This window comes from Clostridium sp. (assembly GCF_036569345.1).
Taxonomy (GTDB): domain Bacteria; phylum Bacillota; class Clostridia; order Clostridiales; family Clostridiaceae; genus Clostridium_AD.
The window spans coordinates 1-57,671 of the sequence record NZ_DATCQT010000154.1 but is presented as its reverse complement, the minus strand read 5'-3'; the positions used below and the strand labels follow the sequence as shown (position 1 = coordinate 57,671).

Below are 57,671 nucleotides of genomic sequence, written 5' to 3'. Positions count from 1 at the left end.
ATGAACAAACATATTCATAGCTTTTAGTCCTCCTTTTCGTAGTAATGCATAAAGATTTCTTCAAGGTCTGGCTCTTCAATCCAAAGATTTGCTATTTCTATTTCCGAAATCTTTTTCATAATAAAATTAATGTCTCCACTAAATAAAAAGTTTATTATGTTACCTTTTATATCTAAGTTGGTTACCCCATTGAAGTTAAAGTAATTATCTTTTAATTCTGATTTAACATCTACTTTTGATTTCATTTCAATTTTAAATTTTTTATGATTATTTTCTTGTAATGTACTAATCTTATCAAGCTTTATGATTTTACCCTCTTTAATGATCGCAACGCGGTTACATAACCTTTGGACCTCTGATAAAATATGAGAAGAAAGTAAAATCGTAACACCCTTTTTGTTCTCCTCCTCTAGCAGTTCAAAGAATTTTTGTTGCATAAGTGGATCCAGTCCACTAGTAGGTTCATCAAGTATAATAAGTTTAGGTGAGTGTAATAGTCCCTGAACAATACCAACTTTCTTTTTATTACCAAAAGATAAATCATCAATTTTCTTATTAAGATCAAGATCCATTATTTCAGCTAGTTCTGTAATTCTTTTGCTACAATCTTTTTTGTAAAAACTAGCTGAATATTTTAATAGGTCTATAACCTTCATATTATCATAATAAAAAATTTCTGATGGTAGATATCCTATTTCCTTCCTAATCTCAGGACCAAATTCTATGCAGTCCTTACCGAAAATTGTAGCACTACCACTAGTTGGATAAATCAGAGCTAATAATGTTCTTATCGTTGTTGATTTTCCTGCACCATTAGGTCCAATAAATCCAAAAATTTCTCCTTGTTCAACGTTAAAACTCACATCTATAATTCCTCTTGCAGTGCCATAACTTTTAGTCAAATTTTTGATTTCAATAACATTCATTATTAAGCCCCCAATCTATTTTTGTGTTCTTAATAGAAACAATTTTTAAACATATCAATGTAAATATCCATTTCATGTAGCGTTTTTTCATAATTCAGTTGTTTAGAAGTTGATAATTTTGCCTTTTGTAGTTCACTAGTACCAAACCCATCTAGTGTCCACATTACAATATTAATAGCCCTACCTGCATCAACTCCATGGCGAAATTTCGACATATCAATATTATTAAGTACTTTACTATAGCTACTCTCACTAATTTTTTTCTTTCTTTCTTCTATTTCACCTTTTAATGCAGTAGATTCTTCACCCATTGCAACTTCAAAAAATTTAAATATTTCAGGATATTTATGCGAAAGTTCTAGCTTAAGTGATGCTATCTGACGTAACTTAGCAAAAAAATCTGTTTCTTTAAAATTAACTTTTTTTAGAAATTCATCTAAACAAAGTTCAGCGCAATAATCAAAAACAAATAGAAAAAGATTTTTTTTGTTTTTAAAGTAATGAAATAAAATCCCTTTTGATATTCCTGCTTCTTTAACAATTTCATTTGTAGATGCTTTGTCAAAACCTTTATCTGCAAATTCTCTAATAGTAGCTTCCAATATTTTCTTCTGTTTTTCTTTCTTTAAGTTTAAGAACTTTGAAAACATGTTTTCACCTTATTTCTTAGTTTATTATTTTTTTAAAAGTTATTATAATATATATTATTAATATTCTATCATCATTGACCATCTTGGTCAATATATATTTTGAATAAGATGCTAAGGTTTACAAAAAGAAATAAACCCTGCTATAAAAGCAAAGTTTTATTCTTTATCCATTTATTATTTTACATAATTATACTAAGATTATTTTTCTTTTCCACAACATTTCTTGTATTTTTTTCCGCTTCCACATGGGCAAGAGTCATTTCTTCCAATTTTATCAGGATTAACTACCATTTTTGAATCTCTATACGCTATTTGAATTTCTTTTCTTTTTTCTTTTGAGAAAATACCTTCCCATTGTGGAAGTTCATAAAGATAATCTGCTTTTGCATCTAACATATTAAAATAAAGTCTTTCGAAATCTATTTTAAATTCTACTTGTGTGTCACCTTGTGTTTCCTCTAAAACTACAGATTTTAAAAGACTATCATTTATTCCATCAGTAAATCCCATGAAATATATATTAGATACGTCAAAGTGTTTTGCAAGTTCATCTACTGTACCCTTAATTTCCTCTTTATGGTTTGATAATAATTTAGTATAAATACGTCTTTCAATTTCTCCATAATCATGCCAAAACGCAGGTTCTCCTCTACGTTTAACATAGTCAACAACCATATCTGTCCATTCCTGATATAAACTCATACTCCATTCTCCTCCGAATCATTATATATTTTGTTTTATTATATTATTATAATAAAAATTCCACTAGTATTCAACATATATGTTTGAAATTCTTAAATTTAATACATTTTTTTCATATTTTATAAGTTGACTTACATTACTTAACTTTAACTACTTCGCCCTTACCAAAGGGTTTAGATATATTATAGTTTCCACCTATAGTATCAATATCCTTATTCTCCATTGTAATTTTTACTTTCTTTACAGATGGCAATTGGGTTAATGATGCTGCTATACTTTCTAGGCAGGTTTTTTCTCTTAACTCTGTCATATTTGTTTTAGCTTCTTTGCTTAAATTAACATAAGCAATATTATCTGTAATTGAAAAGCTTAGTAGCCTAGTTTCTTTAGGAAGTATTGGTTTTAACTCACTTTTGAGGGTAGGTCCCTTTATAAGTTCTTGCATAATTGTTTCTCCAATGAGTTCCTCTTTATTAATAAGCCTCTCATCTTTCACAACTTGCATAGTAGTACTACCTTTAGAACCATCAAAATAAATACCCAATTGTATAAATCCATCTTTTTCTAGTGGAAGTTTTAGATTTTCGAGTTTTTCCTTATTTGTAACACTTTGACTATCTTTTTTTTCACACCCGAAAAATGCTACTGTCGAAACAATTAGCAATGAACTTAATAATATTTTAATTGTTTTTTTCATATTTGACCCCCCCCCTAAAATGTCGTTAAAAGTCAATTACATCACTTGGCATATCTCTTTTAGCTAAATTCAAAGAAATGTCCCTTCCTATTTCAATATTATTCTCTCTAAGTATATTAATTACTGTTTGATAAGCTAAATCAGGAAAATTGTTAGTTTTACTCAAATGTCCTAAAATAATATGTTTTCGTTTATCATTCATTATTTCTACTATAGCTTGGCCACACGCTTCATTTGATAAATGACCCATATCACTTAATATCCTTCTTTTTAGCGGATATGGATATGGCCCGAATTTTACCATTTCTACGTCGTGGTTGCTCTCGAGTAAAATTACATCTGCATCCTTTATTATAGTCTTTACTTCCTCAGAAAAATATCCTAAATCTGTAGCTATACATGCCTTTTTGTTTCCACTATATATAGAATATCCTATGGGATCTGCCGCATCATGTGATATTTTATAATTTATTATATGCATGTCCATTATATCCACAAAATTATTACTAATAACTCTTATATTCTTTTCTTTTATGTTACCTATTTTTATTTTCATGGCATTCCAAGTATTTTCATTTGCATAAATTGGTATATCATATCGCCTAGAAATAATCCCTGCACCCTTTATGTGATCAGAATGTTCATGTGTAATAAAAATGCCATCAAGATCATTAGGATTTTGATTTATATGTTTAAGTGCAATTTCAATACTTTTCCCTGGCATACCAGCATCAACTAAGATCTTTGTGTCTTGTGACGCCACAAATATGCTATTTCCACTGCTTCCACTATATAATGGACAAAAAATCATAATTTTCTCCTTTGATTATAAATTGTTATACAGTAACTCTTCTTATATCTGCGCCTATATTCCTGAATTTCTCTTCAATATTTGGATATCCACGATCAATATGTTCTATGCCTAAGATTTCCGTAGTACCTTCAGCTATAAGGCCTGCAATTACTAAAGCTGCCCCTGCCCTTAAATCTGATGCAACAACCACTGTACCTATAAGATTACTTACGCCATCAACCGTAGCAACACTTCCTTCAACTTTTATGTTAGCACCCATTTTATTTAGTTCACCAACATGTTTAAATCTAGATTCCCAAATGCTTTCATTTATTATGCTTCTACCCTCTGAAACAGATAACAATGTATTCATTGGTTGCTGAACATCCGTTGGAAATCCTGGATAAGGCAGTGTTTTAATATTTACAGCCTTTAATCTTCCTTTTGCTTTAACAGTAACACTATCTCCACCTTCAATTACCTCTGCACCCATTTCAATAAGCTTTGCGGAAATTGATTCAAGATGTTTTGGAATAACATTGTTTATAGTTACTTCCCCACCACAAGCAGCGGCTGCAATCATAAAGGTCCCCGCTTCAATTTGATCTGGAATTACACTATAGGTACATCCAGTTAACTCTTTTACACCTATAATTCTTATAACATCCGTACCTGCACCTTTTACATTAGCGCCCATAGAGTTTAAGAAATTAGCTACATCAACAACATGTGGCTCTTTTGCTGAATTTTCTAAAATAGTTGTACCTTCGGCAAGTGTTGCCGCAGCCATTACATTTATTGTTGCTCCTACACTAACAACATCAAAATAAATACTAGTCCCAATTAACCTATCAGCTTGAACATTTACTGCTCCATTCTCGATAGTCACTGTTGCCCCAAGTGCCTCAAACCCTTTTATATGTTGGTCGATTGGTCTAGCCCCTATTGGGCATCCACCTGGCAATGCTACTCTAGCCTTTTTAAACCTAGCTAAAAGTGCACCAATTAAATAATATGAAGCTCTCATTTTTCTTACATCTTCTGTATTCGCGTCTATGCTAGTTATATTTGTACTATCTATGGAGACAGAATTTTTTTCTCTATTAATTTCACAGCCTAAATTTTCTAATATTCTTTCAATACAATTTACATCTTCTATATTGGGAATATTCTCAATGATACATTTTCCCTTGCTTGCTATTATAGCTACTGGTAAAATTGCTACTGCTGCATTTTTTGCACCACTTATTTCTACCTGACCAAGGATACTGCGTCCACCGTTAATTATCAATTTATCCATATTTGTATCATCCTCACTATACATTATGTATTTAGTATTATTATTTTTATACATACAATTGAATTATACCATACATGCATTGTATTCTAACATTTATTTTAAAAATGTAATTATATTATTTTATTAAATAGATTTTTTTGCAAGTTTGTCATCTTTTTTAGGGATAATACAAAAAACACCCATGTTCCCACGGGTGTTTTCTATATTATTAATGTTATTATACTGTTTTAAAACTTCCACAATCTGTACACTGTACTGTTTTAGCAACACTTTCATGTTTTACTACATCAATCTTGTTCAAAGTACAAAAGTTATCATCTTTACAATGGTATTCACATTCATTTACTGCACAACCTATACTATCATTATGCTTCATAAAAAAAGCACCTCCTTTTATCAATTATAAAATTATTATTACCGTAATTAAAAATAATTATACTAATAAAATAAAATATTTATATTATTATAGCTATATTTCTTTTCTTTCATAAATTTGAATACATAAATTTACATAGAAAATACAAAACTCTAAAATTATGTTATAATACATTTATAATTTAATCATAATAATGTTAACCAATATGTTGGTTATTAATTTTGCTTGGAGGAAAAATATGAAATATTTTTTAGTTGCTCTATTTGATGATTTATCGAATTCTACAGTTCAAAATATTCAAAGAGATATTTGTAGAAAATACAAACTATATAAGAGCTCCCCTAATCTTTGTATACCTATAAGCGCTATAACAAACCCTGATTTAGAAAAATTAGATGCAGTTATTTCTAAAATTTTAGTTCCTTATAAAAATTTTAAAGTAGGCATAAATAATAGTATTACTTTAAGTGAAAATTTAAGTCAAGTTAATCTCAAGGTTTATGACAAAGGATATATTTTTCGTTTAGCGAGAAATATAACAGACACTTTAGATTTGCATGGCTTTAACGTTAAAACAGATGATGATAAAATTGATTTGCATATTCAACTTGCTAATGCTAATCATATTATTAAAAAATCATGTAACGGAAGCGCAATTTTTATTGATGATACTTTAGATGCGGAAGATTTTTTTAAGTTTATAAAAGTTTGTAGACTTGAATTATGGAAACAAGTTAGTAATAAAAAAGAAATGTTAGTTAAAACCTATGAGCTAAGAGAATATTAAAAAACACAAATTTATATTTTAGTTTTAAGGGGGATGACCATGATTTACTATTTGGTTGGCTTGTTTGATGAAGATTCTTATGAATACATAGAATCTTTACAGAGATCGATCTGCACTAAATACAACTTATTTAGCTCTGATACTAATTTGCCTAAACTTCATATAACTCTGGAAGTAATAACCAATCCCAATCTTGACGATCTGTATATTTCTTTAAAAGATATTATAAAGGATTATACTAAATTTGAAGTTGAATTAAATGGTGTAATATGTTTTGATCCACCCTATAAATCTGTTAACTTAAATATTAAAAATGAAGGTGCAGTATATAAATTATCTAAAAGCATAAATTATATTTTAGATTCACAGAACTTTAAAGTTAGAGAAAATATTGAAAATTGGAATATGCATATATCACTGGCTAATACAAATTTTGCTGATAGAGAATGGTCTAATAGTGAATATTTAGCGGCTTGCCATTTAGCTAAAGATGAAAAAATTTCTAGAACTATCACAATCAATTCTGTAGAACTTTGGAAACCTATAAATAATAATGATGAAATGGTTGTTAAAAAATACATTCTATAAATTATAGAATGTACTTTTTATTAACTTAAGTATTAAATGAATATACATAATTAAGGAAAAGGCGGTTTCAAATATGAATTTACATAAATTATTTCAAATGCAAGATGCTTTAGACCATAGAATTCAATCCGAACATCAACTTGAAGGAGTACCATTGTTAAATAAAAAAATACTAGCCCTTCAAGTTGAGCTAGGTGAACTAGCAAATGAAACTCGTTGTTTTAAATTTTGGAGTACAAAAAAACCATCAGCAAACGATGTAATTCTTGAAGAGTATGTAGATTGTCTTCATTTCATTTTAAGTTTAGGACTTGAAAAAAGCTTTGATAACATCACACTTAACATTCAAAATAACAATAAAGAATTATCACAGCAGTTTTTAAATTTATATGTAAATGTTGCAGATTTCATAACTTCTTCTTCTATTGATACCTATTTGAATATTTTCAATAATTTTTTAGTCTTAGGAAATAGTTTAGGTTTTTCTGACGAAGAAATAGAAAACGCATATTTATATAAAAACAAAATTAATCATGAACGTCAAGATAATGGATACTAGAATACTTTAACACTTCTAACCGCTTTTCTTAAGAAAAGCGGTTTATATTTTTTAAATATAACGTCGCATTCTGGGTAAACTACATTTGAGGAGTGTGATTGTAATTGGGTATAATATATTCTATAGTTGCGGGTGTTTGTATGAGCCTTCAAGGTGTTTTTAATACAAGAGTAAGCGAAAAAATTGGGCTTTGGGAAACTAATGTATTTGTTCAAGGCACTGGATTAATCTTGACCATCTTAATACTCTTTATAGCTGGTAATGGTAATTTCAAAGCAATAAAGGATGTAAATAAATTATATCTTTTAGGAGGAGCTTTAGGAGCTATTATTATATTTACTGTTATGCTAGGCATAGGAAGCATGGGACCAACCTGTTCCATTGCAATTATTTTAGTTGCTCAATTACTAGCAGCAGGTATCATTGACCGCTTTGGGATGTTTGGCGCTGAGCAAGTTAAATTTGCACTTTCTAAATTTGTAGGAATTGGTGTAATGGTTGTAGGCATAATAATATTTAAATGGAAATGTTAATAATTATTAATGTATTAACATATTTTGAGAATTTGCATATACTATTATAATGCAACAATACATTAGGAGGCATACATGTTTTCCTTCAAAAATAAGTTAGACTCTTGTTTAAGAAATGCTTTGTTAAGTCACCAATATGAAAACTATAGGGTAATAATACACTACAAATCCCTTGAAGATAAAACTATTAATAAAATCAAATCTTTAAAATGTGATATTCTACGACATATTCCATCAATAAACTGTATCTGTGCTATTTTAACCTCTAATGCTATAGATAGATTACTAGAATATCCTCAAATAACATATATGACTTATGATTCTTATGCACATTTATGTGGCAGTAGTGTACTCGCGTCTAATGGCATTTCCTTTCAAACTAACTATGATTTAACTGGTAAAGGAATTGGCGTTGGAATAGTTGATAGTGGCGTGTATCCACATTGCGATTTATTAAATCCTAACAATAAAATTAAAAAATTTGTGGATTTAATTAACAATTTAAAATATCCTTATGATGATAATGGTCATGGAACTTTTATGAGTGGATTGATTTGTGGTAGTGGTTATGGCTCAAAAGGTATGTATAAAGGTGTTGCAAAAAATAGCCACCTTTATATGATTAAAGCCTTTAATAAATTAGGTAAGGGTTATATATCTGATATTTTATGTTCATTAGAAACCCTAATTAACGAAAGTAATGATTTTAATATTAAAATCATTTGTCTTCCTTTTGAAACCCTAGAAACTAATGAATTTGTACTTTCTTTATTCTCAAAGCTTTTTGACATTGCAATATCAAAGCGTATCGTTGTAATTGTTCCTAGCGGAAGCAATAAAAGTGTCAAGAGTTCAATACGAGGATTAGCTACACTTAGTAATTGTATAACTGTAGGTGGGTATAATAGCTTAGGAAATCCAGAAATATATGAATACTCTTCATGTGGACCTTTTCAAAAACGGGATAAACCAAATTTAATTTCTGCCTGTGTTGATATTTGTTCGTTAATAACTGACACACAATTTATCTCTGAAAAAAATGGTATCAAGCTTTACCCTACGAAAATAATTAATCTATATACCAACTACACAGGGACTTCCTGCTCTGCTGCTTTTATAAGCGGTATTTGTGCTCTCCTCTATGAGAACAATGGAGATTTATGTTTCAAAGATATACTGGCATTACTTAAGGTATCTTCAAACTTAATAAATTCCCCAAAATACAAACAAGGTTCAGGTATACTCAATTTAGAAAATTTATTACCTTAAATCACTGTCCAAAAATTCTATATTAGGTAACTATTAAGGCACATATCAATATTGATATGCGCCTTAATAGTTTTGAATTTTTCTTTTTCATCTAGAAGTTATATAGTTTCTATAAATTTTTTATAAGTGTACGTAAATCACTATATATACCATAAGCTGTTTGCTGAATTTCAGGATCTTTTTCTATTATTTGCACTTCTCCCATTAAATCTGTGGTTAAACATAATATAGAAGATGTTGCATCTATATTACTTAATATATCGTTGCACTTTATATAAGCTGGATATACCCTACCTTTTATTTTATTGTCTTCAATATACCCTTCACATAAAAGTTTAATTTTACAATTTTTTTCTTTAGCTTTTTCTATGTCTTCTAAAGTAATATGTGTTACTCCTTGCCTGTCTATTTCTGTAGGATTTATATTTGTATCCATTAATACATTTAGTAAGGCTGAAGTTTTTGCTGCTGCATCCCATCCATCCATATCCATTGAAGGGTCTTCTTCAGCAAACCCTCTCCTTTTAGCCTCTTTAATAGCATTTCCATAACTATTTCCCTTTTCCATTTCTCCTAGCACAAAATTAGTTGTCGAATTTAGTATTCCTCTAAATGATATCACAGTGCATCCTGGCAACGTATTTTTAACTAAATTGAAAATAGGAGTTCCATCCATTACTATAGTTTCATATAAAAATTGCAGACCTCTCTCTTTTGAATTATCACGAAGCTTCTGATATTTATATGCTACAGGACCTTTGTTACCGGTTATAACATGCATACCTCTATCAAATGCATTCTCTATATGTGTTATAGCCGGTTCTCCATCATAAATAGATAAAGTGCTCAGCTCAACTAATACATTAGCCCTACATTGCTTAATAACCTCCACTGTTTCCCTATTCACAATACCTTGTGTCCTAACATCAAATTTACCACGGCTCTCTACATCTATCAATGCTTTACGAAGATCTATCCCCTTATAATTAATAATTGCACCTTTAGACCTGCCTGCAATCGCTGTCACTTTTATATCATATCCAGTATTAGCTTTAATCTCTACATTTTTATCTATTAACATTCTACAAAATTCCTGCGCTACATTCCCAAATCCAACTAAACATATATTTATTTCTTTTTTTTGCAAAAATACCCCACCCTTTTTCAATTAGATCTTAGGACTTACAATTACAAACTATAGTAACTCTCTTCTTAGTAAGTCCAATAGTTGCATAGTTGCTCTTTCACGTATTTTCTGCCTGCCACCAGATAATTTAAGCATCTTAGTTTTAACTTCTCCATTTATATATAAACCTACATATACAAGTCCCACTGGTTTTTCCGTGCTTCCTCCATCTGGTCCTGCAACACCCGTGGTTGAAATTCCGATATCAGTACCTGAAGTTTTTGCTATACCTCTCGCCATTTCCGCTGCTACTTCACTACTTACAGCGCCATAATTATCTAAGGTCTCTCTCATAACTCCTAATCTATTGATTTTGGCTTCATTGCTATAGGTTACAGCGCCCTCTTTAAACGCTGAAGATATCCCAGGGTAGTTTATAAGTGACGATGCTACCATTCCCCCTGTGCAGGATTCAGCTGTAGCTATAGTTAACTTTCTATCTACTAGCATTTTCCCAAGCACATCTTCAAGAGTTGTGTTTCCTTGCCCATAAATGTTATTTCCTAGTCTACTACGTATTTCTGCTTCCATAGGCTTTATAAGATTTATACCTTCTTCCTGAGTATTAGCCTTTGCTGTAATTCTAAAGGTCATTTCCCCAGCTTTAGCATAAGGCGCAACAGTTGGGTTAGTTTGATTCTCCATTATATCTTCTATCATTTTTTCTGCGCTACTTTCTCCCACTCCAATAACCCTAAGAACCTTTGAAACCAATACACCCTGTTGAAATTTTTGAAGGTAAGGAACAACAGCCTCCTCAAACATAGGTTTCATTTCCCAAGGTGGTCCAGGTAAAAGTATAATTATCTTTTCATTTTCCTCTATTAGACATCCTGGTGCTGTGCCATTATTATTAGGAAGCACCACTGCATCTACTGGAAAATATGCCTGTTTCTTATTACTTTCAACCATAGGTCTATTCATTTCTTTAAAATGATCCTCAATGATTTTTAAAGAAGCTTTATGAACCACACTCTGTTTTCCAAAATACTCAAAAGCTACTTCCTTAGTTAAATCATCCTTAGTAGGTCCAAGTCCACCACTAGTTATAACTAAATCAACTCTACTAAATGCTAATCTATATGCCTCCAAAAGTCTTTCTGGGTTATCTCCAACAACTGACTGGTGATAAACTTCTATTCCTAAATCTGCAAGTCTCTTGGCCATATATTGTGCATTTGTATTAACTATATCCCCAAGTAATATTTCCGTTCCTACTGCTAATATTTCTGCTTTCATATTAAATTCCTCCTTTTGAATCTGTACCATTTAGTACCCTTTTTTAAAATCTACTATATTTATTAATTCTTCACCATCTATATATCTTCTCATATTTTCACATATAGTCTTAAACCTTCGCTCATTTCTCATCTCTGATATCCAGGAGTTATGAGAAGTTAATATAACATTATTTAAATCCCATAATGGGTTAGCTACATTTAAGGGTTCTTCCTCAAACACGTCTATTGCAGCTCCTGCGAGTTTACCATCTTTTAAATTTTTAATTAGTTTATTCTCATCAACAATATTTCCCCTAGCTACATTTATAAAGAAAGCTCCGTCTTTCATAACATTAAATTTATCTTCATTAATTAAATGATAAGTAGACTTAGTGTACGGTATCGTAACAACCACCACATCACAAAGCTTAAGCATGAAGTTAAGCTCACTCATAGCATAACATCTATCAAAATATTGAATATCCCTACCATCTGTATTAACCCCTAATATTTCTACCCCAAAGCCTTGAAATCTTTTAGCTGCCTCTAGTGCTATAGTACCTGTCCCTATAAATCCTATTGTTTTACCATATAACTCCATAATACTTGTATCTGTTTTCCATTTCTTGTTGGTTTGATTTTCATATAAGCTCTTACTATTCTTAAACAACTCTAGGGTTTTTAACACAATCCACTCCCCCATAGGTATGCTATATCCGCCTTTATTATTTGTAATTATAATAGATGAGTTTTTAATATACTCTGCTGGCAACTGATCAACGCCTACGCTAGATAATTGAATCCATTTTAACTTTTTCATTTTTTCTATATGTAAAGTTTTAAAAGGATCATAACAAACTAAAACTTCAACGCCCGCAAGATCTTCACTGTAAGTTAAATTAAGCTCAGGAATTACCTTTATATCATATCCAAAATGTTCTATATCTTTCATTTTCTCTCCACCATAATTGTATGTAAAAAGTGCTTTAATAGCCATTCATTTCCCCCTTTTTAAAGATGCAACTTGCCACGTGGGTGGCACTAATTTCTTTAAAGAAAAAGGTGCCGCAAGGCACCTTAACATTAATTAAATACATTTACTAAGTTAGTAAATATGTCTTTATTATCTTTAATTTTAGTTTCATTCCCTAGTACACAAAAGTAATCTTCTTTTATAACATCATTTAATAAAGCTTTAAAAGACTTAATGTCTTCTGACTTTGTATTTAATACTTCTTCTCTTTCCTTTTGTCTTTGCTCCTCGGTAATACCTCTTATATAATATGCTGTTGCCCTCTCACCCTTCATAGAAGGTGTTAGTGGTGAATCCAGCTCACTGATTGTTCCTATAATATATTTAGTCATTTCTCTATCAGAGGCTTCAAAATTTCCTATATAATCACATATTCCATCATAAGCTGTTAAAGTCTCTTGCAGATTAGGATCACGATAAGATACGAAAACTATATTACCACTTCTAACTAAGTTTGCAAAACCACCATAGGCCCCACCTTGCACACGAACCCTATTCCATAAATAATCAAGGCTTGCTATAGTTTTGAGTACTAACATCTTACCTGAATAAGAATAACCTTGCTTAATAAAATTATAGCCTTTAGCTACATATTGAACATCTGATGAAGTTAATAATCCTTCATTATTCTTATCTAACTTAAAATCATACTGAATATCCGGCAATTTTTCAACGCTTAATATATTTATAATCTTAGGTAACTCAGCAGAAAAAGCAGTATATATATCTTCTTCACCTGTAACACTTATTATAAGATTGTTTTTGTTAAATATAAGCTTTGATACCTTATTTAAGTTTTCAATAATGCTCTCAGCTTTATTATCAAAATCTCTTTCAATTTCGTCAATAAATTTATAAAAAGCTATTCCTGAAGTTTTTTCTATATAAGCTGAAGCTGGTGAGAAGTAAGAGGTTAGTCGTCCAGCTGCTACCATATGTCCTTTATCAACAATTTTCATTTCATACCTTGATTTTAATTGCTGAATTAGCTCCTTGAGACGTTTCTTTTCATCAAATTTAGTATTACTAATTATTTCTGCCATAATATCAAATAGTTTAGGAATTTTAGTAGCTAAAGCTTTAGTCTTTAATACGAGCTTTGGGCTATATTTTTCAAAATTTTCATTTTCGCCATATACATCTGTAGTAAAATGAATTCCCCCTGTATTAATATTAATTACATTAGATAAATCAGAATAATTAGTATCTTTTGTGCTTACCCGTCCTAAAATAGTTGATAATAATGTTACATAAGGTAGTAACTCCATATCTATTTTTTTAACATCAAATAATATATTTATATAAGCGATCTTATTAGTAAATATATCATGAGATAATACCTTTACTCCTTGCTCATCCTTTTCTTTTATTGGTAAATGTTCTACAGTAGTTTCAATATCAGAGAGTTCAAGTAAAGGAATAGTTTCAAGCACTTCTACAGGATCAGGCGTCATTTGTCTTTCTTTAAGAGCCTTTGTACCTTGCACTATTTTATTTATCTGTTCCTCTGATAGGCTTGCTTTGTACTTAGCTAATTTTTCTTCTGTTGCCTTAGACTTCTGCTCTGCAAGGCCCTTTTTACCATTCAAGATAACCATAGAACTATGGGTATTATTTATTAGATACTTTTCAATAAGTTTCTCAAAATAATTTGTGGTTAATGCTGCTTTTATTTTACTTAAATAACTTTCATACTCTAAATGCATAGTTGGATCTTTATCATAAAGCCAACTGTCCATGCCAGTTATATAATAGTATAATCCTTTTGGAAAACCACCTAAATCAGCCTCTCTCAATTTAAATTCAGTAATATTTATACAAGCCTCTATTAGCTTTTTATCTAATCCATCTTTAACTAAATTCTTTAAAGTTGTAAATACTACTTGTTCAAATTTTTCTTTTTCACTTTCATTAGAGTTTTTTACAACTATAGTAAACACTGGTTGCAATATGCTATTATCAAAACTTCCGAATACATCTTTACCTATTTCAGCATCTATAAGCGCTTTCTTCAAAGGAGCTGCTGGACTTTCTAATAATAAATATTCTAAAATTTCGAAAGCTAAATGAAGTTCTGGCTGACTAATATTGTCGCCTGTTACAAAGTTCAAACTTAAGAATGTTTTGCCTAACTCATTATCATCACATGAAATAGGATAATCCATCTTAATTTCTTCCATTTTACTAAATGGTTTTTGAAGCGCAATAGCTGACTCTACCACAATTTTATCAAAGTTATTTAGATATCCTTCACTGATAAATTGCAATTGTTTATCAATGTTTCCATCACCATATAAGAAAATATAACTATTAGATGGATGATAATATTTTTTATGAAATTCTATAAACTCCTCCTGGGTTAAATCTGGTATAAATTCTGGATCTCCACCGGATTCTACGCCATATGAAGTATCTGGAAATAAGGACTCTTGAATCTTACGCATGAGGCATCCTTCTGGAGAAGAAAATGCGCCCTTCATTTCATTATAAACTACACCTTTATAAGTTAGTTTATCTTCCTTATTTTCTAATTCATAATGCCATCCCTCTTGCATTAATATTTCTGGCTGAGAGTATATATTGGGATAAAAAACCGCATCTAAATATACATCCATAAGGTTAAAAAAGTCTTTTTCATTTTTACTAGCTAGAGGATATATTGTTTTATCAGAAAAAGTCATAGCATTCAAAAATGTATTTAAAGATCCCTTTATTAATTCAACAAAAGGCTCCTTTGTTGGAAACTTCCTAGAACCACAAAGCACTGAATGCTCTAGTATATGTGGAACACCATTACTATTTTTAGGTGGTGTTCTAAATCCTATAGAAAAAACCTTGTTATCATCATCATTCTCTAAATGTAATAACCTAGCCCCACTTTTTTCATGTTCAAATAATCTTGTCACTGAATTTAGCTCTTTTATATTTTTTTCTTCAATTAACTTAAACCCATGGTATATACTTCCAATCTTAAATGTCATTTTTATCCTCCTCATGCTTTCTTAAAATGATTACTAAATATTTTATTTGCGGGAAATTCACCAAATGAAATATGCATAACCTATCACAAAATTAGAGTTTACCTAATATATTAATTATACACCATTTTATTCCTTCTCGCTAACAACATAAATCATTTTATCTGTTTAGCTTTCCACTTTTTTATTTTGTCTATACTATAGTATTGTAACTATTATTTTTCCAAGAGTATTTACAAAGTTAAAATCGTCAAAACCAAATTCTTTTGATTGCGTGGATTCCGATAAATATAATACTCCTTTTACTGTGTCACCCTTAATAAGTGGAATTGCCATAACAGACTGCCAGTTTGGAACGCCTGTTATCACATCATACTCAGTTATTGTATCCCAATCTATCTTGCAAACTCCCTGTTTACTATCAATTACAGATTTTATTATGTTTTTATTATAAGTGTCACTATCTGTCCATTCATTTTTAAAAATTTCCCTTGAATATTTATTTGTAATATCCTCATTCTCTTTTATAAACAAAATCCCCTTTTGCGATTCCGTAATTTCAATAACTCTACCTAACAAACTATATATCTTTTCTTCTATTGTTGAATTTATGTTTATAAGTTCAATTAATTCTATCATGGCAAGTACATTTCTATGATCTTGTATTCCATTACCTGATATTATTCCAGCAAGCCTATCTGTTTTTTTAGCTTTTTTAGAAAATTCACTATCCCAAATAACATATCTGTTTCTTCCCTGTTCCTTGGCAACATATAATGCTTGATCTGCTCTCTCAAAAAGTTCACCTTGCCACTCACCATGTAGAGAAGATACGGTAACACCCAAACTTACGGTAACATCTCGCCTATTATCTAGTATCTTTTCTTGTTCAATTTTATTTCTAAGTTTTTCAGCTACAATCTCAGCACCTTTTATACCTATACCAGGAAGAATGATAATAAATTCTTCCCCACCATATCTACCTATTATGTCTGTTTCTCTCAAATTTTCAATCACAACATCGCAAACTCTTTTTAACACATAATCTCCTGTCCTGTGTCCAAATTTATCATTTATCATTTTGAAGTGATCTAAATCAATCATAATAATAGAAAATTCACTGCCTGTTAAACTTGCTATTTCTATTTGTACATCGAGGGCTTCTTCTAGGTATTTTCTAGTAAGGGTTCCGGTTAATTTATCAATAGAAGCACTTAATCTAAGCTTATATTTCTCAATTATTATACCTATAACTTTACTAAGTTCCATACATTTTTTCATACTATCTGTGTTAAGATTATTTAATACCCTTTGTGATTCAATATATACGTACCCGGTTATATTTTCATCGCCTTGTATATTTTTTCTTCGCTCATGCGCCATAAAGTCTTTTCCATTACCATTTTCCATAATAATAGGAATGCAAATAGATGCTTTTAAAGTATCCTGAATGTTATTCATCTTTTGTTCTAAACATGTCTCTGTTAATAAAACTGGTCTTACGCAACTTAAAATCTCAGGCAATTTTTCTCCATTTTGAGGCAATTCACATTTTCTATCACTAGAAGCTATAACTTTATAGTTTTTGTTATTATCAGTAATAATAATAGTCGCTCTAGTTGCTAGCGTTATATAGGTGAGATAATCAATTATAAGCTCTAAGTTTTTTGCATTATCTGATTGCAGATTTTCTAATACATCACTTATATCATGAATATCTTCATGGAGAGATGATGAATATATTTTTTTTATAGACTTTATAAAATTCTTGTTTTTTAAAATATCTTTATGATTCACTTTCTCTAATAAATATAATAGTTCCTTTTCACCTTTGACACTCGCGGGTTCTACCATAAGCATGGAAGTATCTTTATTATTTTTATAATAATTGTTAATACTCAAAAATCTATTAAAAGGTTTTAATGCATTATTTATTTTAATATAAGATAATCTGTACTCTATGGGTAATTTAATATTTATATCCTTTAATATGCCACAAGCCTCAAAATAGTGAATTACTGCGTATAGGTAATCTTTTTTATCGAAGTAATAATCGCCTATTTGAATATATATTTTCCAGCACATTTCTATTTCTTTATATTTTTTTGAATACTCCAATGCTTCATTGAATAATTTAATATTTTTCTTCTTTTCAATCAACGCATCAACATATAACTTTTTAACATACACTCTTTTGCCTTTTATATCAACTTCAAGCTTATTAATTTCATCTAAAATAGTACATGTGTATTCTTTTTTACCATTTTCATATAATAATATTATTACCTCATAAAATATATTAAGCCTATTAGATATAGAAGATATCTTATTAGCTGTCGTTATAATATTATTAATACTTTCATTTAAGTTATCATCATTTTGCCCTAAATAAATTATTATATATTCATTTAAAACCTGAGCCTTCCATTTATATATAAATTCATCATTCTCATATATATTTAATGCCTTATTAATATAAAACTGAGCTTTTTGCAAATTACCCAATTTATAGTTAATTTCAGATGCCAAAAAGTAAAATTCACCTATATTTTTTCCTTGATTAGGATATATCTCTAGCTCCTTATTACAAAGTTCATAATATTTATACGAATTATCATAATCGCCTAATTTTAAATACACACTTGCAATAGAGCTGTAACAATAAAAAATATGGAATTCATATTTATACTTTTCACATATTTCTAATGATTTAATAAAATATTGCAGCGATATTTCATAATCCTCCATTAAACAATAGGTAGCACCTAAATTTATTAATGCCTCAAGTTCACTACTACTCATATTATTTTTTGTACATATATTCTTCATTTCCAGAAAATATGTTATTGCTTTATTATCATCTTGATAATGATCGCCGTAAATAACCCCTATACTATTTAAAGATTTTATTAGCATCTCAATATTGTTATATTTATTACATAATTTTATATTTTTTTTAAAAGTTACTAATGCTTCAAATATTTTTCCAATTCTTAGATAAGCTAATCCCTTGTGATTGTAAAATATGGCTTTTAGGTTTTCATTTTCACCGGTACATAATTTTATACAACTATTAGCTATACTATTAACTTTTTCATAATTTTGTCTTTTGTCGTATACCGTAGCTAGAATCCCTTGACTTTTAAGTAGCCCAGGAAGATAGTCTACTTTCTCTAACATAGACTGGATTTTCTCAATGTAATAAACGGTTTTATCTATTTTGTTTTTACTTAAATACACTTCTGCTACTTTAATTAAACTATCAATTATATATTTATACAAATCGGTATTTTCATTATAACTTTCTATTGATAGATAATATTTTACTGCTAAATCAATATTTCCTTCTTGATTGTTTAAGTCAGCAAGATCCATAATAACCTTTATATTTTTAATTGGATCCCATGTATAATCCATTATAGACACTGCTTTAGTTAAATTTTTTATTGCATCACTTCTATTTTTCAGAAGTTTCATCTTTTCAGCATTTTTAATGCAATAATCAACAACTTTTTCATCTTGATTTGATTTTTCTAAATGATATATTAATTCCTCAATATATTCTGTTCCACCTTGTGTATATAAATTTTCAAGTAATACTGAGGCTAATCTATGCATAACTTTTCTTTCATCATCCGTAATTTTTTCATACATAAGACTTTTAAGAAACCTATTATAAAATCCAAATACAAAACCTCTATCCTCAATTTTTCTGCATAATACTCCCGAGGAGATAAGCCCTTGCGTAACTTTCTGTAATTCTTCATAAGTTGATTCATTAAACCCTGAAATTATTTCTAAAGAAACAGCGCTTTCGAATATTGATATTATTTTTAGTACATTATAATTCATTTCTCCCATTTCTTTAACTTGGTTAAGCAGTACTTCGTGCATATCTGCTGGCATTATAAACTTAGAATAATCATAATTCTTAGACCAACTACCGTCTATTTCATCCACATAAATATATCTGTCATTAAAAAAACTTTTTATAATTTCCCGCACAAATAATGGGTTACCTTTTGACTTTTCATAAATTCTATTTGCTAATTTATACGCTGTTGTTGGCAAACTTAAAATATCTCGAATCATTATACCTACTTCTATTTCATTTAAATCTTTTAGAAAAATATTGGTCACGCCATTCATAAGCGATATATTTTTAGTGAAATCTGTAAATTTGCTATTTAGTACACATTCCCCATCACAATAAGAAATTATAACCATTATGTTTTTGTTTAATAATTTTTTTCTTATAATATATTCCATTATCTCTATTGAAAAATCATCTGATAAGTGAAAATTATCAATCATTATGATTATAGGAATGTTATTTATACATTCTTCAATAAATCCTGTTGCGGAATGTAAAAGTCTATACTTTTCTTTATCCCCACTTAATGGCTTTGAATGTATTATGTTCTTTTTACTGCCTAGTTCAGGTATAAATTTTATAAGTTCAGATTCATATTTATCTAATATCTCTGATTCACATTCTGAAATAAATTGTTTTAATATATCCACAAATGCCTGATTACTATTTTTAGTAGAAGCATCTAAAATAAAGCTATGGTAAACACTTACTTTTTTTAAAGAAAAAAGATATTTTAACGACTTAAGAAAGCGTGTTTTACCAATACCTGGTTCTCCATGAATTAAAATTGTAGAATTATTTTCATTTTTATTATTAATAGATTCATAGATATTAATAATTTTATTAACTTCTTCATCTCTGCCTATCATTTTTGAATTAAGATTTAATTTTTCTATTTCATCTTTTCTATGTGGTGTATAGTGTTTATTAAAAAATTTATTTATATCTATTACTAATTCCTTAATGTCTTGATATCTTTTTGCAGGATCACTAGAAATCATTTTTTTAATAATATTTTTGTAATTAATATTAAACTTTTTATCATTAAATATCTCTTCAATTGTACCTTCACTAATATTTTTAATTTCAACATTAAAATCAAAATCTTTACTTTTTGTATATAGAATAAATAGTAAAATGCCTAGAGAATATATGTCACTAAGAATATTACATTTATTTCCCTCTAATATTTCTGGAGCTTTAAAGTAATCTTCGCTATTAACATCATTCCATAATCCTTGTTTTTCAAGCCTAACTGTTGCAAAATCTTTAAATTTAATGACATATTCTTTATTATTTAATGTACTTTCGACCATAATATTAGATAAATTTATATCACAATAAATAAATCCTTTTAGATGAAGATAGTTTATACTTTTACAGATTTGTATAAACAAATCTAATAGTGCGTCACTTTCCATAGTACTTACCATCTCTAAAATATTAGAGTTATCTTGTACATATTCATTTGTGTAAAAATAAACTTTATCATTTAATTTTTTATTATCTAAGAAATTAACTAAAGCAAAGTCATATACTGATGTTAGGTTTTTACATTCTAGGTTAGTTAAACTTAAAAATTCTTTAGTATAGAATTCTATTAAATCCTTTTGTATGTAATCTGTATTAAGAATATTTAATTGTATTGTGTTATAATTTTTTATTATGTCATTTACTACATAACTGGAAACCACTCTGTTTTGTTTTATACATTCAACTACCCGATACCTATTATTGATAATTTCCAAATAAATCACTTCCTCAATATCAATTAAATTAATTTAATAAAAAATACATTTCATAATTTATAAAAAAATTAAGTTCACATACTAATTATACTAAAATATTACATAATTAATCTGTTTTTTTATAAAATAACAAATATGACTCCTAAAACATCATTTAGAATACTATTGTTACATGAATAAAAAAATACATTTAAGAAATAATATTAATAATTAAAAACATTTATAATTCATATTACTAACATATTATGTTATTTAGCCAATAAAAATACTTACATAACCCCTGGTTTATATACTTTAAGGATGGTGATTACTTGATTGAGGGATATAAAAATTTTAAATTGAACACTATTATCTTGAGTTCTGAATTTATAAATGTGATACCCATAGATAATAATATGCTCATTGAACTTACTGAGTCTCCGTCCACTGGCTATTGTTGGTACTATACCATCTCAGATCCATCCATTCTTGAATTAGAAAATAAAGAGACTTTTAATTTCAACAAAGCAAATATATTAGGAGGAAGTCAGCAAATTATCTGGAATTTTAAATGCCTTAAATGTGGTGAATGTAAAATACATTTTACCTACTATAAAAGTTGGAAAATAGAGTCTAACCCCTTAGATGAATATATGTACATAGTAAAAGTAGAATAGTAGTTTTTATAATGTAGTTATAAAAATACCCCCATTTATGGAGGTATTTTTACATGGAATGTAATCTTAAGACTATGATAAACAAATAATAAGAAATGTCTTTTGTTTTAAGTTAATATCTCATATCCAGTTTGTGTAACACGTATGGTATGTTCCCACTGTGATGATAATGATCCATCTGATGTAACCGCAGTCCAATCATCTTCAAGTACATCTGATTCTGGTTTACCAATGTTAAGCATAGGCTCAATAGTAAATGTCATATTAGGAAGTAAAATTGTTCCTTCTCCCTTTTGTCCTATATGGGGTACAAATGGTTCTTCATGAAATTCTAGTCCAACTCCATGCCCACCATAGTCATATACAACTGAATACCCATGGCTTTCTGCATGCTCCTGAATGGCGTGCCCTATATCTCCAAGCGTATTATAAGGTTTCACCTGCTGTATTCCTAGATCAAGGCACTCCTTTGATACACGTACTAAATCAATTGCTTCCTTAGATGCTTCACCCATTATGAACATTCTATTGGCATCGCCGTAATAACCCTCTAATATGCAAGTCACATCAACGTTTACTATATCTCCATCTTTTAGAATTGTTTCATCAGGTATACCATGACATATTACATCATTTATAGATGTACATACACTCTTAGGAAACCCACCATAACCGAGTGGTGCTGGATATGCATTATGCGCAATCGTATATTCATGTACCCAAGTGTTAATTTCGTTTGTGGTTACTCCCACTTTTATTTTCTCACCAACCATATCCAGGATCTCATGAGTTAGTTTGCAGCTTTTTCTTATACCATCTATTTGTTCCTCTGTTTTCATGATATCTCTAGGTATTTTATAACCTACTTTTTCCTCTATATTACTTATAAATATATCCTGGTCCATATGGCACTTTTTATATTTTTTGCCACTTCCACACCAACAAATATCATTTCGTGATAGTTTATCCATTATATTTCCTCCAATTAAGATTATTCAAAACATCAATTCTATATTGATGATTTCATCTTTAATTATAGTTCATAATTCTAAGTATTCAACCTTATTTAGAAAAACTCTGATTGTTAACTGTAGTTATTATAACACTTATTGCAATATTTGTAAATAATTTATAATATATAAGAAATATTGTTTTTTTTTCTTTTAATAGTGTAAAATGTATTTGTATACTTATTGATTATTTATATTTGGGAAGTGATTTAGTTATGAGACTTGTGCCAATTGAATGTGCAAAGATGGGAGATTATTTAGCTAAAACTATATTTGATAATGATGGAAGGATTCTATTAAGAGAAGGTGTTACATTAACCACTTCATTCATATCACGAATAAAACGTTTGAAAATATATTCTATATATATTACTGATGAATATAGCGAAATTGAAATTGAGGATGTAATAAAACCCGAGTTACGTCAACAAGCTATAAAAGCTATAAAAGAATCTTTTTATAGCTTTGAAAAATACAACTTATATTCTAATAATACAAATTCTAACGAAAAAAAAATTGCAAAAGAAAAGCAAGCCTATTTTGAATCTATAGGTAATATAGCTAAAGATATAATAGATGAGATTATAAGTAAAAAAAATGTAATGATTAACCTAGTAGACATTAAAAGTATGGATAATTACACCTACCAACATAGTGTAAACGTAGCTGTACTTTCTCTAGTATTAGGTGTCCAATTACAACTAAATCAAAATGAACTTTATACCTTGTGTATGGGTGCATTACTGCATGATATAGGTAAAGTTCTTATTCCAAAAGATATTATTTTAAAACCAGGCCCCTTAACTAAGGAAGAGTTTAACACTATAAAAGAACATACTACAAAAGGTTATGATTTTTTAAAAGGGTGCTTGGATATATCTGCTCCATCTAGAATTGTTGCTCTTCAACATCATGAAAAAATTGATGGACACGGGTATCCTGATAACATAAAGAATAAATCTATAAATAGATTTGCTAGAATTGTCGCTATTGCAGATGTGTATGATGCACTTACGTCAGATCGTCCTTATAGTAAAGCCATGTGCCCTAATGATGCTGTAGAATATATTTTTTCTCATAGTGATACTCAATTTGATTATGAAATGGTTAAAGTATTTTCTAAAGCTGTTGTCCCATATCCGCCCGGAACCCTAGTAAAACTGAGTACTGGTGATATCGGTGTAGTAATAGCTGTATTCCCTAATTTTGCTTTAAGACCTCAAATTAAAATTATAAAAAAAGGAACAAATACTAATTCCCCTGAGGTTAACTCAACTGTTTCATTAATTGAGCAGTTGGATATTGTTATTGAAAATATTGTATTTTCTATTTAGATAAGCTTATTCATGTCTTTTGTATAATATAAAGGATGTTCTTAAATTTAAGAATATCCTATATAGTATTTATCATATAATCCCTTTTAATATAATCATATTTAATATCTCCTGCTCTAGATACTAAATTATTATTAGCTATTTCTGTTGCTTCTTCTATATTTTTAGCCTTAAATATTATAGTTCCACCATTCTTATTATACATTCCCCCACAAATTAAATATTTAGAAGAATGATTAACCTTGTCAGTACTCGCAGTATATGTTATTGCTAAACTGTCATTACCCTCTCGTGAATAATTAATCTTAACCAATAAATCCTTTGTTTCCATGTATTTTACCCCCAATTAAATAATCCACTAAAGTGGTTCTAAAAAATACAGTTCAGCCGCAAATTAACTCTTTTTTAACATGAAATAATTATATATTTTTAACTACTTTACAGGTATTTTGTCTTAATATGCTCTATTTGTATTATATAGAACATTTGTTCGTAAGTCAATGATTTTTATAAATTTTAATGCTTTAATACAAATATATGTTCTAATTCTAATAATTTTAAAATTAAAAAGAAAATTATAAAAAGGTACAAGTTTAGGGTATGTATTATACCCTAAGCCTGTACCCAGTTCCCCAAACAGTTTCAATATATTGTGGTTGCGATGTAGATTTCTCAATTTTTTCTCTCACCCTGCCAATATGCACTGTAACCGTTGAAGTACCAGCCAGAGCATCAAATCCCCAAATTTTTTCAAATAATTCATCTTTACTAAATACCCTATTGGGATTTTCAGCTAGATACAATAATATATCAAATTCCTTTTGTGCTAAATTTATTTCCACTCCATTTATAAATACCTGTCTACAATCTTTTCTTATTTCCAGTCCTCTTATTATTAAAGTGTTACTTTTTACGCTTGTACTGAATTTCTTCTTTATTCTTTCATAATTTCGAATATGTGATTTAACTCTAGCTACTAACTCACTGGGATTGAAGGGTTTTGTAATGTAGTCATCAGCTCCAAGGCTTAAACCCTTAATTTTATCAATATCTTCTTTTTTAGCAGAAACCATTAAAACCGGAATATCTTTCTCCTCACGTATACTACGTAGAATAGTGAACCCATCAATTTTAGGAAGCATAACATCGAGAATTAACAAGTCAAACTCATTTGTTTTTAATTCATTTAACCCATTTATGCCATCATTACATATTTTTACTTCAAAACCTTCAATTTCTAAATAGTCCTTTTGAAGCTCAGCAATACTTACATCATCTTCAATTATTAAAATCTTTTTCATAATTCGCCTCTATTCAAATGATATTTTCCCTAATGATATCAAAATGCTTGTCCCTTTATTTTCATGACCTACAGCCCAAATTGTGCCTTTGTGACCCTCCACAATTTGTTTTGCAATAGCAAGTCCAAGTCCGCTCCCATTTGCTTCGCTTCTTGCAGAATCAGCTCTGTAAAACCTGTCGAATATTTTATTAACATCATTATCTTTTATGCCAGAACCATTATCCCTTATCTCAATAATAATACTAGAATTGGTTTCTCTAAGAAGTATTGTAATTTCACCTTGCTTTTTATCCATATATTTACGAGAGTTATCAATAATATTTAGTATAACCCTCATCAATCTTTCTCTGTCAATTTTTACGTATTTAGGTCCTTTAAAATCATTTTTCAAACTGATTTTTATATTTAATTTTTCAAGTTCTAGTGTGCATTCATTAATACAGTAATTAAAATAATCTATAATATCCGTTTTTTCAAAGTTAAATGGAAGCTGGCTCAAATCTAATTTAGAATATAAAAGTAAATCATCAATCATAACATCCATTTGTTCCGATTTTGAATAAACGGTTTTTAAATAGCGTTCTACCTTTTCAGGTGTATTGGCAACGCCGTCTAAAACACCCTTCACATAACCTTTTATTGAGGTTATAGGTGTTTTAAGATCATGAGATATACTTGACACTAACATTGTCCTATTATCATCGTACTTCTTTTTTAAGCGAATAGAATCCTTAAGTTGTATCCTCATCTTTTCAAAATCAGCACATAAATCTCTTATTTCTTGGTCACCTACTTCAACAATTTCAAGATTTAAATCACCTTTACTAATATCTGCTACCGCCATTTTCAAAAGTGATAGTGGTTTTATTATCCTCTTTGAAAGAAAATAAGACATAAATATGTTAACTGCTATAAAAGTTATAAGAAATACACCAAAAATAAATATAATAAACTTTTCGAAAGTGCCAACTTGCTGAAATGTTGGTGCCAATAATATTGCATAACCTAGATCTTTATCTTTAAATCTAAGGGGGGCTACTTCAACCATATAATCTATAATTCCAATTGTGACTATCTTTTCTTGAGAGCTATTTTTAGATTCTAAAAGACATTTTTCCATATCAATTTTATTTACATCTTTGGATGTAAATAAAACAGTATTGTTTTTAAGTATTATAAGATCTCCATTTATATTTGATAACTTCTGGTACAAATATTGTTGAAACTTTGGATCTTCTATATCAGAAGAACTTTGATTTTTTATAGCATTACTGGTATCAGATAACTGAGTTTTTATAAATATGAATCTTTTAAAACTATCATAATTTACATCTTTACTGAAAATTTTTGAGGAAATAAAAATAAATAGGAAAGCAGCTATAATTGTAATAGCAAAAGGAATTACTATAGTTATAGTATTGGAAAGAATTAATCTTTTTTTTATATTCATTTTCCACCTCGTATAGCTACTTTAGTAGCTTAATCTACTAAAGTAGAATTAATAAGACCTTCTGAAATGTTCTTAGAATTCCTTATTATCGAATATATAATATCCTGCTGTAAAAAATATTATACCATAACTAATCATCATCATAAACTGAAGAAAAATCTTAAAAATTGGAACGGTATCCATAACATATAGTGTATACCAACTCATCATTGATGTAATAAAAACACCAGAGAATCTATAAAAAATAATCCCTAGACCTTTAAATATAGCAAACATAAAAATAGATAAGAAAAAGACTCCTATACCACTTCTAATTATATTTGCAAAAAATGCAATAATTATTGACAAAATCACCATAGGCAACAGTGTTACAAGATAAGAAATTAGGATTTTAATAAAACTGCTAAATGTGAAGGAGTTTGAATTAAAAAGACAACCAGCAATTATAGAAAAAACCATTACAAATAAAAGGTTTGCGAGGATAAATAACATAATTGCAGTTAACTTCGCTGCATAAAACTTAAATCTTGAAATGGGCCTTGCAATCGCAATTTTCATAGTATTTTGTGAAAATTCTCCTGAGAAACTTTCTATTGTAACTAGTGCCGTAAATAATGGAAAAATTGTATTCACTACGACTGATAACACAAGCATAGGAAATTCCATACTTGAAACGCCACGTAACCCAAATCCAGTTCTTAATACTACCATAGATAGTTGTCCTATTATTATAAAAATAAGTGATATAATCACTGCAACTAAAACCTTTTTTCTTTTATATAACTTTTCAATCTCATTTGTTAAAGCAGCTTTAAATTCTACCATTTCTTTCTACCTCGCTAACAAAATAATTTTCTAGTGTTGCGTAATTGTTTAATATATTTTTCATAGTATCCACATTAAGCATGTGCCCATTGTATAATACACCAATATGGGTACAAGTAAGTTCAACATCGTGGATAAGATGACTTGAAATAAAAAATGTAGTATTTTCTTTTTCTGCCATGTCTTTTATTATATTTCTCATAGAAATCATTCCCTCAACATCAAGTCCGTTTAATGGTTCATCTAAAATAACTACTTCCGGACGTGACAGTATTGCAGCAGCAATTCCTAGTCTTTGCTTCATTCCAAGAGAGAATTTTCTTGGTTTCTCATTTTTGTATTTTAAAAGTCCTGTCATTTCCAAAACTTCATTGATTCTATTCTCATCAACATTTTTATAATATCTTGAAACCTGTTTTAAGTTCTCGAACGCCGTTAAATAAAGATAAGATTCTGCTGTTTCTATAATGCAACCTACCTTTTCCATTACCTTTTCGTATTCTTCCAAGATACTATGTCCTAAAATTTTAACGTCTCCACTGTCTGGTTTTATAAGTCCAGTCATGATCTTCATTGCAGTGGTTTTACCAGCTCCATTAGGTCCTAAAAAACCAAAGATGTCTCCTCTATGTATGTCAATATTAATATCTGTTATGCCTCTTCCATTTTTGTATAACTTGGAAAGATTTTTAATTTCAATAGCTTTTTCCAATTGTGCCCCCCCCCATAATTTAGTTTTACAAATCTTGTAATTTTAAATTTGAAAACCATAATATAAATCAAATCTTTAGTAAATTAATGAGGCAGAAGACCCCTGCCTTAATTAGGCAGAAGACCCCTGCCTAATGTGTACATTTAGTTTAGAGTCCCTTGCCTTTAATATCAGTTATATTATTTATTATTAATTGAATACCTTACTAAATTGATCATCAAAAATCTTATTTCCACTCATAACTTCATTCGTGCTAAATCCAATTTTTGCTGATTGTTGGTTAATGTATATATTTCCTTGGGTTGTATTTTTTGAAGAGTCTATTCCACTAAAAGTAGCATTAGTTTTATTATTTACATCGAATTTAGCATCAAACTTGAAGTCTTTTTTATCTGCAACGTATCCTTCATATCCCTTAACATATTCTTCATAATATCTTCCACTAATAGCCTTGTCATCTACAGCGGTAACATCTATGAATCTTTCACCTATTTTTATAAATTTAGCATCCTTTTCTATTAAAATATCTGTTTTAAACAATCCTATATATTTTTCAGGATTAGTTAATTTACTAAAGTCTTGTTGTATATTTTTTTCTACTTTCTTACCAGAAAGATCAGGTTTACTAACCTTAGTTGCGTTCACATTTGTCATCTTTGCCAGTAACTCAAAAGTTAACTTATGCTCAGTGCCTTTTGCATCTTTACCAGAAATCACACCGCTACCAAGGATACTCTGAATAAATCCATCTTTAGTTGTTACCATATTCCCCTTAACATCTTTTACAAATATATCACTTGTTATATTAGGCATATTGTTCTTATTATTAGGGTTTAATTGACTCTTAGACTGGAATGACACCACTGCATTAATGAGAGCTGGTATTTGTGATTCACTTAGAGACCCAGATAAAATCTTACTTCCATCTGAGTTTTGCGTAACTACAACTGCATCTTTTAAATTACCAACAATAGCGTCTGCAATTTTCTCAACATCAGTAGCTCCTGCTTGTTTAAAAGGGTTAGAAGAAACTGTTGTATTTTGAGGGCTTGTGAATTCACTCAAATAATATACATTTTGTTGGCCATTTTTAGATATAGAACTCTTCTTATCAGAGTAGTAATAATCTTCGCTTTTAGTTGCTCCCTCTGTTCTTGTTGTTACAGTTTCCTTTACCCCATTTGATACATCAACTTTACTAAGAGAGTTTGTAGAATACACAATATTACTATTATCCTTTATAACAAAGGATATTTCACCAGTGTAGCTTGAAAGCTTAGTCGTAGCGCTCTCTGCTGTATATTTAAATGAATCTTTAAGTTGATCGTATCCACTTTTAGTTAATACTTGGGCCATAGCAGTGGTTGTAAACATTATAGTTCCTATAGCAAAACTAACTATTGTTGCTGTTTTTTTATTTAATTTCATTTTACATAATCTCCTTTTTTAAATTTGCTTTTGAATATGAAAGCCTTTCATAATTCTATTTTAATGTACACCTCTCTACTTTCCATAAACAAATTATAAACAAATTATAAACTTTGTTCACCTAACCTATAATGCCTACAACCAATAATAAATATAAATACTATTTCTCACCCATTTTTATTGCCTTTTCTGTGCAACTCTCCATAGCTGAAATTATTGAACCTCTAAAATTATTCTTTTCTAGTGTGTACACTGCTTGAATAGTAGTTCCCCCTGGTGAGCATACATCATCTTTAAGTTTTCCTGGGTGTTCTCCAGTCTCTAGCACCATTTTAGCAGCTCCTAGAACTGCTTGAGCTGCCATTTTGTAAGCCTTATCTCTTGGCATTCCTTGGAGCACAGCGCCATCTCCTAGAGCTTCGATAAACATATACACATAAGCTGGAGATGAACCACTTACCGCTGGAACTACATCAATAAGCTTTTCCTCTAATATCTCTATCTTACCAAAACTTTCAAATATTTTTATTACGTCTTGTAATTCTTCGGTGGTTATATTTTTATTGGAACAAAGTGCACTCATTCCTTCTCCTACAAGCGCGGGAGTGTTTGGCATAGTTCTTATAACCTTTGCAGAGGCTCCCAGTGTTTTACTCATATGTTCTAATGTAATCCCTGCAGCTATGGTTACTATAACCACATCCTTTTTTAAATATGTTTTTATTAAATCAATAACTTCAAAATATTTATAAGGTTTTACAGCTAATATCACTATATCAGAAACTCTCGCAACTTCATTATTATCCTTAGTTACTAAAATATTATATTTCTCTTTCACGTTATTTAAACCCCTACCTGATGGATTACTTACTATTACCTTTTCGCTAGAAACTAAATTTGATTTTATTATTCCACCAATCATAGCCTTAGCCATATTACCACAACCTATAAATCCTATTGTTTTATTCATGTTAAAATTCCTCCTATTTATTTATAATTTTATATTTTCTTACGTAATTTCTTTTAATAATACTAATTATATCATTAAAATGCACTGGAGTATAAATAACAAAAAGCATTGTGGTTTATTCATACTCATTTGTTGAAAACACACATTTAACGTATTCAAATAAATAATTTGGGTATAATAATATTTAGAAGTTTAATATTAAGATCAAACAATTGATAATTATTTTTCGCTTTTAAGCGATACAAGGAGGTTCCTAATATGTCACATAAAGATAACAAAAATAGTAAAGATAATAAAAAAGCTAGTCAAAAAACCAAAAAAGAGTTAGACAAAATGAGAATGGAAACTGCCAATGAAATAGGTGTTTCTAAAGAATCTAAAAAACTTGGAAAAGAGAATAAATAATTTATAAAAATCAAAAAGGAAGATGTTTAATGACATCTTCCTTTTGATTTATTTAATAGAATTAATGTAATGTATGAAATTATGATTGCGTTTTTATATCCATTATTATATATGAGGTTTTATCTTTCGTCAGCTATGAAAAACAATCCTAACATTTCTGGTCCTGTATGTGACCCTATTGCTGTACCTACATAATTTAAAATGACATCCTTGACATTTCCATGTTCTCTAACTAAAACTTCTAGAGCTAATGCATCGCCGATACAATCCCCATGACTTATTGCAATAACTTGTTCTTTATTTGGATCAGTTTTTTCCTTGAATTTTTGAGCTAAGCTATTTATTGCCTTCTTCCTTCCTCTACATTTAGAAAATGAAGTAAGGCGCCCCTCATTGTCTACAAACAGCACAGGTTTTATATTTAATAATGTACCAACCGTTGCAGCAGAACTTGATATTCTTCCACCTCTTTTTAGATGATATAAATCATTAACTGTAAACCAATGATTTATCTTAAGTTTGTTTTCTTCAATCCATGTAACTATCTCTTCTTTAGAACTTCCATTTTTCAACATTTCATAGGCATAATAAACTAAAAGTCCTTGTCCGAGGCATGCACATTTACTATCAATTATACTTATATCAGCTTCCGGTAACTCTTCAAGCATAGTTTCTCTTGCTATATTTGCGCTATTGATAGTTCCAGTTAGTGCAGAAGACATGGCAATATATATGATAGGTTTTTTATCGGTAGCATACTTGCGAAATACCTCTAGATACCTTTCGCTATTTATCTGTGATGTAGTTGGCATTTCCCCTTGCCTTAAAGCATCATAAAATTCCTTGCGAGTAAATTTATCTCCGAAGTCATCCTCTATTGCTTGGCCTTTAAAATTACAAACCAAACCTAATGGTACTATATTGTCCTGTCTAATATACTCTAAAGGCAAATCGCATCCTGAATCTATTACTAGAATTATCTCACTATGTGTTTTACTCATAACTTAATTCCCCTTTACCATTTTCATAAATATTATTCTTACCTTCTATTATGTATGATTTTGTTAAATACTTCAAGACAAAAAAAAGAAAAGTATATATACTTTTCTTGAAAAAACAAAATAAAGTTATTCTATTACCTTTCCAATTTTTCTGAATTTATAATATCTCTTGGTAAGTAAGGATTCTATAGGTTCACGTTTTAATCTAGTAATTGACTCCTCTAAATTACGTTTAATCCTTGCTGCCATCTCATCTACATTAGTATGCGCACCACCTAAAGGCTCTTTTATAATTCTATCTATTATTCCAAAATTAATTAAATCCTGAGCTGTTATTTTCATTGCTGATGCAGCTTCTTTAGCAAGGCTTGCATCTTTATATAATATACTAGCAAAACCCTCTGGTGATAAAATAGAATAAATTGCATGCTCTAACATCCAAACCTCATCAGCTATTGCCATAGCTAAAGCTCCACCACTTCCACCTTCACCAATAACTATTGAGATTATTGGTGTTTTAAGTGTTGACATGGACATAAGGTTTCTTGCGATTGCCTCACCTTGTCCTCTCTCTTCTGCACCTAGACCACAATATGCTCCCGGGGTATCTATAAGACATACAACTGGTCTATTAAATTTTTCTGCCTGTTTCATAAGTCTTAAGGATTTTCTATATCCTTCTGGATTTGGCATTCCAAAATTTCTCCTTATGTTTTCTTTAGTGTTATTCCCTTTTTGCTGAGCTATTACTGTTACAGGAATACCATTAAATAAAGCGATTCCACCCACAATTGCAGAATCATCACCATAATACCTATCACCATGTAGCTCCATGAATGAATCAAATATTCGATTTATATAATCAAGAGCAGTAGGCCGTTCTACCAGCCTTGCAATACTTACTTTATCCCAGGCAGTTAAATTTTTATAGGCTTCCTTTTGCATATTGTATAGCTTAATTTCCATTTGTCTTATTTCTTTTCCTAAATCCATATCTTGATCTATTGCTAAATTTTTTAGTTCATTAATTTTGCTTTTAAGTTCAAACATGTTTTTTTCAAAAGGTAAAGTTACCATAAATTTTCACTCCCTCTGTGTTACTTTTGTCTTTGTCTATATGTTATGAATGAGCTTTTAATATTTGTGTTAAAGTATCCTTCATAACTTTTCTATCTACTACTTTATCTATAAAACCCTTCGCAAGCAAAAATTCCGCCCTTTGAAAACCCTCAGGTAGTTGTTCTTTTAATGTTTGCTCTATAACTCTTTTACCAGCAAACCCTATTAGTGCATTAGGCTCCGCGAGAATTATATCTCCAAGCATAGCAAAACTTGCAGTAACCCCACCTGTAGTTGGATCCGTAAGCACAGTTATATAAAGATTACCTTTTTCGTTATGCCTCGCAATAGCAGCACTAGTTTTAGCCATTTGCATTAGTGAAAATATACCTTCTTGCATTCTAGCTCCACCTGAAGCTGTAAATATAATAATAGGTTTACTATTTTCTGTCGCCTTTTCAATGGCCCTGGTAATTTTTTCTCCAACAACAGACCCCATACTTCCCATCATAAAATTACTATCCATAACTGCAATTACCGTATCTTGTCCATTTATCTTTCCTTCTCCAGTAATTACAGCTTCATTTAATAAAGTTTTATCTTGCATATTTTGTAGTTTTTCTTTATATCCTTCAAAATCTATAGGGTCATCTGAGATCATAAACTCATCATATTCTATAAAAGTACCTTTATCTATTGTATAATTTATTCTTTCTCTAGAACCAATTCTAAAATGGGTTCTACAACTATCACAAGTCATTATACTCTCTTCTAAATCCTTATTATAAAGAATTTTACCACAAGTTTCACATTTAACCCACATTCCAGATGGGATATTAGGTCTTTTCTCTCCATCATTTCCTAAATTTTTAACCTCAATATATTTGCTCTTTTGAAATATACGTTTAAACTCAAACATATGGTTACCCCTTTCTAAAAACATACCTACACTACAATTTATAGCACCCAAAATAAATGCCACACCTATAGTATAAAACTTTTAAATAATAAATTCTAGCATGCATTTAGCCACTTTTAAAGGTTTTGAAATTCTTTACTAATAAAACTAGTATCAAAATTACCCTTTATAAAATTGCTATTATTAACTATTTTAAATTGGAAGTCTATATTAGTATCCACACCTTCTATTATGAACTCACCTAATGCTCTTCTCATCTTACATATTGCTTCATCTCTATCTTTTCCATGAACAATTAGTTTTCCTATCATTGAGTCATAAGTTGGTGGTATTTTGTATCCTTGATATACTGCACTATCAACCCTCACTCCATATCCACCAGGAATGTGAAGTGTTTTTATAACGCCAGGACATGGCATGAAATTTTTAGAAGGATTTTCTGCATTTATTCTACATTCAATAGCATGACCCTGAATTTTAATATCCTCTTGCTTATAATTAAGCACTTGCCCTGAAGCAATTCTTATCTGGGCTTTAAGTAAATCTACCCCAGTTATCATTTCTGTTATTGGGTGCTCGACTTGTATACGAGTATTCATTTCCATAAAATAATATTTACCGTATTTATCTAATAAAAACTCTATAGTTCCAGCATTTTTATAATTAATAGACTTAGCTGCTTTAACAGCAACCTCACCCATCTGTTTTCTAAGTTCTTCCGTCATTGCGGCTCCCGGAGCCTCTTCTATTACCTTCTGATTTCGTCTTTGAATAGAACAATCTCTCTCACCCAGATGAATCACATTTCCATGTTCATCTGCAAGTATTTGAAACTCTATATGTCTTGGTTCTTCTATGAATTTTTCCATATACATTGTATCATCACCAAAAGAGGTTTTCGCCTCTGCTTTAGCGGTATTGAATGCTGGCACGAGCTCTTCTACTGTACTTACAACTCTTATACCTTGTCCCCCACCACCTGCTGATGCCTTTATCATAACTGGGTAACCTATTTTCTCAGCTGCCTTTAAGGCATCTGATTCAGATACAATTTCTCCGTCAGAACCAGGAACTACTGGTACTCCAGCACTTATCATGATTTCTCTTGCCTTTAGTTTGTTTCCCATATTATCAATGTTTTGCGAACTTGGACCTATATATTTTATATTACATTCCTCACACATCTGAGCGAACTTACTATTTTCAGATAAAAATCCATAACCAGGATGGATTGCCTCAGCACCTGTGAGCACTGTTGCACTTAAAATATTTTGCATATTTAAATAACTATCCTTAGATTTAGCAGGTCCAATGCATATAGCCTCATCAGCCATTTGAGTATGAAGAGCATTTTTATCTACCTCAGAATACACTGCAACAGTTTGAATGCCCATTTCATTACACGCCCTGATTATTCTTACCGCTATCTCGCCTCTATTAGCAATTAATATCTTCTTAAACATATTGTTTACCTTCCCCACACTTAAAATTATTAACTAAAGTGTTTTTAGTATTTATATTCCTACCGCAAATGTAATTTCAGCTTGTGCCACTTTAACTCCGTTTACTGTAGCTATTCCTAGACCTATTCCAACAGGTCCCTTCATTTTGATTATTTCAACCTCAAGTTTAAGCACATCTCCTGGAACAACTTTTTTTCTAAACTTCGCTTTATTAATGCCACCAAAGTAAGCAATTTTACCCTTATAGTCTTCCATGCTTAAAAGTGCCACTGCTCCAACCTGCGCTAAAGCCTCTATAATTATTACTCCTGGAAGTATAGGTTCCTCAGGAAAATGTCCTTGGAAAAAATACTCATTCATAGTAACATTCTTATATCCTACAGCCCTTTTCCCTGGTTCTAATTCCTCTACTTTATCCACGAATAAAAATGGATATCTATGAGGAATAATCTCTTGAATTTGTTTTATATCTAAAGTAGTACCTTTTATATCTTCCATGTTATTACCTCCATCTTTTACGTAATTAAATTAGTGATTTATCTACTAGTTTTTAATTATTTTAAATAATGGCTGTCCGTACTCTACCATATCTTCATTAGAAACTAATACTTCTACAACTTCTCCATCTACTTCACTTTCAATTTCATTCATAAGCTTCATAGCTTCTAATATACAAAGGGTATCTCCAGTTTTAACCTTAGAACCAACTTTTACGAAATTTTTTGATTCAGCACTAGGAGACGAATACATAGTTCCAACAATGGGTGATTTAACTACAAATACGTTTTCTTGTGGCATTTTATTTTCTGAATTTTTAATAGTTTTAGCTATATCATTATTTAGTTTTTCTGCATACACTTCATTTGTAGCAACATTTTCCCTTGTTAATAAATCCTGAGTAACGCTCTGAGCGGATGTTACATTTACAGGCATTCTTTCTACTACTACCTGTTGCTCTTTTTTCTCCATTTTTATCTTAATACCTTCTGTTTCTATTTCAAAACTAGTGATTTGTGAATCACTAACAGTTTTTATTAACTCTTGAATATTTTTATAATCCATAATTATCTACCGTCCCATTTTTTTAATAATATAGTAGCATTATGACCACCAAAGCCTAATGAATTAGACATAGCATATTTAAGCTGTTCTGATCGTCCAATGTTTGGAACGTAATCCAAATCACAGTCCTCATCTGGCACCTTATATCCTATAGTTGCTGGTACAAAACCTTCTTCTAATGCTTTTACACATACTATAGCTTCTATTGCTCCTGATGCTCCTAGCAAGTGTCCTGTCATAGATTTTGTTGAACTTACAGGTATTTTATAAGCATATTCTCCAAAAGCAGCTTTTATAGCAAGAGTCTCAAATTTATCATTATATGGAGTACTTGTTCCATGTGCATTGATGTATGATACTTCTTCTGCCTTTATATCTGCATCTTTAAGCGCCATTACCATTGATCTTGCCGCACCTTCTCCACTTGGTGATGGTGAAGTTATATGATAAGCGTCACAAGTTGATCCATACCCACTAACCTCTGCATATATTTTTGCATTTCTTTTCTGAGCATGCTCTAATGATTCAAGAATAACTATACCTGCACCATCTCCCATAACAAACCCATTTCTTTCTTTGTCAAAAGGAATTGATGCCCTTAAAGGATCTTCACTATTACTTAAAGCTGTTAATGACGCAAATCCTGCTAAAGCAAGTGGTGTTACTGATGCTTCTGCTCCTCCAGCTATTATTATGTCTGCTCTTCCATCTTGAATCATATGGAAAGCGTCTCCTATTGCATTAGTTCCTGTAGCACAAGCCGTAACAACGCTGGAACACATACCTTTAGCACAATACTTTATTGCAATGTTTCCAGCCGCCATATTACCTATTATCATAGGTATTAAATACGGCGTAACTCTACCTGGTCCCTTTTCCATAAGCTTTGAATGTTCTCTCTCAATAGTACCAATCCCGCCTATTCCTGAACCAACTATTACTGCCATTCTTTCACTATCTATAGCTTCTAAATCAAGTCCTGAATTTTTAACTGCTTCTGCAGCCGCAACCATTGCGTATTGACAATATTTATCCATTTTTCTAGCTTCTCTTTTGTCAAGTGCTACTGTTACATCAAAATCCTTAACCTCTGCAGCCAGCTTGCATTTAAAGTCCGTAATATCAAAAGACTTAATTACATCTATGCCACATTTACCTTTTTTTATATTATTCCAAAAATTGTTTACATCATTTCCTATAGGAGTAACGGCTCCCATTCCTGTTATAACGACTCTATTTTTCATAAAGTAAATCCTCCTTTATTCATCATATTTATATAATGAATCATCTTTTGATATTACATTACCATTCCGCCATCTACATTTATAACCTGACCTGTTATGTATGCAGCTTCCTCAGATGCTAAAAATGCTACTACATTTGCAACATCTTCCGCAGTTCCAAGTCTCTTTAGTGGAATAGTGTTCATTATAGATTCCTTTACCTTCTCAGGTAAAGCATTTGTCATATCTGTTTGAATATATCCTGGTGCTACTGCATTACAAGTAACTCCACGGCTTGCAAATTCTCTAGCTACCGACTTTGTCATGCCTATAATCCCTGCTTTTGCAGATGAATAATTTACTTGGCCTGCATTTCCTGTAATACCAGTGACTGAAGATATATTTATTACTCTTCCGCATCGCTGCTTAAGCATTATTGATGATACATGTTTCGTACAATTAAATGCACCCTTTAGGTTAATGTTTATAACGCTATCAAAGTCCTCTTCCTTCATTCTCATTAAAAGACCATCTTTTGTTATACCTGCATTATTTACTAAGATATCTATAGATCCGAATTCTTCCATACATTTTTTCATCATATTTCCCACATCATCATAACTGCTTATGTCAGCTTGAACTGCCAATGCCTTTACTCCTAAAGCTTCTATTTCTTTAACTACTTCAACCACTGCATCTTGGCTTTTTCTATAGTTAACAACTATATTGACTCCAAGCTTTGCTAGTTTTAAAGCTATAGCCCTTCCAATACCACGACTAGCTCCTGTAACTACTGCTGTTTTTCCTTTTAACATAAACCGCACTCCCTTTACATCTCTAATAATTGCCCTGCCTCTTAATAGGTTCTACCTCTTAATAAGTTCTATTGCTTTATTTAAAGATGCAACAGCTTTATCCAAAGATGCCATATCTTCTACATTAACGGCGGTAAGTTTTCTATCTATTTTCTTAACAAAGCCGCAAAGCACCTTACCTGGTCCTATCTCTACGAAAGTATCAACGCCATCTTTTATCATATTTCTTATAATTGTTTCCCATAAAACAGAACTCATTACTTGAAGTTTCAAATTACCTTTAATATTATTTTTGCTTTTTATATAATCACCATTTACATTTGTCATTACTGGAATAGTAATATCTTTAAGATCTATATTTTCAAGTTCAATTTCTAACTTCAGCGCTGCTGGTTTTAGCATAGAAGTATGGAAAGGTGCACTTACTGGCAATAGTATAGCTCTTTTTGCACCCTTTTGAGTAGCCTTTGCGCAAGCAAGTTCTACGGTTGCTATTTCCCCGGCAATCACTATTTGTCCTGGGCAGTTTAAATTGGCAATTTCGACTATCCCAGAATTCCTAACCTCACTACAAGCTTCTTCAACTAAATCAGCTTCAAGTCCTATGATGGCTGCCATAGTTCCTATTCCCACTGGCACTGCCTCCTGCATGAATTTTCCACGCTTTTTAACAAGTTTTACAGCATCTTTGAAGTCCATAACTCCACTACAAACAAGTGCTGAATACTCTCCAAGACTAAGTCCTGCAGTTACGTCACATTTTATGCCATGTTTTTTTAATGCCATAAGAGCAGCTATGCTAGTAGTTAGAATAGCTGGTTGAGTATTCTCTGTAATATCTAATTCTGCTTGCGGGCCTTCGAAACAAAGTTTACTTAATTCAAAGTTAAGTTCTTTATCCGCAATATTAAATATATCTCTGCATTCCTCTATATTTTCATATAACTCCTTGCCCATACCTATGTATTGAGCTCCCTGTCCAGGAAAAATAAAAGCAATTTTACCCATAATTTCTCTCCTTAATTCTGTTCATATATATTAAATAATATTCTTTATTATTTGAATTTTATAATAGCATTTTCTGCTTCTGTAAACATTTCTTCTATAATATCCTTGCAACATTGTTCTTTTTTTACAAGACCTGCAATTTGACCTGCCATAATAGATCCCATCTCAATATCGCCTTCTCTTGCTGCTCTAGGTAGACATCCTCGTCCGAGTTCCTCTAAAGCCTCTATTGAAGCATTTTCCTTTTCAAGCTTTTGAAATTGTCTTGATAACTTATTTTTCAATACCCTAATAGGGTGACCTGTTGATCTTCCTGTAACTACAGAATCTATATCCTTTGCTGATATAATCTTCCTTTTGTAATTTTCATGTATTGTACATTCATTTGCTACTAAAAATCTTGTTCCTACTTGAATTCCCTGTACCCCAAGCATAAAGGCTGCTGCAACACCACGTCCATCACCAATTCCACCTGCTGCAATTACTGGGATACTAACTCCATCAACAACTTGAGGAACTAGTGACATTGTCGTAAGTTCTCCAATATGTCCGCCTGATTCACAACCTTCGGCAATAACTGCATCTGCTCCTGCTCTCTCCATACGTTTAGCGAGTGCTACTGACGCTACTACTGGAATTACTTTAATTCCGTGTGCCTTCCAAAGTTCCATGTATTTACCTGGATTTCCGGCCCCTGTAGTAACTACTTTAACTCCTTCTTCGCATACAAGATGTGCAATCTCTTCTGCATTATCACTTAAAAGCATTATGTTTACGCCAAAAGGTTTATCTGTTAGCTGCTTTGCTTTTCTAATTTCATCTCTTATATAATCAACTGGTGCATTGGCTGCGGCGATTATACCTAAGCCCCCAGCATTAGATACTGCTGATGCTAAGCTACTGTCTGCAACCCAAGCCATTCCACCTTGTATTATTGGATATTTTACACCTAAATCTTTAAAAAATACGGAATTAAACATTTTACCCCTCCTTGATTCCTTAAAAACATATAGTTAGAGTCAGATGATTATAGAAAAAAGCATATATTACTAAAAGAACATTTCATGTAATATATGCCTTTTGACATACTCAAGTAAATTAAATTTTAATGTACTTGGTAGATCATCTCTCTAACCATCTAACCCTTAATTTTATTATTTAAGTTTTTCTTCTATATATTTAACAATTCCTTTTACATCTTTAATGTTTTCTATATCTTCATTGGGTATTTCTATTTCAAAAGCTTCTTCAAGTGACATAACTATTTCAAATATTTCAAGAGAATCTACACCTAAATCATCTGCAAATTTTGCCTCCATTTTAACCTCTGCCTCGTCTATTCCTAATTGTTCAACTATTACACTTTTAACTTTTTCAAATACCATTATTAATTCCTCCTAATATTTTATTTACTAATTGTCCATTCTATTAATGAAGCTCCGTAGGTTAATCCACCACCAAAGCCTACAAGTATAATTTTATCTCCAGCTTTCAATAAGTTCTTTTTATTCATTTCGTCTAAAGCTATGGCTATACTTGCTGCTGAAGTATTCCCATATCTATCTAGATTCACAAAAAACTTATCTTTGTCAGCCTTCAATTTTTTAACAACAAACTCTATTATTCTGTAATTTGCTTGATGGCAAACCACATACTTAATATCATCTAACGTAAGGTCATTTTCCATTAAGATTTTATTTGTACTACTTGCAATAGTTTTCACTGCAAACTTAAAAATCTCTTTACCATCCATGCCTATTATTGCTTTAAAATTTTCAGTTCCCTTTGTAAAAGTATTTTTTACATCTACAGTTGGGCAAGTTAAAAATCTTGCCTTTTTACCTTCTGAAGCTGAATTTATAGAAATAATTCCTCTTTTAGTACCTACCTCAAGTATTGCAGCACCTGCCCCATCTCCAAAGAGTATACAAGTGTTTCTATCTGTCCAATCAACAATTTTCGACAGTACCTCAGCGCCTATTATTAATGCTCTTTTTCGCTGACCTGTTTTAAGGAATTGCATTGCTATATTAAGTGCAAATATAAATCCTGTACATGCTGCTGATATATCAAAAGCCATAGCATTATCTGCCCCAATATTTCCTTGAACTATACATGCTGTGGCTGGAACAAATTGATCTGGTGATGTACTTGCAACAATTATCAAATCTATATCTTCAGCTTTAACATTTGCATCCTTTAATGCTTCGAATGCGGCTTTTGTAGCTAAGTCAGATGTGTTTTCACCAGTAGATATATGTCTTTCCTTTATACCTGTCATAGTAAATATCCATTCATCAGAAGTATCTACAATTTCTGATAATTGATTATTTGTCATTATGTTTAGAGGTGCATAACTTCCTGTACCAATTATTTGTACCTCATTCATACTTATTCCCCCTTTCAACTAACTTTATAGTTTGTATTTTTCTCTGAAGAAAGCATTTAATTTTTCTAAAGATTTTATCAATACCTCTTCCTCTTCCTCACTTAGACAATCTATAGTTGCATGCACCATATGAGAATGAAATTTATCATGTATTCTATAGGCGAGTTTGCCTTTTCTAGTAAGTGCAATCATTACTGACCTTCTATCTTCTTCCCCTCTTTTTCTATCAACATAACCTTTTTTCAACAGTTTATTGATAGCCGTTGTAAGAGTCCCTACAGTGATTCTAAGATCCTGAGCTACCTGTGACATAGTTCTGTACTTGTACATTCCTATTGCATCAATAGTATGTATTTCAGTTACAGTTATATCTTTAAGTAGACCTTCTTTAAGTGCCTGCTGTTCTATCTGTGATATATCGCTAAAGGACTCTACTAAAAGTTCATTTACAACCCCAACAGATTTCCTCATATTTATCACCATTTCCCATACTTCGATTTTCAGATACTTTAAATTACATATACTTTGATAATCAAAGTATATCTATGAGATGGTTATTTGTCAATATTTTTACCATAAATTTGAATAATTTTACACAAAATTCAAACATATAAAACTAAAGGATACATTCTGCCTCTGTCACTAGTTCATTCATAAGTTCTTTAACGGTCACAATTTTATTCACTTTATATGCATTGCTTCCCACAAAAATAAGACCCTTATCTAAGTTACCTGTTACTGCTTGTATTAACGCTTCTGTAATACAATAAGGTGTTGTTTTAGGATTACATTCCTTTATGCATAAATAGCATTTATTTACTTTGCAACCCTTTTCTATAACATCCTTCATAAACTTATTGTTAAGAGCTCTTCCTGGCATACCTACAGGACTCTTTACTATCTTTATGTCCTCTTGTTTTGAATTAATATATGCCATTTTAAAAGCTAAACTAGCATCACATTCATCAGTAGCTACAAATCTCGTTGCCATTTGCACACCCGCAGCCCCAATTTTTATAAACCCAGCAATATCTGCTCCAGTAAAAACTCCGCCAGCAGCTACTACAGGAATTTTTTTATTATACTTTTCTTCAAAAGGCTTAATTGCTTCAATAACTTCTTTAACTATTTCCTTTAAGTCTTGTGTTTGTTTTTCCACTAATGATTCCATAGAGAAACCAAGATGTCCCCCGGCCTCAGGGCCTTCAACAACAATTAAATCTGCGGCACAATTGTTTTTTCTATCCCACATTTTTGATATAACTGTAGCTGCCTTTGCTGATGATACTATAGGTGCAATCATAGTATTAAATCCTTTTGCTACTTTAGGTAAATTAAGTGCAAGACCTGCACCAGATATTATTAAATCTATACCTTCTTCTAAAGCAACTGTTGCTAATTCATCATAATTATTCATAGCTACCATGATATTTATCCCAATTATTCCCTTAGGACTTAATTCTCTAGCGCGTCTAATTTCATTTCTCAGTGCTCTTTTGTTTGCTTCCTTTGCATTGGTTGCAAAGTCCTTTTCTCTATATCCAATTTGAGCAGTAGATATTATCCCAATTCCGCCTTCATTGGCAACGGCTGATGCTAGGCCTGATAGAGATACCCCTACCCCCATACCGCCTTGAATTATAGGAATACTTGCTATTAATTCTCCAATTTTTAAAGGAGGTAACTTCATAATTATCCTCTCCCTTTGCTTAGATTTTCAACTAGTTTGATAGTCAAAGTATATATATTTTTGTAATCTATGTCAAGATAAAAAAATCTTGTAACTGTTTCCTATACCCTTTTGATAATATAGTTTTATATATCCATACTATATAGTATTTACTATGTTTTAAGAATTATTTACTTATTTAACGATATTTTGTAATTAAAGAAATGGGCATACTTCACCAATTACTAAAACTCTTATTGGTATAAAATAACCCTTAAATAAATACAATATAAATAACTGTAATTCAAATATAACAAATTATTACTGAGAACTCTATTAAAATAATCATAGAAAGGAAGATAAAATATGTTTAATATCTTTAAGGTAGACGGTAAAAAAAATGTTGTTGCTCTTATTGTTAGTGTTTTGTTAGCACAAGGTGTAGGTCTTTTAAGTGGATTTTTGAGTATGAACTCATCAAACGCCTATGAAAATTTTAATAAACCTGCATTTTCACCTCCCGGATGGGTTTTCCCTGTAGTATGGACAATACTATTCTTTTTAATGGCTATAGCCGCTTATAGAATTTGGATGAAAGGCAAATCAGGCGAGGATGTAAAAAAAACATTAACTTTATATGGAATACAGTTATTTTTAAATTTTCTTTGGTCTATTATATTTTTTAGATTTAGACTATATGCAATAGCTTTTTTAGAGTTACTTCTACTATTAGTATTTATTCTTTTAACTACTTTTGAGTTTTATAGGATAGACAAACCTGCAGCTTATCTTATGATTCCATATATTGCTTGGGTGTCCTTTGCTGGAGTTTTAAATTATGCTATATGGATACTTAATTAAGCATACATTATTTATATTATAAATTAGGTGTTGTTATGTTCTCTAATTCGTTTATGGTATAATAATTCTTTAATTAATTTAAACTTATAAGAAATTAAGATGTTTTTTATATAATATGGAGCTTTGAGTTGTAACATAAAAGAATTTTAGGAGGACATATGAATTCAATTTATAAAGTAAAACAAATAACAAGTCTATATGATAGTTGTAATAAGTGTGGTTTGCCTATTATAAATTGCATTTGTGATAAATCATCTAAAATAAAAACTTATGTTAAGATTTGGATTCTGTCTACGGAAAAAGAATTTTATAGGGCCTCTAATACAGCAAGACTATTGGAGATAATTAATCCAACTTCAACAGAGATTTTTCTTTGGGAAAGAACAAAGATACCTGAAAAGTTAGTATCAAATTTAATTAATGAACTATATGAACCCTTCTTACTTTTTCCTATAGAAAATTCTGAAACTGCGATCCGAAAAGTTGAATATAAAAATACAGGGAAAATTCCTGCATTTATTATTATAGATGGTACATGGAAGGAAGCCCGAAAAATATTTAGGAGAAGTGCCTATCTAGATAATATACCGATTATTTCATTAGAGCCGGATTTTAAATCTAAATATGATTTAAGAAGAGGTGTGCAGGATGGTAATCTATGCACAATCGAATCGGCAATAGAAATATTAAAAATAAGTGGTGAGGTTGAAAATTCACAAATAGTAGATGAGTTTTACAATTTATTTTTAAAGAGCTATAAGGCTGGGTTAAGTGGCCACAAACTTTCTAATAAAAATTAATTTTTGCCAACAAAGGATGGCAAAAATTAATTATTATGCTATCTAAGATAATTATATTATAAACTTATCTTAAAGTAGCGTTTCTCATAGCTATATGAAAATCTTTATCATTAGACTGCTGATCTTTAATTTTTTGTTTACCTTCCTCAATAAATTGAGAATCATTTGGAGATAACATATATAAAACTTCTTCAAGTTGACCAACATGCCTTTTTTCTTCATTTGCAATTTCTTGCAAAACCTTTTTTACCCTTTCATCAGCTGTAGACATAACATGAGCTTCATAAACGATAACTGCTTCAATTTCACCAGCAATATCTACTCTAATCGCCTGTGCTAACTCTTTATCTGACATTTGTTTTGGTACATTTGCAATGAATGGATTTCCTAATAACGCCATTTTTTATTCCTCCTTTTAGATGTTTATTCTATTTTTAGCTTTATAATAAAATATTATTCATTTATATATTTAGATAAAGATTAAAATGAAAAACTATGTTATTATATTTTTGACTACATCATGTAATTGATTTAAGTAGTTGTGTAGTTTTGATTTATTATAAGTATTATAGTTTCTTATGTAAATCAACTAAAGTCTAGTTATGATTGGAGTATCTCAGATGAAAAGATTTAAAAAATTTTATATAGAAATCACAAATGTATGTAATCTTTCCTGCAATTTTTGCCCTAAAACATGTAGAGAACCTGAATTTATGAAATTAGATACCTTCATCAAAATATTAGATCAAATAAAACCACATACAGATTATATATATTTTCATGTTAAAGGTGAACCTCTTCTACATCCTAAACTGGATGAACTCTTAGATATAAGCTATGAAAAAGGTTTTAAGGTTAACATAACCACAAATGGAACCCTAATAAGCAAAGTTCAAAACAAAATAATGCTGAAACCTTCACTAAGACAAATTAATTTCTCCTTACACAGTTTCGATGGAAATGAAGGTGCTTCTAATAAAGATGAATATATTAATAATATTATTTCCTTTGTTAAACAATCTATAAATAAAACAGATACTTTATTTTCTTTAAGATTATGGAATTTAGATAAGGATAATACTACAAATATTAAGGCTAAGAAAAATCGTGACTTACTTTCTGTAATTGAAACTGCATTCAATTTCTCTTATAAAATTGAAGAAAAAATACTCCCAGGTAGGGGTATTAAAATCAAAGACAAATTATATTTAAATCAAGATCATGAATTTCAGTGGCCAGATTTATTAGCCGCAGAAGATAATAGCCCCGGTTTTTGTTATGGTCTTCGCAACCAAGTAGCCATATTAGTAGATGGAACAGTAGTCCCTTGTTGCCTTGATGGAGAAGGTATAATTAATCTAGGCAATATTCATAAAACAAACTTTTCACAAATAATTGAAAGTGATAGGGCTAATAACATTTTTAATGGATTTTCGAGACGAGAAGTAGTTGAAGAGTTATGTAGAAAGTGCGGATACAGAAAAAAGTTTAACGACATTTCAGAAGGAAAACCTACTACTTTTTAAGTTACAGTTCCATACTATAATAAAAATAAAACTTTAGTAGACGTATAAATTTCCTTCTGAAGTCGTTAATATTGCAGCACCGCAGGTGATGATTTAACGAAATTTAAAAACACATGCCAACTTTCACAAGTGGCATGTGTTTTTTATTATGTTGTCATATTCGCTGCTTGTTCTTTTCTTTCTTGTATAAATTTTTGTGCCTTATCCGCATGTCCTTTCATTAATATGGATGTAAACAAAAACACAAATAATATTATTGCAAGCACTGTCACGTCTTTTGTAAACACTCCATAGTCAACACCTGATATTGCTTCTCTTAATCCAGATACTGCATACGTAAATGGCATAAATGGATTTAAAACCTTAAACAATTTAGGTACAATTTCTATTGGGAATGTACCAGCGCAAGAAGTTAGTTGAAGAATTAACAATATAATTGACAATAATCTTCCTACTTGCCCAAGCAGGAATACCATACATTGAATAATTGCTATAAATACACAAGATAAGAAAATATTAAATAAGAAATACAACAATACATTTTGAGGTCTAAGCCCTAATAACATTACAGCTCCACTTGCAAGTACTGCTTGCATAAATCCTATTGCCCCATATGATAAGAATTTACCAGCTACTACAGAAGCTGGGCTTGCTGCAATGTCTTCATCTACCTTATCCGTAATTACAAAGAACATCATTAAAGCACCTACCCATAATGATAATGGAATGAAATATGGGGTAAACCCTTCACCATAAGTTTTAACAGAATTTATTGGCTTTTGATTAATAACTACCGGCTCTGAGAATGTGTTTGCCATAGTTTTACTGTCATTTTTTAAACTACCGTTAAGGTCATTATACCCTTGTGTAGTCTTTACATTAAGTTCCATAGAACCATCAGCTAATTTTATCATTCCATTATCTAATTTATTAGCACCATCATATAGCTTATTTACACCGTCTTTTAACTCTGGTAATTTCCCATTTAAAGTACTAATTCCTTGTGTAAGTTGCTCTGAACCTGCACTTAGTTTTGATGTTCCATCTGCTAGAGCTGGCATCTTTTGATTAAGCTTTTCAAGCCCTCCTAATAAAGCCACTGAACCTACAGTTAACTTTGAAACACCCTCCGTTAAAGCTGGAACTTTATCATTAATTTGTGAAAGTCCGTTTCCAAATTCACCATTCATAGCTAAATATAGATTATCAAGACCCCCGCTAATTTGATTTGCTGCAACAACTGCTGTACCTGTCTTTTGCGAAAATGTTCCAGCCCCTTTTGAAAACTGATCTGCACCTACTGCAAAAGTAGCAGCGCTTTGTTCAAATTTTTGCGAACCGCTTATAAAATCTGAGGAACCCTCTTGAAGTTGCGTAACTCCTTCTGATTCTTTATGGGCCCCAGTTCGAAGTTCACTCATCATAGCTAGGTTATTTTCATCTGTAAATGCTTTATTTAATGAAGCTAGTGTAGATAAAAAGCCTTGCATATTTGCATCTTTCCTTGCATCTGGATTGGCTTTTAAATATGCTTCCAGCTGAGAATCTACCGCTTGCTGCAATGATGTTTGAGATTTTTTAGTGTTATCTACTAAAACATCAACTCCAGTCGCAACTTTTAAACTTCCATCTTTAAGACCACTTATTCCTACTTTCATTTGATCATATCCTACGATAAGTCTCCCTGAGCCATCTGTAAGCAGTTTTGAGCCATCATTTAAACTATTTGATGCATCTGCTAACTGAGTTACTCCCCCTTTAGCATCCTCCAGTCCCTTAGCAAGTTGTGCTGCTCCATCCTTAAGTTTACCAGTTGAAGGTACAATTTGAGTTTTATATGCCTCACTCAGCGTTTGCACCCCTGCTGCCATAGTTGGTACTTGATTATTAAGTTGCAACAACCCATTATTTAGCTGATCTGATCCACCATAAAGCTGATTTACTCCACTTACCATTGTAGGTACTTGAGCTTTAAGCTCTCCTAGTTTACTAGTTAATGTATTAGAACCCACTAATAATTTACCTACACCATCTACCATTTGTGGAACATTACCATTAAGCTTTCCTGCTCCATCTTTTAACTTACTCGTACCATCTTTTGTGGTAATCAAACCGTCAGCGAGAGATTTAGTTCCATCAGAAGCTTTTTTCATACCATCTTTAATTACATATAAACTGTCAAATACTGCTGTTGTATATTCCTTAGTCATATTTTTGGTTAGTTCTGATTTAATCTGATCTAAAACTTTACCATTTATTTGTGCTGCTAAAAAATTTTTCTTTTCATTTGCACTATATAATATAGTAGCTTGCTCTGGTTTTCCATTAGTTGAACTTAAAGCATTTTTTGAAAAATCTTCAGGAATTATGAACATAGCATAATAGTCCTTACCCTTAACCCCATCTTCAGCTTGTTTTTTTGTAACAAACTTCCAACCTACTGCTTGTTTCTCTTTAAGATTATTTACTAAATCTTGCCCATAATTAACTTTTGCTCCGTCCTTTATACTTCCTTTATCTTGGTTAACTACAGCAACTGGCATATCCTTAATCCTTGCATATGGGTCCCAAAACGCATCAAGATAAAGTAAACTATACAAAAGTGGAACTATAATAATTGCTATTACTGATACCCGTATAAATCTATTTCTAAATATGCTTGAAATATCTCTCCCAGCTACTTTTAAAAAATTCATATTATCACCTTGTCCTTTATAAATAATTATTTCATATAAAAATTTTAATTAATATAATTTCTCGACTGACTGGTCAGTATATATTTATTTTACATTATTTTTTTATAAAGTCAACAAGTTTTTTAAATTAAAAAACAGCAAGATATTCTACATAATGTAGAATTATCTTACTGTTTTCTATTTTATTCCATATAATAAGTGTTCCATGAAATTATCGGTAATTTCATCCAACTTCATGCTATCATTTTTAATAACATTATAAACCGCAGCTGATACTAAAGTGCCAAAATATGAAAATGTTAAAAAAGAGGAATCGCATTTTTTTATAGCTCCATCTTCCATAGCCTTAATTAAAAAATTTTCAATGTCTTCCATATACACCTTTAGTAACTCTCTTAGTTCAAAATGTCTTATTTTCCCTCCCCATACTTGGCTCATTATAACCTTAAATAAATCTCTATTTTCATATACCAATTTTAATTGATCCCTGCTTAATTCTCTTAACTTAAAATCATAGTCGCCATCCCCTGTATTAATACTTTCTATTTGCTGCCTTAGCAAACTGACGCCCTCAGTGATTATGTATTTAAAAACCTCATCCTTACTTTTAAAGTAATAGTAAACTGTACCTTTAGCTACTCCAGCAGTTGTTGAAATCTCATCCATAGTAGCTCCGTCATATCCATTCGTAGAAAAGATTTTAATTGCGGACTCAAATATATCCCTTTTGGTTTTATTCATTATCTCACCCCAAGTTATCAATAAGTTTATCTTATCTTGTTATTTTAATCTTAAGATTAAATTTCCAACTTTTATTTTCCATTTATTAAAATATACAATAGACTATATAAAATGTCTATTGTTAGTTTATACCTTCATGGAATATATATCTATATCGAAAATGAATATAAATTTAAAAATAACATGGTTTAATATAGTAATAATGGATATACTATGGTATATAGGTTCAAAAATTAACGATTAAAGGGTGATAATATGAGAATACCAAATCATATCGGAATAATTCCGGATGGAAATAGAAGATGGTCTGTAGATAACGGTTTATCAAAAGACAAAGGATATACCTTCGGACTAGACCCTGGTCTGGCTTTGTATAAGATTTGTAAAAGTATGGGTGTAAAAGAAATAACTTATTATGGTTTTACAACTGATAATACAAAAAGGCCAGCTCTTCAGCGAGAGGCTTTTGCTAAAGCTTGCGTTGATGCAGTAAAGCTTTTAAGTACACAGGATGCTGATTTATTAGTAGTAGGAAATAGTGACTCACCTATGTTTCCTAAAGAACTAATTCCTTACACCACCAGAAAAACCTTTGGGAAAGGTGGTATAAAACTAAACTTTCTTGTTAATTATGGTTGGGAATGGGACCTAAGTAATTTAGATCAAAACAAAAGTAGTAAAAGAAGCAATATAATTAATTGCATAAAAACAAATGATATTTCTAAAGTAGATTTAATTATTCGTTGGGGTGGAAGAAGGCGTCTTAGTGGATTTTTGCCTTTACAATCAATATATTCGGACTTTTATGTTATAGATGACTTTTGGCCTGATTTTAAACCTGAACATTTATTAAATGCTCTAAATTGGTATAATGATCAAGATTTAACTCTTGGTGGTTAATTCATCTCTTATAGAGCTGTTAATTCATCTCTTATAGAGCTGTTAATTCATCTCCTACGGAGCTGTCATTATTTTATTGTTTTTAAATAGATATATGTTCTAAAATAACTGTGTCTATTTTTTTTTGCCATAAAATGTGTTATTATTGAGTAAATATTGTATGCTTTTTATTTTTAAAAGAGCAATTTTATTTTATATTTTAAAGGAGTTATTTATGGTTAATGAAAAAATAAATTGTACTAAATGTATATATTACTATATTACTTGGGATCCATCCTTCCCTAAAGGTTGTAAGTTTTATGGTTTCAAATCTTCAAATTTACCTTCCATATTAGTAAAGCAGTCCTCTGGAATGGCCTGTGGCAAGTATACCCCAAAATACTAGTCTATAAACTTTTTGTTTTGCACAACAATCTCAGACGCATAGGACTTTATTTCCTCTTCACTTAGAGTTCCATCTTCATTAAATCCTGTAACTATTGTAGGTATATTTACTAACATACTTTCTACATCTTCAAGTTTATCATGACTATCTAATACTCTAAATTTTTCAAATTGTACATTACTTAATCCTCTACCATTTATTCTTCTCAAAATCCATCCCTCCTTTAAATAATAAGTGTATCAATATGCATTTGCTTATATAATTCTTCATTACTATTTTTTTTATGCACTTCAATATTATTTTGCCGAAAGAGTTGATTTTTTATTCAAAAAAAGACGCCTATTAAGCGTCTATAGAATTGTTTTTAGTTAATGAATTTATTAAGTATATCTGCTTTAAATTTTTCGAGTCCTATTCTTAAAATAAAATCCCCTAGTTTTTCTCCCATGTTTCCATTAGCCTTATAATATTTTATTAAAATATCAACTACAAGTAATACCTGTTCCTCTGTCAAATTATCTGCAATAATTTCAGCTACCCTAGGTGTAAATCCTCCACTACCACCTGCAACTATCATGTACCCCTCTTTGTGACCTATTACGCCTAAATCCCTAGCGTAAACACTAGTGCAGGCATTTTTACAACCAGCCACTCCGATTTTTGTTCTGCAAGGCATCTCCATGCCATGGTAGCGTTTATCTAAAATCATTCCAATTTTCAAGGAATTTTGTTTCGCTCTTTTACAAAACGCTGCTGGACACATGTGAACGTTTTTTACAGAATTTAATGATTTAACAGCTGGCTGCATCCCTAACTCTTCCCAAACTTTAACAACGTCCTGCGCTTCTAATCCTAATATTGCAATTCTCTGACCTGAGGTCATTTTTAAAATTCCTTTATATTTTTGTGCTACCTCAGCTATTTTAGAAAGTTGTTTTGAGGTTATAAATCCTCCAGGAATATGAGGTGTTACAGCATAAGTTCTTTTTCCATCCCTTACCTTTTGAAGTACAGCATGTTTAGGTTGTTCCATTAAATCTCCTCCTATTCCATGGGAAATCTAACAACTAATAGCTATTATGCCCCCATTATATTTACTTTCGTATAATTTGATTTACTCCAATTATACCACTATTTTCTAAGCCCCTAATGAATTTATAGGTATATTCCTCATTAGAATTTTCAACAAATGCTTTAGTCATTGCAAACCTAAGTTTATAAAATATATTTACATCACCGTTTACCATTTCCCAATAATTTTTATGGATACAACTTGTAGTTTCCCATTCATATATATCAGCTTCTGATTTAATAAGTCTTGTTGCTCTATCACAAGGCATACCTTCTAACAAATAATTATTAAGATTTTTAAATACCTCTTCTGGGCTTCCTGGTATTTCTTTTAATTTAAAATTTTCCCCAACAATTTTACCTTGCATAGCAAAACATTCCTTAGCGATAACTTCTGCCTCTTGTCCATATTTCTTAATCATTTCTGTTATTATAAATGCTGTTCTAGTTTCTACTTTGATGATTTTATCTTGTAACCAGCCATGTATATTTGATACATCAATTATCTCCTCTATATTTTTCGTGGTATCTATTGGACTTCCGTAAGCTTCGGATTTTATTGCTATATCTTTTGCAACGTCACCGTATTTATCTATATAAACTTTTTTTAAGTTTTTCTCTAAATCCTCTGCTAATAAAATTTTATCAAATAACCATGTGTGAATAGGTGCTAAAAATGCGCTCATTATTATTCCTCCAATATCTATTTATTCTTTTTATATGCAAATCTATAATTTCATAATACCCTAATTATCTTGTTATTACTGTACCCTATGTTACCATTTAGATATTATTACAAATTAATTACTATGGTAGATGCGATTAAGAATAAATCATTAAAAACAAAGAGAGCATTAAAGCTCTCTTTATTAAAACTAATAAAATAATTTAATTATTTAAAGGTTATTGCGGACTTACGTTTTTTCTTTTGCATATCAGAATCTTCAATAGTCTCTGGTTTTGTAGGTTTATTATCCTTTTCCTTTGCTGGTGTTTTCATTTCTTTATATGGCATAAAATCACCCCTTCATAAAGTATTTTTTACTTTAAAGATATTTTTATTCATATATTTTTTTCACTTTAAATATTTTTCAGGATTTATTGCTACACCATTTTCTCTTACCTCAAAATGCAAATGAGGTCCTGTGCTATTCCCGGTACTTCCTACTTCCCCTATTTTTGTGCCACTCTTTACCGCTTCACCTTTTTTTACGTTAATAACACTACAATGTGCATACGTAATTTCTATACCATCACCATGATCAATTTTTATTACATTGCCATACCCCTCTTCCCAACCGGCATAACAAACAACCCCATCTAGCGCAGCATTTATTGTTGAACCAGCATCAGCTGCTATATCAATTCCTTTATGCATTTTTCCCCAACGCATACCAAAATTCGAACTTATATTGCCTCTTGATGGGCTACTTATAGATGCCACTTGAAGTGTTGTTGATTTTTTAATTCCAACTAATACTTCTTTGTTTTGTGAGGGAGTTGTAATTTCTGATTTTAAAAACTTTTCAGAGATTATATTATTATTATATAATACTACCTGCGACGTTACCTTTTTAACTCCCTTAGAACCTTCACGTTCAACCTTATTTACACCAACCATTAGATCACTCGAGGATGTCATTATTGTAGTTGGGTATATAGTTTCTTCTGTGCTTTTATTTCCTACTGACTTAACAGTTATAATTGGTGTTTGTACTTTATTATTATATTTTATTACGTCTTTAACAATTTCAGAATTCACTTGTAGATTACTTATTTTAACTTTAACCGTTTCATAACTAATTTTATTTTCTATTTCTATTTTGCTAGGATTACCTATCTTGGCTTCCTTATAATAATAATCTTTTAAAGCCTTCAGAATTACTTCTCCTTGATTTACACTTTCCACATATGCCATTTTTTTATTATCCGATTTCATTAGAAACACATCCACTACTATATTGAAATTTTCAAGCATTTTCTTCTCTAGATTATCCCCGCTTATAAAAACATCCACATTATCCACTTTTACTTTACTTAAAGTAAAATCTTTTGTTGTAACAACTGTTTTATATTTGGATTTAATTTCACTTTGTAATTTTTTATATGTTCTATTAAATTCCATCTTACTCTTTACAAAGGTTATGGTATTAGTTCCTATAGAAACTTTGTAGCCATAAAACCTATATACATTGAAATACAAAATAGTTGCAGTAACCAAAAGCGTTGTAACTACCACATATATATTTGCTTTGTTTCGTTTTATACCATTCAATATTATACCTCCTGCATTATTACTTAATATGCCCTTAATATCAAATATTAACCATTATAGTATTATTTTTTTAAAATTGAACTTCGCACTATATGGTATACTATAGGTTGAATAATAAAATATATATAAACTTAAAATAGAAATTATAATTTATTGTGTATATTATATATATATACTTCTATACATAAATGTACGCCAACTTTAAATTTTAAAATCATGGTTTTATAATAAAAAGAAAGGTAGTGACCTTATGAGTACTTTCATGTTTAAAAATGAAAATTATAAATATACTCCTGTGAGTAATATTTTTATAGATAAATTTATGCCTAGAGCTAGAGGAGAATTCGTTAAAGTCTATCTTCTTGGGCTAAAATATTGTACCTCTGGAGAAATAGGTGCTACATCTTCAGTGATAGCAAATACACTTGGGCTTCTTGAAACTGATGTCGTTAATGCTTGGAACTACTGGAATGATGAGTGTATAATTAAAATGACTCCCATTGATAATATGGGTAACTTTAATATTGAATTCCTAGATTTATTAGATGTTCCTACTGAAAATACTCAAGGCATAAATTTACTTGAGGAATTAACCAATTCTTCAATAAAGGGTATGCTTCAAGATATTGAAAAGCTATTAGCCAAACCTTTGTCACCAAAAGAAATGACCATGTACCTAAGCTGGCAAAAGGATTATAATTTTCCACCAGAGCTAATACTACTTTTAATCCAATATTGTGTATCAAAAGGTAAAGTTGACTATAGATACATTGAAACCATTGCAATTGCATGGCATGATGCAAATATTAAAAATATTGAAGATGCTCAATCCTATATAAAAAAACATGAAGATAAATGGATAAATATTAGAAAAATTTTAAATTACCTAGGAATAAAAGCGCCAGATATAATGAAACCTCAAGAACAAATATTAGATAAATGGATTAATGTTTATAAATTCTCTCTAGAAATTATATTTAAAGCTTGCGATATTTGTTTTGATAGGCTTAACCGAGCTGATTTTAAATATATAGATGGAATTTTAAATAGTTGGTTTAAAGATGGCATAACTTCACTAGATGATATAGAGAAAAAAGATAAAAAACGATCCCTTACTACTAAACATAATACTGCTGGTGGCAAACCTGCCAAAGGAAGTTTTAATGATTATGAACAAAGAGCATATGACTTTGATGAACTAGAAAAAAAACTGCTAGGATGGGATAATAATGATTAAAGGATATCAAACAAAAATATTAGCTATATATGATGAAATAAGACAAACAGAAGAAGCTGACTTTAGAAAAAGAAAAGCCCACATAGAAAAAACTCATCCTGAAATTATTAAGCTAGATCAGACAATAGGTAAGTTATGTATTGAATTATCTATTAGTGCTCTGAAAAGTATTAATAATAGAGATCAATATTTACATGCTTTAAAAGAAAAAATAATGGATCTAAGAGTGAAAAAATCAGAACTATTAGTTTCTAATGGTTTTGATATGGAATACTTGAATTTGCATTATAGATGTAGTAAATGTCATGATACTGGTTTTATTATAAACACTAAATGCTCTTGTTTTAAACAAAAGATTATAGATGTTTATTACACCGGTTCTGAACTTCGCGGTATGTTAAAAACCCATAACTTTGATAATTTTAAATTGGATTTCTATCCTCCAAGGAAAAGTGAACTCCAATCGGAATCTCCAAGAAAAAACATAGAAAAGATTTTATCTAAATCTATGAGTTTTCTGAAAAATTTCGATACTACTGATGAAAACCTATTATTCTATGGAAGTTCTGGCACAGGGAAAACCTTTCTGTCACATTGCATAACAAAGGAATTAATTGATAAGGGCTCTTTTGTGGTATATAGGACTGCTGAAGAATTAATAAAAGCTTTAAAAGAAATTAGATTTAATAATGACAATTCTCTAGAGGAGCTACTAATAAATTGTGATCTACTTATTATAGATGATTTGGGTACTGAGCAACTTTCAGATTTTACTAAAGCTGAAATGTTTAACCTTCTTAATACCAAACTATTAAAACAAAAGAAAATGCTAGTATCAACTAATTTAACCCTTGAAAGTTTACTTAAGACCTATTCTGAAAGGATAACATCTAGATTAATTGGAAATTTTACACTTTGTAAATTTTTTGGAGACGATATAAGAATAAAGAAAAATCTAAGTAAATCAAAATAATAAAAAGATTTACTAATTATTTAAAGCACATATTCGTAAAACTTTTACGTGATATGTGCTTTTTAATAAGTTGAAGCATTCATTAATACTTTTTATAATTCTTTGCAAAATAAAAAAAATCCTAAACAAATGTTTAGGATTTTTTTGGAGCTAGCAATAGGAATTGAACCTACAACCTGCTGATTACAAGTCAGCTGCTCTACCGTTGAGCCATGCTAGCAGGAATATGGCGACCCAGAAGGGACTCGGACCCTCGACCTCTGCCGTGACAGGGCAGCACTCTAAC

At 30.5% G+C, this 57,671-nt stretch carries 58 protein-coding genes and 1 tRNA gene (1 of these 59 running past the window's edge); 15 read left to right on the top strand and 44 right to left on the bottom strand.

The window, feature by feature from the left end; genetic code table 11:
- From VIM70_RS15705 to VIM70_RS15670, 8 genes are all read right to left on the bottom strand, one after another.
- Positions 1-18: the start of an ABC transporter permease subunit gene (locus VIM70_RS15705; RefSeq protein WP_331946723.1), read on the bottom strand. The gene continues 780 nt to the left of window position 1, outside the view; the window shows 18 of its 798 coding nt (coding positions 1-18); the start codon lies at positions 16-18; its stop codon lies off the left edge, out of view.
- 5 nt (positions 19-23) lie between these two features.
- Positions 24-926, bottom strand: coding sequence for an ABC transporter ATP-binding protein (locus VIM70_RS15700; RefSeq protein WP_331946722.1), 903 nt, complete (start codon positions 924-926; stop codon positions 24-26).
- A 29-nt stretch (positions 927-955) separates the two neighbouring features.
- Entirely contained in the window at positions 956-1,576 is a 621-nt protein-coding gene (locus VIM70_RS15695) for a TetR/AcrR family transcriptional regulator (RefSeq protein WP_331946721.1), read from the bottom strand.
- A 198-nt stretch (positions 1,577-1,774) separates the two neighbouring features.
- Positions 1,775-2,278, bottom strand: a complete 504-nt coding sequence (locus VIM70_RS15690; RefSeq protein ID WP_331946720.1) for an SEC-C metal-binding domain-containing protein — start codon at positions 2,276-2,278, stop codon at positions 1,775-1,777.
- Between the two features lie 136 nt (positions 2,279-2,414).
- A complete protein-coding gene (locus VIM70_RS15685; protein WP_331946719.1) occupies positions 2,415-2,975 on the bottom strand; it encodes a GerMN domain-containing protein in 561 nt (186 codons plus the stop codon).
- A 25-nt stretch (positions 2,976-3,000) separates the two neighbouring features.
- Positions 3,001-3,786 carry an MBL fold metallo-hydrolase gene (locus tag VIM70_RS15680; RefSeq protein WP_331946718.1) on the bottom strand — a complete coding sequence of 262 codons (786 nt, stop codon included), beginning with the start codon at positions 3,784-3,786 and terminating at the stop codon, positions 3,001-3,003.
- A gap of 25 nt (positions 3,787-3,811) precedes the next feature.
- Positions 3,812-5,068: a UDP-N-acetylglucosamine 1-carboxyvinyltransferase gene (locus tag VIM70_RS15675; RefSeq protein ID WP_331946717.1), complete on the bottom strand. Its 1,257-nt coding sequence runs from the start codon at positions 5,066-5,068 to the stop codon at positions 3,812-3,814.
- 217 nt (positions 5,069-5,285) lie between these two features.
- Positions 5,286-5,444 carry a DUF1540 domain-containing protein gene (locus VIM70_RS15670; RefSeq protein WP_331946716.1) on the bottom strand — a complete coding sequence of 53 codons (159 nt, stop codon included), beginning with the start codon at positions 5,442-5,444 and terminating at the stop codon, positions 5,286-5,288.
- A gap of 238 nt (positions 5,445-5,682) precedes the next feature.
- Between VIM70_RS15670 and VIM70_RS15665 the strand changes: the two genes are divergently transcribed.
- The 5 genes from VIM70_RS15665 (at position 5,683) to VIM70_RS15645 (ending at position 9,180) form a co-directional block, all read left to right on the top strand.
- A complete protein-coding gene (locus tag VIM70_RS15665) occupies positions 5,683-6,231 on the top strand; it encodes a hypothetical protein (protein ID WP_331946715.1) in 549 nt (182 codons plus the stop codon).
- A gap of 39 nt (positions 6,232-6,270) precedes the next feature.
- A complete protein-coding gene (locus VIM70_RS15660) occupies positions 6,271-6,819 on the top strand; it encodes a 2'-5' RNA ligase family protein (protein ID WP_331946713.1) in 549 nt (182 codons plus the stop codon).
- Positions 6,820-6,892: 73 nt separating this feature from the next.
- A complete protein-coding gene (locus VIM70_RS15655; protein WP_331946712.1) occupies positions 6,893-7,378 on the top strand; it encodes a dUTP diphosphatase in 486 nt (161 codons plus the stop codon).
- Between the two features lie 104 nt (positions 7,379-7,482).
- Entirely contained in the window at positions 7,483-7,911 is a 429-nt protein-coding gene (locus tag VIM70_RS15650; RefSeq protein ID WP_331946711.1) for a DMT family transporter, read from the top strand.
- A 75-nt stretch (positions 7,912-7,986) separates the two neighbouring features.
- Positions 7,987-9,180, top strand: coding sequence for a S8 family serine peptidase (locus VIM70_RS15645; RefSeq protein ID WP_331946710.1), 1,194 nt, complete (start codon positions 7,987-7,989; stop codon positions 9,178-9,180).
- A 109-nt stretch (positions 9,181-9,289) separates the two neighbouring features.
- Here VIM70_RS15645 and VIM70_RS15640 read toward each other — a convergent pair whose 3' ends face one another.
- The 5 genes from VIM70_RS15640 to VIM70_RS15620 form a co-directional block, all read right to left on the bottom strand.
- Positions 9,290-10,327, bottom strand: coding sequence for a hypothetical protein (locus VIM70_RS15640; protein ID WP_331946709.1), 1,038 nt, complete (start codon positions 10,325-10,327; stop codon positions 9,290-9,292).
- A gap of 48 nt (positions 10,328-10,375) precedes the next feature.
- A complete protein-coding gene (locus VIM70_RS15635; protein ID WP_331946708.1) occupies positions 10,376-11,605 on the bottom strand; it encodes a competence/damage-inducible protein A in 1,230 nt (409 codons plus the stop codon).
- A gap of 30 nt (positions 11,606-11,635) precedes the next feature.
- A complete protein-coding gene (locus tag VIM70_RS15630; protein ID WP_331946707.1) occupies positions 11,636-12,583 on the bottom strand; it encodes a phosphoglycerate dehydrogenase in 948 nt (315 codons plus the stop codon).
- An 86-nt stretch (positions 12,584-12,669) separates the two neighbouring features.
- On the bottom strand, positions 12,670-15,600 hold the full coding sequence (locus VIM70_RS15625; protein ID WP_331946706.1) for an insulinase family protein: 2,931 nt from the start codon (positions 15,598-15,600) through the stop codon (positions 12,670-12,672).
- Positions 15,601-15,795: 195 nt separating this feature from the next.
- Positions 15,796-21,219, bottom strand: a complete 5,424-nt coding sequence (locus VIM70_RS15620) for a diguanylate cyclase (protein ID WP_331946705.1) — start codon at positions 21,217-21,219, stop codon at positions 15,796-15,798.
- 311 nt (positions 21,220-21,530) lie between these two features.
- Here VIM70_RS15620 and VIM70_RS15615 point away from each other — a divergent pair, with 311 nt between their 5' ends.
- The gene (locus VIM70_RS15615; RefSeq protein ID WP_331946704.1) at positions 21,531-21,875 is read left to right on the top strand and encodes a protease inhibitor I42 family protein; all 345 of its coding nucleotides are present in this window, start codon (positions 21,531-21,533) and stop codon (positions 21,873-21,875) included.
- A 107-nt stretch (positions 21,876-21,982) separates the two neighbouring features.
- Here VIM70_RS15615 and VIM70_RS15610 read toward each other — a convergent pair whose 3' ends face one another.
- Positions 21,983-22,846, bottom strand: a complete 864-nt coding sequence (locus VIM70_RS15610; RefSeq protein WP_331946703.1) for a methionyl aminopeptidase — start codon at positions 22,844-22,846, stop codon at positions 21,983-21,985.
- A gap of 254 nt (positions 22,847-23,100) precedes the next feature.
- Between VIM70_RS15610 and VIM70_RS15605 the strand changes: the two genes are divergently transcribed.
- Complete coding sequence (locus VIM70_RS15605; protein ID WP_331946702.1) at positions 23,101-24,219, top strand: HD-GYP domain-containing protein; 1,119 nt, start codon at positions 23,101-23,103, stop codon at positions 24,217-24,219.
- 58 nt (positions 24,220-24,277) lie between these two features.
- Here VIM70_RS15605 and VIM70_RS15600 read toward each other — a convergent pair whose 3' ends face one another.
- The 7 genes from VIM70_RS15600 to proC all read right to left on the bottom strand — a co-directional run bounded on the left by VIM70_RS15600 (position 24,278) and on the right by proC (position 30,907).
- Positions 24,278-24,550, bottom strand: coding sequence for a hypothetical protein (locus VIM70_RS15600; protein ID WP_331946701.1), 273 nt, complete (start codon positions 24,548-24,550; stop codon positions 24,278-24,280).
- Between the two features lie 274 nt (positions 24,551-24,824).
- Complete coding sequence (locus VIM70_RS15595; RefSeq protein WP_331946700.1) at positions 24,825-25,520, bottom strand: response regulator transcription factor; 696 nt, start codon at positions 25,518-25,520, stop codon at positions 24,825-24,827.
- Between the two features lie 9 nt (positions 25,521-25,529).
- Positions 25,530-26,972 (bottom strand): HAMP domain-containing sensor histidine kinase, encoded by a 1,443-nt coding sequence (locus tag VIM70_RS15590; protein WP_331946699.1) that lies wholly within the window; start codon positions 26,970-26,972, stop codon positions 25,530-25,532.
- A 72-nt stretch (positions 26,973-27,044) separates the two neighbouring features.
- Positions 27,045-27,797 (bottom strand): ABC transporter permease, encoded by a 753-nt coding sequence (locus tag VIM70_RS15585; protein ID WP_331946698.1) that lies wholly within the window; start codon positions 27,795-27,797, stop codon positions 27,045-27,047.
- Positions 27,784-28,509 carry an ABC transporter ATP-binding protein gene (locus VIM70_RS15580; protein WP_331946697.1) on the bottom strand — a complete coding sequence of 242 codons (726 nt, stop codon included), beginning with the start codon at positions 28,507-28,509 and terminating at the stop codon, positions 27,784-27,786. The genes VIM70_RS15585 and VIM70_RS15580 overlap by 14 nt, the downstream gene beginning before the upstream one ends.
- Before the next feature lie 189 nt (positions 28,510-28,698).
- Positions 28,699-29,937, bottom strand: coding sequence for a hypothetical protein (locus VIM70_RS15575; RefSeq protein WP_331946696.1), 1,239 nt, complete (start codon positions 29,935-29,937; stop codon positions 28,699-28,701).
- A gap of 160 nt (positions 29,938-30,097) precedes the next feature.
- Positions 30,098-30,907, bottom strand: coding sequence for a pyrroline-5-carboxylate reductase (gene proC, locus VIM70_RS15570; RefSeq protein ID WP_331946695.1), 810 nt, complete (start codon positions 30,905-30,907; stop codon positions 30,098-30,100).
- A 258-nt stretch (positions 30,908-31,165) separates the two neighbouring features.
- Between proC and VIM70_RS15565 the strand changes: the two genes are divergently transcribed.
- On the top strand, positions 31,166-31,312 hold the full coding sequence (locus tag VIM70_RS15565) for a small, acid-soluble spore protein, alpha/beta type (RefSeq protein ID WP_331946694.1): 147 nt from the start codon (positions 31,166-31,168) through the stop codon (positions 31,310-31,312).
- A gap of 119 nt (positions 31,313-31,431) precedes the next feature.
- On the opposite strand, the gene VIM70_RS15560 is transcribed toward VIM70_RS15565, so the two are convergent.
- From VIM70_RS15560 to VIM70_RS15495, 14 genes are all read right to left on the bottom strand, one after another.
- Positions 31,432-32,313 carry a DegV family protein gene (locus VIM70_RS15560; RefSeq protein ID WP_331946693.1) on the bottom strand — a complete coding sequence of 294 codons (882 nt, stop codon included), beginning with the start codon at positions 32,311-32,313 and terminating at the stop codon, positions 31,432-31,434.
- A gap of 126 nt (positions 32,314-32,439) precedes the next feature.
- Positions 32,440-33,390: an acetyl-CoA carboxylase carboxyltransferase subunit alpha gene (locus VIM70_RS15555; protein ID WP_331946691.1), complete on the bottom strand. Its 951-nt coding sequence runs from the start codon at positions 33,388-33,390 to the stop codon at positions 32,440-32,442.
- A gap of 43 nt (positions 33,391-33,433) precedes the next feature.
- Positions 33,434-34,291, bottom strand: a complete 858-nt coding sequence (gene accD / locus VIM70_RS15550) for an acetyl-CoA carboxylase, carboxyltransferase subunit beta (protein ID WP_331946690.1) — start codon at positions 34,289-34,291, stop codon at positions 33,434-33,436.
- 116 nt (positions 34,292-34,407) lie between these two features.
- A complete protein-coding gene (locus tag VIM70_RS15545; protein WP_331946689.1) occupies positions 34,408-35,754 on the bottom strand; it encodes an acetyl-CoA carboxylase biotin carboxylase subunit in 1,347 nt (448 codons plus the stop codon).
- A 51-nt stretch (positions 35,755-35,805) separates the two neighbouring features.
- A complete protein-coding gene (gene fabZ / locus VIM70_RS15540) occupies positions 35,806-36,252 on the bottom strand; it encodes a 3-hydroxyacyl-ACP dehydratase FabZ (protein ID WP_331946688.1) in 447 nt (148 codons plus the stop codon).
- A 45-nt stretch (positions 36,253-36,297) separates the two neighbouring features.
- The gene (gene accB, locus VIM70_RS15535) at positions 36,298-36,816 is read right to left on the bottom strand and encodes an acetyl-CoA carboxylase biotin carboxyl carrier protein (RefSeq protein WP_331946687.1); all 519 of its coding nucleotides are present in this window, start codon (positions 36,814-36,816) and stop codon (positions 36,298-36,300) included.
- A gap of 2 nt (positions 36,817-36,818) precedes the next feature.
- Positions 36,819-38,060 carry a beta-ketoacyl-ACP synthase II gene (gene fabF / locus VIM70_RS15530; protein WP_331946686.1) on the bottom strand — a complete coding sequence of 414 codons (1,242 nt, stop codon included), beginning with the start codon at positions 38,058-38,060 and terminating at the stop codon, positions 36,819-36,821.
- Between the two features lie 53 nt (positions 38,061-38,113).
- Entirely contained in the window at positions 38,114-38,854 is a 741-nt protein-coding gene (gene fabG, locus VIM70_RS15525) for a 3-oxoacyl-[acyl-carrier-protein] reductase (protein WP_331946685.1), read from the bottom strand.
- Positions 38,855-38,905: 51 nt separating this feature from the next.
- Positions 38,906-39,862 (bottom strand): ACP S-malonyltransferase, encoded by a 957-nt coding sequence (fabD, locus tag VIM70_RS15520; RefSeq protein ID WP_331946684.1) that lies wholly within the window; start codon positions 39,860-39,862, stop codon positions 38,906-38,908.
- Positions 39,863-39,909: 47 nt separating this feature from the next.
- Positions 39,910-40,842, bottom strand: a complete 933-nt coding sequence (gene fabK / locus VIM70_RS15515) for an enoyl-[acyl-carrier-protein] reductase FabK (protein ID WP_331946682.1) — start codon at positions 40,840-40,842, stop codon at positions 39,910-39,912.
- Between the two features lie 174 nt (positions 40,843-41,016).
- Positions 41,017-41,247 carry an acyl carrier protein gene (gene acpP, locus VIM70_RS15510; RefSeq protein ID WP_226125421.1) on the bottom strand — a complete coding sequence of 77 codons (231 nt, stop codon included), beginning with the start codon at positions 41,245-41,247 and terminating at the stop codon, positions 41,017-41,019.
- Between the two features lie 20 nt (positions 41,248-41,267).
- Positions 41,268-42,251: a beta-ketoacyl-ACP synthase III gene (locus tag VIM70_RS15505; RefSeq protein ID WP_331946681.1), complete on the bottom strand. Its 984-nt coding sequence runs from the start codon at positions 42,249-42,251 to the stop codon at positions 41,268-41,270.
- Positions 42,252-42,275: 24 nt separating this feature from the next.
- A complete protein-coding gene (locus tag VIM70_RS15500) occupies positions 42,276-42,722 on the bottom strand; it encodes a MarR family winged helix-turn-helix transcriptional regulator (RefSeq protein ID WP_331946680.1) in 447 nt (148 codons plus the stop codon).
- A 145-nt stretch (positions 42,723-42,867) separates the two neighbouring features.
- Positions 42,868-43,941, bottom strand: coding sequence for a nitronate monooxygenase family protein (locus VIM70_RS15495; RefSeq protein WP_331946679.1), 1,074 nt, complete (start codon positions 43,939-43,941; stop codon positions 42,868-42,870).
- 345 nt (positions 43,942-44,286) lie between these two features.
- Here VIM70_RS15495 and VIM70_RS15490 point away from each other — a divergent pair, with 345 nt between their 5' ends.
- Complete coding sequence (locus VIM70_RS15490) at positions 44,287-44,781, top strand: TspO/MBR family protein (RefSeq protein WP_331946678.1); 495 nt, start codon at positions 44,287-44,289, stop codon at positions 44,779-44,781.
- Between the two features lie 158 nt (positions 44,782-44,939).
- Positions 44,940-45,581, top strand: coding sequence for a tRNA-uridine aminocarboxypropyltransferase (locus VIM70_RS15485; protein ID WP_331946677.1), 642 nt, complete (start codon positions 44,940-44,942; stop codon positions 45,579-45,581).
- Between the two features lie 64 nt (positions 45,582-45,645).
- Here VIM70_RS15485 and VIM70_RS15480 read toward each other — a convergent pair whose 3' ends face one another.
- Positions 45,646-45,981 (bottom strand): demethoxyubiquinone hydroxylase family protein, encoded by a 336-nt coding sequence (locus VIM70_RS15480; protein ID WP_331946676.1) that lies wholly within the window; start codon positions 45,979-45,981, stop codon positions 45,646-45,648.
- 220 nt (positions 45,982-46,201) lie between these two features.
- On the opposite strand from VIM70_RS15480, the gene VIM70_RS15475 reads away from it, so the two are divergent.
- Entirely contained in the window at positions 46,202-47,107 is a 906-nt protein-coding gene (locus tag VIM70_RS15475; protein WP_331946675.1) for a radical SAM/SPASM domain-containing protein, read from the top strand.
- 146 nt (positions 47,108-47,253) lie between these two features.
- On the opposite strand, the gene VIM70_RS15470 is transcribed toward VIM70_RS15475, so the two are convergent.
- Together VIM70_RS15470 and VIM70_RS15465 are read right to left on the bottom strand one after the other, a co-directional pair.
- Positions 47,254-49,803, bottom strand: coding sequence for a YhgE/Pip domain-containing protein (locus tag VIM70_RS15470; protein WP_331946674.1), 2,550 nt, complete (start codon positions 49,801-49,803; stop codon positions 47,254-47,256).
- A gap of 177 nt (positions 49,804-49,980) precedes the next feature.
- Positions 49,981-50,544 carry a TetR/AcrR family transcriptional regulator gene (locus VIM70_RS15465; RefSeq protein WP_331946673.1) on the bottom strand — a complete coding sequence of 188 codons (564 nt, stop codon included), beginning with the start codon at positions 50,542-50,544 and terminating at the stop codon, positions 49,981-49,983.
- A 255-nt stretch (positions 50,545-50,799) separates the two neighbouring features.
- Between VIM70_RS15465 and VIM70_RS15460 the strand changes: the two genes are divergently transcribed.
- Positions 50,800-51,444 carry an undecaprenyl diphosphate synthase family protein gene (locus VIM70_RS15460; RefSeq protein WP_331946672.1) on the top strand — a complete coding sequence of 215 codons (645 nt, stop codon included), beginning with the start codon at positions 50,800-50,802 and terminating at the stop codon, positions 51,442-51,444.
- A gap of 214 nt (positions 51,445-51,658) precedes the next feature.
- The gene (locus tag VIM70_RS15455) at positions 51,659-51,829 is read left to right on the top strand and encodes a uracil-DNA glycosylase (protein WP_331946671.1); all 171 of its coding nucleotides are present in this window, start codon (positions 51,659-51,661) and stop codon (positions 51,827-51,829) included.
- Here VIM70_RS15455 and VIM70_RS15450 read toward each other — a convergent pair.
- The 5 genes from VIM70_RS15450 to VIM70_RS15430 all read right to left on the bottom strand — a co-directional run bounded on the left by VIM70_RS15450 (position 51,826) and on the right by VIM70_RS15430 (position 55,175).
- The gene (locus VIM70_RS15450; protein WP_331946670.1) at positions 51,826-52,038 is read right to left on the bottom strand and encodes a hypothetical protein; all 213 of its coding nucleotides are present in this window, start codon (positions 52,036-52,038) and stop codon (positions 51,826-51,828) included. The two genes, VIM70_RS15455 and VIM70_RS15450, sit on opposite strands and share 4 nt — an antisense overlap.
- A 155-nt stretch (positions 52,039-52,193) precedes the next feature.
- Positions 52,194-52,862, bottom strand: a complete 669-nt coding sequence (locus tag VIM70_RS15445) for an NAD(P)/FAD-dependent oxidoreductase (protein ID WP_331946669.1) — start codon at positions 52,860-52,862, stop codon at positions 52,194-52,196.
- Between the two features lie 61 nt (positions 52,863-52,923).
- Positions 52,924-53,586, bottom strand: a complete 663-nt coding sequence (locus VIM70_RS15440; RefSeq protein ID WP_331946668.1) for a hypothetical protein — start codon at positions 53,584-53,586, stop codon at positions 52,924-52,926.
- A gap of 206 nt (positions 53,587-53,792) precedes the next feature.
- Entirely contained in the window at positions 53,793-53,915 is a 123-nt protein-coding gene (locus VIM70_RS15435; protein ID WP_331946667.1) for a hypothetical protein, read from the bottom strand.
- Positions 53,916-53,975: 60 nt separating this feature from the next.
- The gene (locus tag VIM70_RS15430; protein ID WP_331946666.1) at positions 53,976-55,175 is read right to left on the bottom strand and encodes a peptidoglycan DD-metalloendopeptidase family protein; all 1,200 of its coding nucleotides are present in this window, start codon (positions 55,173-55,175) and stop codon (positions 53,976-53,978) included.
- Positions 55,176-55,425: 250 nt separating this feature from the next.
- Between VIM70_RS15430 and VIM70_RS15425 the strand changes: the two genes are divergently transcribed.
- Both VIM70_RS15425 and VIM70_RS15420 read left to right on the top strand, forming a co-directional pair.
- On the top strand, positions 55,426-56,412 hold the full coding sequence (locus VIM70_RS15425; RefSeq protein WP_331946665.1) for a DnaD domain protein: 987 nt from the start codon (positions 55,426-55,428) through the stop codon (positions 56,410-56,412).
- Complete coding sequence (locus VIM70_RS15420; protein WP_331946664.1) at positions 56,405-57,385, top strand: ATP-binding protein; 981 nt, start codon at positions 56,405-56,407, stop codon at positions 57,383-57,385. Before VIM70_RS15425 ends, VIM70_RS15420 begins: the two co-directional genes overlap by 8 nt.
- A 145-nt stretch (positions 57,386-57,530) precedes the next feature.
- Here the strand turns inward: VIM70_RS15420 and VIM70_RS15415 are convergent.
- Positions 57,531-57,605, bottom strand: a tRNA-Thr gene (locus VIM70_RS15415).
- Positions 57,606-57,671 lie beyond the last annotated feature (66 nt).

Bases quoted from the DNA above. Each gene is read 5' to 3' on its own strand.
- VIM70_RS15700 (WP_331946722.1), bottom strand. From the start codon at position 926: ATGAATGTTATTGAAATCAAAAATTTGACTAAAAGTTATGGCACTGCA.
- VIM70_RS15695 (WP_331946721.1), bottom strand. From the start codon at position 1,576: ATGTTTTCAAAGTTCTTAAACTTAAAGAAAGAAAAACAGAAGAAAATA.
- VIM70_RS15690 (WP_331946720.1), bottom strand. From the start codon at position 2,278: ATGAGTTTATATCAGGAATGGACAGATATGGTTGTTGACTATGTTAAA.
- VIM70_RS15685 (WP_331946719.1), bottom strand. From the start codon at position 2,975: ATGAAAAAAACAATTAAAATATTATTAAGTTCATTGCTAATTGTTTCG.
- VIM70_RS15680 (WP_331946718.1), bottom strand. From the start codon at position 3,786: ATGATTTTTTGTCCATTATATAGTGGAAGCAGTGGAAATAGCATATTT.
- VIM70_RS15675 (WP_331946717.1), bottom strand. From the start codon at position 5,068: ATGGATAAATTGATAATTAACGGTGGACGCAGTATCCTTGGTCAGGTA.
- VIM70_RS15670 (WP_331946716.1), bottom strand. From the start codon at position 5,444: ATGAAGCATAATGATAGTATAGGTTGTGCAGTAAATGAATGTGAATAC.
- VIM70_RS15665 (WP_331946715.1), top strand. From the start codon at position 5,683: ATGAAATATTTTTTAGTTGCTCTATTTGATGATTTATCGAATTCTACA.
- VIM70_RS15660 (WP_331946713.1), top strand. From the start codon at position 6,271: ATGATTTACTATTTGGTTGGCTTGTTTGATGAAGATTCTTATGAATAC.
- VIM70_RS15655 (WP_331946712.1), top strand. From the start codon at position 6,893: ATGAATTTACATAAATTATTTCAAATGCAAGATGCTTTAGACCATAGA.
- VIM70_RS15645 (WP_331946710.1), top strand. From the start codon at position 7,987: ATGTTTTCCTTCAAAAATAAGTTAGACTCTTGTTTAAGAAATGCTTTG.
- VIM70_RS15635 (WP_331946708.1), bottom strand. From the start codon at position 11,605: ATGAAAGCAGAAATATTAGCAGTAGGAACGGAAATATTACTTGGGGAT.
- VIM70_RS15630 (WP_331946707.1), bottom strand. From the start codon at position 12,583: ATGGCTATTAAAGCACTTTTTACATACAATTATGGTGGAGAGAAAATG.
- VIM70_RS15625 (WP_331946706.1), bottom strand. From the start codon at position 15,600: ATGACATTTAAGATTGGAAGTATATACCATGGGTTTAAGTTAATTGAA.
- VIM70_RS15610 (WP_331946703.1), bottom strand. From the start codon at position 22,846: ATGGATAAACTATCACGAAATGATATTTGTTGGTGTGGAAGTGGCAAA.
- VIM70_RS15605 (WP_331946702.1), top strand. From the start codon at position 23,101: ATGAGACTTGTGCCAATTGAATGTGCAAAGATGGGAGATTATTTAGCT.
- VIM70_RS15600 (WP_331946701.1), bottom strand. From the start codon at position 24,550: ATGGAAACAAAGGATTTATTGGTTAAGATTAATTATTCACGAGAGGGT.
- VIM70_RS15595 (WP_331946700.1), bottom strand. From the start codon at position 25,520: ATGAAAAAGATTTTAATAATTGAAGATGATGTAAGTATTGCTGAGCTT.
- VIM70_RS15590 (WP_331946699.1), bottom strand. From the start codon at position 26,972: ATGAATATAAAAAAAAGATTAATTCTTTCCAATACTATAACTATAGTA.
- VIM70_RS15585 (WP_331946698.1), bottom strand. From the start codon at position 27,797: ATGGTAGAATTTAAAGCTGCTTTAACAAATGAGATTGAAAAGTTATAT.
- VIM70_RS15575 (WP_331946696.1), bottom strand. From the start codon at position 29,937: ATGAAATTAAATAAAAAAACAGCAACAATAGTTAGTTTTGCTATAGGA.
- proC (WP_331946695.1), bottom strand. From the start codon at position 30,907: ATGAATAAAACAATAGGATTTATAGGTTGTGGTAATATGGCTAAGGCT.
- VIM70_RS15565 (WP_331946694.1), top strand. From the start codon at position 31,166: ATGTCACATAAAGATAACAAAAATAGTAAAGATAATAAAAAAGCTAGT.
- VIM70_RS15560 (WP_331946693.1), bottom strand. From the start codon at position 32,313: ATGAGTAAAACACATAGTGAGATAATTCTAGTAATAGATTCAGGATGC.
- VIM70_RS15555 (WP_331946691.1), bottom strand. From the start codon at position 33,390: ATGGTAACTTTACCTTTTGAAAAAAACATGTTTGAACTTAAAAGCAAA.
- accD (WP_331946690.1), bottom strand. From the start codon at position 34,291: ATGTTTGAGTTTAAACGTATATTTCAAAAGAGCAAATATATTGAGGTT.
- VIM70_RS15545 (WP_331946689.1), bottom strand. From the start codon at position 35,754: ATGTTTAAGAAGATATTAATTGCTAATAGAGGCGAGATAGCGGTAAGA.
- fabZ (WP_331946688.1), bottom strand. From the start codon at position 36,252: ATGGAAGATATAAAAGGTACTACTTTAGATATAAAACAAATTCAAGAG.
- accB (WP_331946687.1), bottom strand. From the start codon at position 36,816: ATGGATTATAAAAATATTCAAGAGTTAATAAAAACTGTTAGTGATTCA.
- fabF (WP_331946686.1), bottom strand. From the start codon at position 38,060: ATGAAAAATAGAGTCGTTATAACAGGAATGGGAGCCGTTACTCCTATA.
- fabG (WP_331946685.1), bottom strand. From the start codon at position 38,854: ATGTTAAAAGGAAAAACAGCAGTAGTTACAGGAGCTAGTCGTGGTATT.
- fabD (WP_331946684.1), bottom strand. From the start codon at position 39,862: ATGGGTAAAATTGCTTTTATTTTTCCTGGACAGGGAGCTCAATACATA.
- fabK (WP_331946682.1), bottom strand. From the start codon at position 40,842: ATGTTTAATTCCGTATTTTTTAAAGATTTAGGTGTAAAATATCCAATA.
- acpP (WP_226125421.1), bottom strand. From the start codon at position 41,247: ATGGTATTTGAAAAAGTTAAAAGTGTAATAGTTGAACAATTAGGAATA.
- VIM70_RS15505 (WP_331946681.1), bottom strand. From the start codon at position 42,251: ATGAATGAGGTACAAATAATTGGTACAGGAAGTTATGCACCTCTAAAC.
- VIM70_RS15500 (WP_331946680.1), bottom strand. From the start codon at position 42,722: ATGAGGAAATCTGTTGGGGTTGTAAATGAACTTTTAGTAGAGTCCTTT.
- VIM70_RS15495 (WP_331946679.1), bottom strand. From the start codon at position 43,941: ATGAAGTTACCTCCTTTAAAAATTGGAGAATTAATAGCAAGTATTCCT.
- VIM70_RS15490 (WP_331946678.1), top strand. From the start codon at position 44,287: ATGTTTAATATCTTTAAGGTAGACGGTAAAAAAAATGTTGTTGCTCTT.
- VIM70_RS15485 (WP_331946677.1), top strand. From the start codon at position 44,940: ATGAATTCAATTTATAAAGTAAAACAAATAACAAGTCTATATGATAGT.
- VIM70_RS15480 (WP_331946676.1), bottom strand. From the start codon at position 45,981: ATGGCGTTATTAGGAAATCCATTCATTGCAAATGTACCAAAACAAATG.
- VIM70_RS15475 (WP_331946675.1), top strand. From the start codon at position 46,202: ATGAAAAGATTTAAAAAATTTTATATAGAAATCACAAATGTATGTAAT.
- VIM70_RS15470 (WP_331946674.1), bottom strand. From the start codon at position 49,803: ATGAATTTTTTAAAAGTAGCTGGGAGAGATATTTCAAGCATATTTAGA.
- VIM70_RS15465 (WP_331946673.1), bottom strand. From the start codon at position 50,544: ATGAATAAAACCAAAAGGGATATATTTGAGTCCGCAATTAAAATCTTT.
- VIM70_RS15460 (WP_331946672.1), top strand. From the start codon at position 50,800: ATGAGAATACCAAATCATATCGGAATAATTCCGGATGGAAATAGAAGA.
- VIM70_RS15455 (WP_331946671.1), top strand. From the start codon at position 51,659: ATGGTTAATGAAAAAATAAATTGTACTAAATGTATATATTACTATATT.
- VIM70_RS15445 (WP_331946669.1), bottom strand. From the start codon at position 52,862: ATGGAACAACCTAAACATGCTGTACTTCAAAAGGTAAGGGATGGAAAA.
- VIM70_RS15440 (WP_331946668.1), bottom strand. From the start codon at position 53,586: ATGAGCGCATTTTTAGCACCTATTCACACATGGTTATTTGATAAAATT.
- VIM70_RS15435 (WP_331946667.1), bottom strand. From the start codon at position 53,915: ATGCCATATAAAGAAATGAAAACACCAGCAAAGGAAAAGGATAATAAA.
- VIM70_RS15425 (WP_331946665.1), top strand. From the start codon at position 55,426: ATGAGTACTTTCATGTTTAAAAATGAAAATTATAAATATACTCCTGTG.
- VIM70_RS15420 (WP_331946664.1), top strand. From the start codon at position 56,405: ATGATTAAAGGATATCAAACAAAAATATTAGCTATATATGATGAAATA.